This is a genomic window from Rhodococcus sp. RCBS9 (assembly GCF_029457415.1).
Classification (GTDB): Bacteria; Actinomycetota; Actinomycetes; order Mycobacteriales; family Mycobacteriaceae; genus Rhodococcus_F; species Rhodococcus_F qingshengii.
Genome location: NZ_CP120422.1, coordinates 457,123 through 514,793, shown reverse-complemented (window position 1 = coordinate 514,793; position 57,671 = coordinate 457,123). Strand labels below are relative to the sequence as shown.

At 59.7% G+C, this 57,671-nt stretch carries 33 protein-coding genes, 2 rRNA genes and 1 riboswitch (2 of these 36 only partly in view); of the genes, 18 read left to right on the top strand and 17 right to left on the bottom strand.

Features of this window, described 5'->3' with window-relative positions; all coding sequences use genetic code 11:
• The 3 genes from P0M12_RS02420 to P0M12_RS02410 form a co-directional block, all read left to right on the top strand.
• Positions 1 to 827 (top strand): 23S ribosomal RNA (locus P0M12_RS02420) (it extends 2,304 nt beyond the left edge of the window).
• A gap of 153 nt (positions 828 to 980) precedes the next feature.
• A 5S ribosomal RNA gene (rrf, locus tag P0M12_RS02415) occupies positions 981 to 1,097 on the top strand.
• 522 nt (positions 1,098 to 1,619) lie between these two features.
• Complete coding sequence (locus P0M12_RS02410; RefSeq protein ID WP_276117303.1) at positions 1,620 to 2,909, top strand: plasmid pRiA4b ORF-3 family protein; 1,290 nt, start codon at positions 1,620 to 1,622, stop codon at positions 2,907 to 2,909.
• 81 nt (positions 2,910 to 2,990) lie between these two features.
• Here P0M12_RS02410 and P0M12_RS02405 read toward each other — a convergent pair whose 3' ends face one another.
• Together P0M12_RS02405 and P0M12_RS02400 are read right to left on the bottom strand one after the other, a co-directional pair.
• A complete protein-coding gene (locus tag P0M12_RS02405; RefSeq protein WP_003940660.1) occupies positions 2,991 to 3,566 on the bottom strand; it encodes a TerD family protein in 576 nt (191 codons plus the stop codon).
• A 113-nt stretch (positions 3,567 to 3,679) separates the two neighbouring features.
• Positions 3,680 to 6,862 carry a DEAD/DEAH box helicase gene (locus P0M12_RS02400; protein WP_277377419.1) on the bottom strand — a complete coding sequence of 1,061 codons (3,183 nt, stop codon included), beginning with the start codon at positions 6,860 to 6,862 and terminating at the stop codon, positions 3,680 to 3,682.
• A 112-nt stretch (positions 6,863 to 6,974) separates the two neighbouring features.
• Between P0M12_RS02400 and P0M12_RS02395 the strand changes: the two genes are divergently transcribed.
• The gene (locus P0M12_RS02395) at positions 6,975 to 8,102 is read left to right on the top strand and encodes an alpha/beta hydrolase family protein (protein ID WP_031333643.1); all 1,128 of its coding nucleotides are present in this window, start codon (positions 6,975 to 6,977) and stop codon (positions 8,100 to 8,102) included.
• A 52-nt stretch (positions 8,103 to 8,154) separates the two neighbouring features.
• Here the strand turns inward: P0M12_RS02395 and P0M12_RS02390 are convergent, their stop codons facing one another.
• Both P0M12_RS02390 and P0M12_RS02385 read right to left on the bottom strand, forming a co-directional pair.
• Positions 8,155 to 8,514, bottom strand: coding sequence for an excalibur calcium-binding domain-containing protein (locus P0M12_RS02390; RefSeq protein ID WP_003940648.1), 360 nt, complete (start codon positions 8,512 to 8,514; stop codon positions 8,155 to 8,157).
• Positions 8,515 to 8,684: 170 nt separating this feature from the next.
• Entirely contained in the window at positions 8,685 to 10,058 is a 1,374-nt protein-coding gene (locus tag P0M12_RS02385; RefSeq protein ID WP_003940669.1) for a dicarboxylate/amino acid:cation symporter, read from the bottom strand.
• A gap of 339 nt (positions 10,059 to 10,397) precedes the next feature.
• On the opposite strand from P0M12_RS02385, the gene P0M12_RS02380 reads away from it, so the two are divergent.
• From P0M12_RS02380 to P0M12_RS02370, 3 genes are all read left to right on the top strand, one after another.
• Positions 10,398 to 11,303 (top strand): phosphodiesterase, encoded by a 906-nt coding sequence (locus tag P0M12_RS02380; protein ID WP_277377418.1) that lies wholly within the window; start codon positions 10,398 to 10,400, stop codon positions 11,301 to 11,303.
• A 78-nt stretch (positions 11,304 to 11,381) separates the two neighbouring features.
• Positions 11,382 to 11,495: riboswitch (SAM riboswitch) on the top strand.
• A complete protein-coding gene (locus P0M12_RS02375; RefSeq protein ID WP_277377417.1) occupies positions 11,478 to 12,824 on the top strand; it encodes an LLM class flavin-dependent oxidoreductase in 1,347 nt (448 codons plus the stop codon). It overlaps the preceding riboswitch by 18 nt.
• Before the next feature lie 20 nt (positions 12,825 to 12,844).
• Positions 12,845 to 14,212 carry an NtaA/DmoA family FMN-dependent monooxygenase gene (locus tag P0M12_RS02370; protein ID WP_007729254.1) on the top strand — a complete coding sequence of 456 codons (1,368 nt, stop codon included), beginning with the start codon at positions 12,845 to 12,847 and terminating at the stop codon, positions 14,210 to 14,212.
• Positions 14,213 to 14,263: 51 nt separating this feature from the next.
• Here P0M12_RS02370 and P0M12_RS02365 read toward each other — a convergent pair whose 3' ends face one another.
• Positions 14,264 to 15,757: a stealth family protein gene (locus tag P0M12_RS02365; protein WP_277377905.1), complete on the bottom strand. Its 1,494-nt coding sequence runs from the start codon at positions 15,755 to 15,757 to the stop codon at positions 14,264 to 14,266.
• A 280-nt stretch (positions 15,758 to 16,037) separates the two neighbouring features.
• Here P0M12_RS02365 and P0M12_RS02360 point away from each other — a divergent pair, with 280 nt between their 5' ends.
• On the top strand, positions 16,038 to 16,271 hold the full coding sequence (locus tag P0M12_RS02360) for a hypothetical protein (RefSeq protein ID WP_047269827.1): 234 nt from the start codon (positions 16,038 to 16,040) through the stop codon (positions 16,269 to 16,271).
• Positions 16,272 to 16,274: 3 nt separating this feature from the next.
• Here the strand turns inward: P0M12_RS02360 and P0M12_RS02355 are convergent, their stop codons facing one another.
• Entirely contained in the window at positions 16,275 to 16,700 is a 426-nt protein-coding gene (locus P0M12_RS02355; protein WP_007729259.1) for a nuclear transport factor 2 family protein, read from the bottom strand.
• A gap of 234 nt (positions 16,701 to 16,934) precedes the next feature.
• Here P0M12_RS02355 and P0M12_RS02350 point away from each other — a divergent pair, with 234 nt between their 5' ends.
• Positions 16,935 to 17,909 carry a TauD/TfdA family dioxygenase gene (locus P0M12_RS02350; protein ID WP_083059573.1) on the top strand — a complete coding sequence of 325 codons (975 nt, stop codon included), beginning with the start codon at positions 16,935 to 16,937 and terminating at the stop codon, positions 17,907 to 17,909.
• Here P0M12_RS02350 and P0M12_RS02345 read toward each other — a convergent pair whose 3' ends face one another.
• The gene (locus P0M12_RS02345) at positions 17,910 to 18,752 is read right to left on the bottom strand and encodes a hypothetical protein (RefSeq protein WP_209909264.1); all 843 of its coding nucleotides are present in this window, start codon (positions 18,750 to 18,752) and stop codon (positions 17,910 to 17,912) included. It lies immediately after the preceding gene.
• 31 nt (positions 18,753 to 18,783) lie between these two features.
• On the bottom strand, positions 18,784 to 20,577 hold the full coding sequence (locus tag P0M12_RS02340) for an alanine racemase (RefSeq protein ID WP_209909261.1): 1,794 nt from the start codon (positions 20,575 to 20,577) through the stop codon (positions 18,784 to 18,786).
• Between the two features lie 160 nt (positions 20,578 to 20,737).
• On the opposite strand from P0M12_RS02340, the gene P0M12_RS02335 reads away from it, so the two are divergent.
• Both P0M12_RS02335 and P0M12_RS02330 read left to right on the top strand, forming a co-directional pair.
• Positions 20,738 to 22,183, top strand: coding sequence for an amino acid permease (locus tag P0M12_RS02335; protein ID WP_007729264.1), 1,446 nt, complete (start codon positions 20,738 to 20,740; stop codon positions 22,181 to 22,183).
• A complete protein-coding gene (locus tag P0M12_RS02330) occupies positions 22,180 to 23,100 on the top strand; it encodes a universal stress protein (RefSeq protein WP_064074708.1) in 921 nt (306 codons plus the stop codon). The genes P0M12_RS02335 and P0M12_RS02330 overlap by 4 nt, the downstream gene beginning before the upstream one ends.
• A 42-nt stretch (positions 23,101 to 23,142) precedes the next feature.
• Here P0M12_RS02330 and P0M12_RS02325 read toward each other — a convergent pair whose 3' ends face one another.
• Positions 23,143 to 24,144, bottom strand: a complete 1,002-nt coding sequence (locus P0M12_RS02325; protein ID WP_029255764.1) for an MBL fold metallo-hydrolase — start codon at positions 24,142 to 24,144, stop codon at positions 23,143 to 23,145.
• 296 nt (positions 24,145 to 24,440) lie between these two features.
• On the opposite strand from P0M12_RS02325, the gene P0M12_RS02320 reads away from it, so the two are divergent.
• The 6 genes from P0M12_RS02320 (at position 24,441) to P0M12_RS02295 (ending at position 33,582) form a co-directional block, all read left to right on the top strand.
• Positions 24,441 to 25,541, top strand: a complete 1,101-nt coding sequence (locus P0M12_RS02320) for an LLM class flavin-dependent oxidoreductase (protein WP_064074709.1) — start codon at positions 24,441 to 24,443, stop codon at positions 25,539 to 25,541.
• A 110-nt stretch (positions 25,542 to 25,651) separates the two neighbouring features.
• Positions 25,652 to 27,775, top strand: coding sequence for a hypothetical protein (locus P0M12_RS02315; RefSeq protein WP_231915213.1), 2,124 nt, complete (start codon positions 25,652 to 25,654; stop codon positions 27,773 to 27,775).
• Positions 27,768 to 29,285, top strand: coding sequence for an ATP-binding protein (locus P0M12_RS02310; protein WP_277377416.1), 1,518 nt, complete (start codon positions 27,768 to 27,770; stop codon positions 29,283 to 29,285). Before P0M12_RS02315 ends, P0M12_RS02310 begins: the two co-directional genes overlap by 8 nt.
• Positions 29,282 to 32,206 carry a Z1 domain-containing protein gene (locus P0M12_RS02305; protein ID WP_277377415.1) on the top strand — a complete coding sequence of 975 codons (2,925 nt, stop codon included), beginning with the start codon at positions 29,282 to 29,284 and terminating at the stop codon, positions 32,204 to 32,206. Before P0M12_RS02310 ends, P0M12_RS02305 begins: the two co-directional genes overlap by 4 nt.
• 33 nt (positions 32,207 to 32,239) lie before the next feature.
• The gene (locus P0M12_RS02300) at positions 32,240 to 33,094 is read left to right on the top strand and encodes a ParA family protein (RefSeq protein WP_003940667.1); all 855 of its coding nucleotides are present in this window, start codon (positions 32,240 to 32,242) and stop codon (positions 33,092 to 33,094) included.
• A complete protein-coding gene (locus P0M12_RS02295) occupies positions 33,091 to 33,582 on the top strand; it encodes a hypothetical protein (RefSeq protein ID WP_042447940.1) in 492 nt (163 codons plus the stop codon). The genes P0M12_RS02300 and P0M12_RS02295 overlap by 4 nt, the downstream gene beginning before the upstream one ends.
• A 560-nt stretch (positions 33,583 to 34,142) precedes the next feature.
• Here P0M12_RS02295 and drt3b read toward each other — a convergent pair.
• The 8 genes from drt3b to P0M12_RS02255 form a co-directional block, all read right to left on the bottom strand.
• The gene (drt3b, locus tag P0M12_RS02290) at positions 34,143 to 36,251 is read right to left on the bottom strand and encodes an antiviral reverse transcriptase Drt3b (protein WP_277377414.1); all 2,109 of its coding nucleotides are present in this window, start codon (positions 36,249 to 36,251) and stop codon (positions 34,143 to 34,145) included.
• A complete protein-coding gene (gene drt3a / locus P0M12_RS02285) occupies positions 36,235 to 37,602 on the bottom strand; it encodes an antiviral reverse transcriptase Drt3a (protein ID WP_277377413.1) in 1,368 nt (455 codons plus the stop codon). The genes drt3b and drt3a overlap by 17 nt, the downstream gene beginning before the upstream one ends.
• Positions 37,603 to 37,705: 103 nt before the next feature.
• Entirely contained in the window at positions 37,706 to 39,811 is a 2,106-nt protein-coding gene (locus P0M12_RS02280; RefSeq protein ID WP_277377412.1) for a DEAD/DEAH box helicase, read from the bottom strand.
• Entirely contained in the window at positions 39,808 to 41,100 is a 1,293-nt protein-coding gene (gene brxD / locus P0M12_RS02275; protein ID WP_193595133.1) for a BREX system ATP-binding protein BrxD, read from the bottom strand. Before brxD ends, P0M12_RS02280 begins: the two co-directional genes overlap by 4 nt.
• Positions 41,097 to 43,898: a BREX-2 system phosphatase PglZ gene (pglZ, locus tag P0M12_RS02270; RefSeq protein ID WP_277377411.1), complete on the bottom strand. Its 2,802-nt coding sequence runs from the start codon at positions 43,896 to 43,898 to the stop codon at positions 41,097 to 41,099. The genes brxD and pglZ overlap by 4 nt, the downstream gene beginning before the upstream one ends.
• On the bottom strand, positions 43,895 to 47,806 hold the full coding sequence (locus P0M12_RS02265; protein WP_277377410.1) for a DUF6079 family protein: 3,912 nt from the start codon (positions 47,804 to 47,806) through the stop codon (positions 43,895 to 43,897). Before P0M12_RS02265 ends, pglZ begins: the two co-directional genes overlap by 4 nt.
• Positions 47,806 to 51,402 carry a BREX-2 system adenine-specific DNA-methyltransferase PglX gene (gene pglX / locus P0M12_RS02260; protein ID WP_277377409.1) on the bottom strand — a complete coding sequence of 1,199 codons (3,597 nt, stop codon included), beginning with the start codon at positions 51,400 to 51,402 and terminating at the stop codon, positions 47,806 to 47,808. Before pglX ends, P0M12_RS02265 begins: the two co-directional genes overlap by 1 nt.
• A complete protein-coding gene (locus P0M12_RS02255) occupies positions 51,402 to 55,568 on the bottom strand; it encodes a protein kinase (protein ID WP_277377408.1) in 4,167 nt (1,388 codons plus the stop codon). The genes pglX and P0M12_RS02255 overlap by 1 nt, the downstream gene beginning before the upstream one ends.
• A gap of 1,374 nt (positions 55,569 to 56,942) precedes the next feature.
• Between P0M12_RS02255 and P0M12_RS02250 the strand changes: the two genes are divergently transcribed.
• Positions 56,943 to 57,671 carry the 5' portion of an HNH endonuclease gene (locus tag P0M12_RS02250; protein WP_277377407.1) on the top strand. Its footprint extends 267 nt past the window's final position, so only the first 729 of its 996 coding nucleotides appear in the window; the start codon lies at positions 56,943 to 56,945; its stop codon lies off the right edge, out of view.

Here is a 57,671-nt window from a genome sequence, read left to right as displayed (position 1 = left end):
CTTCACTACAGCTTGGTATTGGTGTTCGGTTCGGTTTGTGTAGGATAGGTGGGAGACTGTGAAACGGTGACGCCAGTTATCGTGGAGTCGTTGTTGAAATACCACTCTGATCGAATTGGACCTCTAACCTCGGACCATGATCTGGTTCAGGGACAGTGCCTGGTGGGTAGTTTAACTGGGGCGGTTGCCTCCCAAAATGTAACGGAGGCGCCCAAAGGTTCCCTCAGCCTGGTTGGCAATCAGGTGTCGAGTGCAAGTGCACAAGGGAGCTTGACTGTGAGACTGACAGGTCGAGCAGGGACGAAAGTCGGGACTAGTGATCCGGCACCGGCAAGTGGAAGCGGTGTCGCTCAACGGATAAAAGGTACCCCGGGGATAACAGGCTGATCTTCCCCAAGAGTCCATATCGACGGGATGGTTTGGCACCTCGATGTCGGCTCGTCGCATCCTGGGGCTGGAGTAGGTCCCAAGGGTTGGGCTGTTCGCCCATTAAAGCGGCACGCGAGCTGGGTTTAGAACGTCGTGAGACAGTTCGGTCTCTATCCGCCGCGCGCGTTAGAAACTTGAGGAAGGCTGTCCCTAGTACGAGAGGACCGGGACGGACGAACCTCTGGTGTGCCAGTTGTTCCGCCAGGAGCACCGCTGGTTAGCTACGTTCGGAAGGGATAACCGCTGAAAGCATCTAAGCGGGAAGCCTGTTCCAAGATGAGGTTTCTCACCCCCTCGAGGGGTAAGGCCCCCGGCAGACCACCGGGTTGATAGGCCAGAACTGGAAGTGCAGTAATGCATGCAGGTGACTGGTACTAATAGGCCGAGGACTTACCACAAAGAAGCTACGCGTCCACTGTGCGGTATCTGAAACAACACACAGATACTGATGAGAAACCCTGTTTTCTCCATCCCCCAACACCAGAAACTGGTGTTGACGGGTGGTGAAACCAGGTGATCAGAAGAAGGTTACTGTGACAGTTTCATAGAGTTACGGCGGTCATAGCGAAGGGGAAACGCCCGGTCCCATTCCGAACCCGGAAGCTAAGCCCTTCAGCGCCGATGGTACTGCACTCGACAGGGTGTGGGAGAGTAGGACACCGCCGAACACACATTAGAGAAGCCCCCCAACCAGTGATGGTTGGGGGGCTTTCTCGTACCCAAAACACCCCACCCCGCCAACACCCGAAAGCACCGCCGCCGGCACCCCCGACTTCGAGCGAACGGCACTTTCGTCGCCTCAGATCGACCCAACGTACCGTTCGCACCATCAAGGGGCGGGAGCACCCCCGCCGGCACCCCCGCATCGAGTGAACGGCACTTTCGTCGCCTCAGATCGACCGAACGTGCCGTTCACCATCAGGGCAGGGATTGGGCGAGGAAGATGCCGTCGCCGATGCACGTAGCGACTTGTTAGCCAAGGTATAGATTGTGAACCGTCTCATAAGTCCGAAGTACTCTCCGATTTTGTGCCTTCGTCCCTAGCACTTTGGCCTAGGCTGAGTCTCATGGTGGGGTTGAGCAGCTCGAGGGTGTCGCATTTGCGACTCGTTCCGACGGAACCTGAAGAACTGCAAAGGTTTGTACAAGAAGCTGGCGGAGGGCGTGGGGGCATTCAGATTGCGCGATCGTTGCGTTCGAAGAGGCGCGCGGTACCGGCGCAATACGCGATACGTATCAGTGTCGACAATGTTTCCACTCAGATCTGGCGACGAATCCTCGTCGCGTCGGATCTGAATCTGGATGACCTGCATTCGGTGGTTCAACGGGCAATGGGGTGGAGTGACCGTCAATCGCACGCGTGGTCCAAGTCCGGCAGCCGATTTCCCGGCGAGGTCGAAGAGTACGTAGCTTCCGGGAGCAACGCCGAGCAGCGTCGGGCCGGCCGAGCGGCGATCGTAGAGTCCGCGGTACGCCTGGACGAGGTCATGGTCTCGCCTGGCGATGAAATCAGTTATCGCTACGGACGCTTCGGGAACTGGCGCCACACGCTGACACTTGAATCTTCCGAAGTACTGCCCGAAGGGTTCCAAGTTGTGTGTGCCGCGGGTCGCGGTGCTTGTCCGCCGGAGGAATGCGTCGGACCTGACGAGTACGAGCAACTCCTCGGTGTTCTCGCTTCGGAGAAGCTGCGCTCCCATGAATGGACCCTCGAATGGCCGCAAACTGATTTCGAGCCGACACGATTCGAGATCGCTGAGGTCAATAATCGACTGCATAGTCCTAGACCGGACGAGATCGCTGCGTCGTACGACATTGCGAAGCTCGTCGAATGCCTGGGACCTTCGCGAGTCCCGGAACTGCATGCGGTCCTCGCCCGCGCTGGCATTGACGATCAGTCGGCAATCGGGGAGTTGGTCCACGTCGAGGCGGGCCAACGCATTCAAGCGGTTCTGGCTCTGATCGGTGTCGAAGGGATCGGTGCCGATGATTTCTTCACGACGGTCGACGCGATGCTCGACGAACCTGAACTGGGACCTGTAAACCTTCCCCAAGGGCGATCACTCTTCGCAGTGCTCAAGAAGTTCGGCCTGGTGCGAAAGCACAAAGGGCAGATTGTTCTGACGAAGCGGGGACAGTCGGCAGAGCGGGACACGTCAATGACGTGGTCGGTGATCGTCGAGGGAGTTCCGGTTGCGCCCGGCGGCTCGCAGAGGGCGGTGGAACTCCTTGTCCTCCTTGCCGTAGCCGCCGGCATGTCGCCGGCGGATCGTCATCGTTTCGTCGCGGGAGCGCTGGAGTCGATTCGGTCGTCGAGCATCCTGATGGCTGGAGCTCAGACTTCCAGACGTGACACGTCCGGGAGCACCGTAGAGGTGCTCGGATTGATCGGCGCTACGGGGTACGAGCTGGGGAAGTTCGGCAGCAAAGCGGACTCGCCCTGGGCTGTTCACCTCGCGAGGGCGATCTTGCGGCGTTAACTCGCGCGTCGACACAGACAACCGAAACGGGGTTCGATCCGGCAATGCCGAATCGAACCCCGTTTCGTGTACCGGTAGAGATCAGATGTTCACGCCGTAGTCGCGGGCGATTCCGGCGAGTCCGGATGCGTATCCCTGTCCGACTGCACGGAACTTCCATTCGCCATTGTGGCGGTAGAGCTCACCGAAAAGCATGGCTGTCTCGGTGGATGCATCTTCGGAGAGGTCGTAGCGTGCCAGTTCGGAGCCGTTCGACAGATCTACGACGCGGATGTAGGCGTTGGTGACCTGTCCGAAGGACTGGAGTCGCGCATCGGCGTCGTGAATCGAGACGGGGAAGAAGATGTTGGTGACGTTGGGCGGTACAGCCGGGAGGTCGACGTTGATGACCTCGTCGTCGCCGTCACCTTCACCGGTGAGGTTGTCGCCGGTGTGCTCGATGGATCCGTCGGGCGAGCGAAGGTTGTTGTAGAAGACGAAGTGAAGGTCGGAAAGGACCTTGCGTTCCGGGCCGGTGACCAACGCGCTGGCGTCGAGGTCGAAGTCAGCACCACTGGTGCTGCGTGCATCCCAGCCGAGACCGACTGCGACCTTGGTCAGATTGGGTGCGGCCTTCGACAGAGATACGTTGCCGCCCTTGGCAAGTGTGACGCCCATTCAGGTTCCTCTCGTTCGAACGAAGTGGATTTCTTCGTTCGGGAGTTCTGTGTTGTCCGTTCGCGACTCACATTACCGTGAGCGGGTAGGTGCGGTTCGACCGAATAGGCACCTCACTCGAACAGCGCGCGAAGATCCTCGGCGTCGAGTCCGGTGCCCAGTGTGCCTTCGGCGTCCATGACATTCGAGAACAATGCCGACTTCTTGGCTTTGAGCGCCATGACCTTCTCTTCGATGGTGTCTTTGGCAATGAGGCGGTAGACCATGACGTTTCGTGTCTGCCCGATGCGGTGAGTACGGTCGACCGCTTGTGCCTCGGCGGCCGGGTTCCACCAGGGGTCGAGAATGAAGCAGTAGTCGGCCTCGGTGAGATTGAGGCCGAAGCCACCAGCCTTGAGGCTGATCAGGAAGACGGGGACTGCACCAGACTTGAACTCCTCCAACACTTCACCGCGATTGCGCGTCGAACCGTCGAGATAGCTGTACGGAATTCTTTCCTCGTCGAGTCGGTTGCGGACAGAACCGAGGAACCCGGTGAATTGGCTGAAGATCAACGCACGGTGTCCGCCCGCAACGACGTCGTCCAGTTGCTCGACGAGAGCGTCGACCTTGGCCGATGGGACGGGTCCGCTTTCCTCGTCGACCAGCGAGACGTCGAGACTGAGTTGGCGTAGCAGCGTCAGCGACTGCAGGATCGTGAAGCGGTTCTTGTCGACGTCGTCGAGCAGTCCGAGAATCTTCTGCCGTTCGCGTTGCAGGTGGGTGTCGTAGATCGCGCGATGGCTCGGATGCAACTCGATCTCGAGTACCTGCTCCTGCTTGGGCGGCAAGTCTGCGGCCACCTGTTCCTTGGTGCGCCGCACCATCAGCGGTTTGACGCGTCGTCGCAGTTGCGCCAATCGTTCTGTATCACCGTCTTTTTCGATGGGAGTGCGGTAGACGTCGGTGAAGGTGGTGGGGCTGGGAAACAGTCCTGGTGCAGTGATTGCGAGGAGCGACCACAACTCCAGAAGATTGTTTTCCATGGGTGTACCGGTGATCGCGAGTTTGAACGGTGCGTTCACCGCCCTCGCGCACTGGTGGACCTTGGACTTGTGGTTCTTGGCGAATTGGGCTTCGTCGAGTACCAGTCCGGACCAGCGGCCGGCGGAATACGCATCGGTGTCGAGGCGAAAGAGAGCGTACGACGTCACGACGATGTCCGCCCCGCCGACGAGTGCGGCCAGATCGGTTTTTCTGCGGCGCAGCGTGTCCGTGATGACAGCGGTGTGGAGGGTCGGTGCGAACTTCGCCACTTCGGACTTCCAGTTGGATACGACGCTGGTGGGTGCGACGATCAGAAAGGGAGGCGCGGCTGGATTCGATTGCCTTGCAGCGCAGATCATTGCGAGGGTCTGCAGTGTCTTGCCCAGGCCCATGTCGTCGGCGAGTATGCCGCCCAGGCTGTGCTGGCGCAGGAAATTGAGCCAACGGAATCCGTCGACCTGATAGGGACGTAGCGTTGCCGTCAACGTGTCCGGGACTTCGACGGGATCGATGCCCGAACTGCCGAGCAATCCTGCGATCTGCTTCTTCCAAGCTGCTTCTTGATGTTCGACCCTTCCGAGCGCCGTCAATTCTTCCCACAGTCCGGCCTGAAATTTGCTGATCCCGAGTTTGCCGGTGGGCCGATCGAGTAGCGACCGCGCTTCGGTGATGAGACGGTGCAGGCCGAGTAGTTCAGGTGCGTCGAGCCGAAAGAAGGCGCCGTCCGGTAGCAGTATGTGAGTCTCGCCCTTGCTCAGAGCAGAGAACAGTGTTGTGAACGGAACGCTTTGTCCCGCAACATCGACGGTGATATCGAGGTCGAACCAGTCGGATCCGCTGTCCCCGTCGGGGGCTGATGTGCTGAGGCCGATCACGACAGCGTCGTCTGCAGGCCGGTAGTCGGCGGGGGTTCCTGCAACCGTGAGGTCGATGGCGTCGTGCGCTTCGAGTTGGGGCAGGAGGTCGAGTGTGAACTGCATGGAATCGAGGCCGGTCAAAGTTCCCGCGAGAGTGGCCTTCGCCGCGGCCGCACCGAGGCTCTTGGCAATGGCATCTTCGGCAACGTGGTTGCGGATCTCGGACTCGTCGGTGGTTGTGTCCGCGGTAGAAATGATCAGTTCGTCGGCATCGACGGTGTACTTCCATGCCGATTCGATGTCGATGCGGTGGTTGTCCGCGTAAGTGGCCATCAGTTGTAGCCGAGGACCGGACACAGTCGGTGGGTTGTAAGCACCGTCGGAAGATATGACGGGAGCGAGGTTTCCGAGTTTGAACACGAACCGCGACGTGAATGCATCCCGATGCTCGGCGGGTATGTCGACCGATTTTCCGGAGTCGATCAACTGCCTCAATTGGTGAGTTATCGGCGTGTGCAGTGGTGCGAGAGTGATCGCGTTGGCGGCGTCGAGCGCGAAGACGCCATGTGCCGGCGTGCCGACCAGTCCCCAGTCGGAATGAGTCACGATGTGCCCATCGGTCTGAATTCGGGGAGTGAGACGGAGGTTGTTGTTTTCCGCTCCGTGGACGTCGAGGCAGATGTTGGCGTCGTAGAGTAGGGAGATGTTGCCGAGGCCGGCTTTCGAGTGAACGAGTGAAACGCCGACGCTGATGGCCTCACGAAGAAGCGACCAGAGTTGCGGGCTCGCGAACCCGGCAAGATCGATTTCCGCGGCATTTTGATTTCGGTAATGGTTGCCGGCGCTGTGGAGGAGATGTATGTCGCGTAGAACCCGGAGGTGATCTGCGGGGAACTGAAAAGTGCTTCCGAGTTTGTTCCAGGCGAGCCCGCCGGAGATCCACCTTCTCGCTCCTGGTTGTACGGGTTTGATGATGAGCCTTGTCGATGCGCCCTTGGTTCGGGTGGTGAATTGAATGCCAAGTCCACGTGTAGTGCGGCCGGCCAGGTCTGGTCGGAGCAACTCCTCGAGCGAGCTGTCCCATCCGAGGTGTTGTGGAGTCTTGTTCGCCTCCGCAACCGCTGCGAGCACCAACGCGACTACGTGCTTGCAGTTCATCCGCACGGGACACGTGCAGAGGCCACGCGTGAACGTTGCTGTACCGGCCGCGCTGCGACTTACCGAAATCGTGCAGGTGTACGGCTCTCGCGCAGTTCCCGATACAGCGCCGGTCAAGATGTCAGCGGTGTCGTTCCATCCGATGGATTCGACTGCATTCTCCCCCAGGTAGACAAGTCCGCGTTCGTAGGTGGTTGTGCCCACGACAGCGCGAATTCGGTCGAGGTCGAGGGCCCTGACTGAATCCGGTTGCACGGGGGCCAGCCTAGTAGCGGCGACCGACAGATCTTGTCGTGGTCGTTTGTCCAAGAAAGTCCGAACTGCACGGTATGTTCACGGAAACATCTTTGACTGGTTTGGGAGTTTCATGAGGACTGAGCGGCGTGCGTGGATTCGATCTGCGCGCACAGGTGCGGTGTGTTTGGCCGTCTGTGCACTTTCTTTGCAATTGGGCGGACTGTCGACGGCAGCGCCGAGTTCCGGAAGCTCGGGTAGTTCGGGAAGCTCGGGAAGTCTGGGCAGCGTCGAGGGAAGCGTGAGCTCGGGGTCGACGATCCCGGGACCACTTCAGGAGGATCCGGGCCCCAAACCGGACCTGCGCGACGACATCGTCGTCCCGGCCATCGTCGGCGAGAAGGTGACCGCACCACAGGCGATCAGGCTGACGGTGGCGTCGCCCGCACTTCGACGCGAGGTCGGCGTCGAGATCTTGCTACCCGCGGACAATTCGGTTCCGCGCCCGGCGCTGTACATGCTCGAGGGCGTCGACGCCGGAGAGAAGAGCAGCGGATGGATGACGATCGGCGGCGCCCCGGCGTTCTTCGCCGACAAGAACGTCAACGTCGTGATGCTCAATGGCGGAATCGCGAGCCTGTACTCGGACTGGGAGAATCCGGATCCGCGGCTGGGACTGCACAAGTGGGAAACCTTCATCACCGAGGAGTTGCCACCGCTGATCGACGCGCGACTCGAGACCAACGGAATCAACGCGATTGCCGGCAATTCCATGGGCGCGATGGGTGCAATGATGCTCGCCCAACGCTTTCCGGACATGTATCGCGGCGTTGCCGTGTTCAGCGGCTGTTATTCCACGATGGATCCGCTCGGCCGAACTGCCGTCCAGGCCACGATTTCTTCTCGAAGCGGAGATCCGGCCAACATCTGGGGTGTGCCAGGGGGCCCGGAGTGGGAGGCACACGATTCGTTGATCAACGCAGAGAAGTTGCGTGGCAAGGAAATCTACGTGTCGACGGCCAATGGTCGTCCCGGGTCCGACGAGACTCTGCAGACTCCTGAACTGCTCGAGCGTCTGGTGATCGGCGGCGGCATCGAGGTTGCCGCCCACGCCTGCACCAAGATGTTCGACGCTCGGTTGCAGGAGCTGAAGATTCCGGCGCAGGTGGATTACGAGCCGAACGGCACGCACGCGTGGGCGTATTGGCGTGAACGACTGCCGAAGGCGTGGCCGACTCTGTCCCGGGCATTGGGCGTCTGACGGTTCGACAACAGTGCTCGGGTTGTGGATGCACCACAACCCGAGCGTTGGATCACTCGCAGGCGATGCCGTCGTTGTCCCGGTCGAGATGCGGGGCGTATCCGTTCTGGCCCCGGTACAACGGAGCTGCGCCGGCATTACGAACGGCTGTGCAGTTCTGGTAGTACCGCGCTGGTGCGGGAGTGTTCTGCGGCGCCGGCTGGTTCTGGGGCGCTTGCGGAGCGGGCGGCGCCGGCGGTGCGAAGACCGGGGGAAGGAACGGCTGGACTGCGTCGGCAGAGCCAGTCGGAATCATGCGTGCGATCTCGATCGGTAGGAAATCGAAAACCGTGGATGCCTGAGCGGCGGGTGCGGCAACCAGAGTGATTGCGGCGCAACCTGCGACGCTGAATGCCAGACGGCGGAGCTTCATGTGACCTCGTGTTCAACTGGGCAGCCCTTCCACTTCTGAGGGCTGTGCCGGCTGAGCATACTGGTCATAACGACCAAATGGTTTATTTCGGTAAGGGTGAAATCTGGGTGAAAAGCAGCGTCCCGCACCGTATTGCTCAGGTGCGGGGACGCTGCTGTAGTCATCGAGGGTTACGCGTCGACAAGTTCCTCGGCGAAGGGATCACCGTTGCGGGGAGCGTCGAAGCGCTCCTTGTCGAGGATTCCCTCACGCTTTGCGACGATGACCGGGACCAGTGCCTGGCCGGTGACGTTGACTGCGGTACGGCCCATGTCGACGATCGGTTCGACTGCGAGGAGCAGTCCGACGCCGGCCAGGGGAAGACCAAGGGTGGAGAGTGTGAGTGTGAGCATGACTGTCGCACCGGTGGTTCCGGCCGTTGCCGCTGAGCCGATGACCGAGACGACGACGATCAACAGGTAGTCGGTGAAGGTCAACGGAACGTCGTAGAAGCCTGCGACGAAAATCGCCGCGATCGCGGGATAGATTGCGGCGCAACCGTCCATCTTCGTGGTGGCACCGAGCGGAACGGCGAACGAGGCGTACTCACGCGGAACGCCGAGGTTGCGTTCGGTGACGCGCTCGGTCAACGGCAGGGTGCCGATCGACGAGCGCGAGACGAATCCGAGCTGAGTTGCGGGCCAGACGCCGGAGAAGAAGCTTCGAACCGAGAGGCCGTGTGCGGCAATCAGGATGGGGTAGACCACGAAGAACACGATCGCCAGACCGATGTAGATGGCGGCGGTGAAGACGCCCAGCGACCCGATCGCATCCCATCCGTAGGTGGCGACAGCGTTGGCGATCAGCGCAGCGGTGCCGATCGGGGCAAGGCGGATGATCCACCACAGGACCTTCTGGACGATAGCGAGCAGCGAAGCGTTGAACTCGAGGAACGGCGCAGCCTTGGGACCGATCTTGAGTGCAGCAATACCGATTGCACCGGCGATGACGAGCAGCTGCAGGACGTTGAAGCTCAGCGATGTAGTCGCCACGCCTTCGGCGACGGAAGTCTTTGCACCCAACCCGAGGAAGTTGTTCGGAACCAGTCCGGTGATGAACGCCCACCACGAACCGGAACTCTTGGGTTCCTTCGCGGCTTCGGCGGCGACGTCGGTCCGTGAACCGGGATCGGTGATCAGGCCGACGATGATGCCGATGATCACAGCGATGAAAGCGGTGATCGCGAACCAGAGCAAGGTCTGCACGGCCAGGCGAGCTGCATTGGCGACCTGGCGCAGGTTGGCGATGGAGCTGACAATGGCGGTGAACACCAGCGGGATCACCGCAACGGTGAGCAGCTTGACGTAACTCGAACCGATGGTCTGTACGGTGCCGACCAACCAGTTGACGTTGCCGTCGGCCGCATCAGGCATTGCCCGGGCGACGAGACCGATGATGACACCGAGTACGAGACCGGCGACGATCTGCGGTCCGAATGCCGTCGCCCAGGACGGAAAACGGGACGTGGACTTTTCCGGCACGCCGGTGGAGGTGGAGCTGGGCATGACTATGCCTTTCGAAAATCAAGGGAGCGAAACGCAGCGCGGCACCAGAGGCCGGGCAGATTCGAAGAAATGTTTCCTGGTACGCGTCAGGTCAGAGCGAGCGCGTACACATTGCGCTCGCCTGCAGGCGAAGGTCGACGTAACGCCGACTGGTCAGGAACAACACTGTCCACACACTACTCGCAGCTTCAACTACTCGATCCCGAGGGTCGCCGCGGGAGTTCGCTTCGTGTTCGTCGGGCGTGCCCCGATCAGTCACTGTTGGTCGGTTGACTAGTCTCGACGATCAGTAGGTGCCGCACCGGCGCCTACGCGTCGGCAAGCGGAAGCGAGAGACCGATGAGCGTTCGGAATGCCGAGTACCCGCGTCCGAAGCATTTCCTGGTGCACCTCAGTGACACGCATCTGGTGGCTCAGGGGGAGTTGTACGACGCCGTGGATGCGTCGACGAGATTGCGGGAAGTGCTCAGCGGGATCGTGGCCTCGGGCGCACGCCCGGATGCACTGATATTCACCGGCGACCTGACCGACCAGGGACACCCCGACGCATACGCGGAATTGAAAGCCATCGTGGAACCTGTGGCGGCCGAGATCGATGCGCAGGTCGTCTGGGCGATGGGCAATCACGACGACCGCTCTACTTTCAGATCTCTGCTGTTGGGCGAGGACGCCACCGATCATCCCGTCGACAACGTCTACGACCTTGACGGACTGCGGGTGATCACCTTGGATTCGTCGGTTCCCGGTCATCACTACGGTGAGATCTCGGATCGTCAATTGGATTGGTTACGAGCAGAATTGGCGGTGTCGGCGCCCGACGGAACAATTCTGGCGCTGCATCATCCGCCGGTTCCGTGCATTCAGGATCTCGCGGTTCTGGTGGAGTTGCGCGATCAGTCCCGGTTGGCAGACGTCTTGCGTGGCAGCGACGTCCGGGCGATTCTTGCTGGGCATCTGCACTATTCGACGACGGCGACGTTCGCCGGCATTCCGGTTTCCGTGGCGTCGTCGACGTGTTACACCCAGGACTTGAATGTGGAAGTCGGTGGTCAGCGTGGTCGTGACGGGGCTCAGGGGTGCAATCTGGTGCACGTGTACGACGAGACAATTGTTCATTCGGTCGTTCCACTCGGCGCGCACGTGACGGTCGGTGAGCCCGTCGACGCGGCCGAGGGTGCCCGGAGGCTCAGTGTTGCCGGCATTCGAATCCTCGAGAGCGAAAAGGCGGCACGCTCGATCATCTGAGGTGGCAGGCGGTTTCCGACACCCACGCGCAGTTCTGGGTGATTGCCGGGCGGTCGCGTACTCACTACCGTCGAGGTAGGTGCAGAGCTCCAGCAACAAGGACCGGCTAGCTGGACGGCAACCCTTCATGCCGATGGGGTGCCCCGGAATCACACCTGGCGATACGCGCGGTGCGTGTCGCAAGCGGCAGTCGCCACGAGAACCGTCAGTCGGGTGCTGACGGTTTCTGCGGTCGGCACTGTGCGCTCCCGAGTAGTTCTCGAACAGGAGTATGCGCCGATGACCTCCACCCCCTCCTCTCATCTTGCTCCGTTGCATCTCGCCGTAGCGCTGGACGGTGCCGGTTGGCACCCTGCAGCCTGGCGAGAGCCGCACTCGCGCCCGAGTGAGCTGTTCAGCGCGTCGTATTGGACTGACGTGGTGACGACCGCCGAGCGTGGTCTGCTCGATTTCGTCACCATCGAGGACAGTCTCTCGGTGCCGGCCAACCCACTCGAGCCTGTCGACGACGCGGTTGACCGGGTGCGCGCTCGGCTCGACGCACATCTCGTGGCCGCCCGACTGGCACCGATCACGAGCAACATCGGGTTGATCCCGACCATCACCACCATTCACACCGAACCGTTCCACGTGTCCAAAGCCGTTGCCACGCTGGACTACACCTCGCGCGGTCGCGCCGGGTGGCAGGTGAAGGTGTCGGCGTCGGAATCCGAGGCAGCACAGTTCGGGCGCCGCGACATCCCAGCGCTCACCGATGCCGACCGTCAGTCGATCGTTTCAGGCGTCCTCCCGGACTTCGTGCGCGCGCTGTTCGACGAAGCTGCGGAGGCAGCCGACGTCGTCCGGAGACTTTGGGACAGTTGGGAGGACGACGCCGAGATCCGTGATGTGGAGCAGCGCCGATTCATCGACCGGGACAAGCTGCACTACATCGACTTCGAGGGAAAGTACCTCTCGGTCCGTGGTCCGTCGGTGACTCCGCGCCCGCCGCAGGGGCATCCCGTCGTCACCGCATTGGCTCATCAGCGGGTCGCGTACGAGCTGGCGGCGCGGACGGCCGATCTGGTGTTCGTGACGCCGTTCGACGACGAGCAGGTCACGGCAATCCTGGGTGAAGTGCGAGCAGCCGAAGAACACGTGCAGCGCACCGGCGAACCGCTTCGGGTCTTCACCGACATCGTCGTATTCTTCGATGCTCCGGAAGAAACCGGAAAGGAACGGCTCGCTCGCCTCGACGCGCAGGCCGGCGCCGAATACCGTTCGGACGCGCTGACCTTCACCGGCACCGCGGCTGAGTTGGCAGATCTTCTGCTCCGGTGGCAGCAGTTGGGAATCGACGGCTTCCGGTTGCGGCCGGGCGTCGTCGTGGACGACCTCGACGCGATCGCAGGTGAGCTGGTACCTGAATTGCAGCGACGCAGCGTATTCCGCACCGAGTATCCGCAGACGAATCTTCGCGGACTGCTTGGCCTACCCATCGACGTTCCCAACCGCTACGCCGCCGGTACTCCGGCCGCCTGACAGACGAGGAATACATTTTCATGAGTTCTCAGAAGCGTAAGCAGGTCATCCTGGGTGCCTACCTCGGCGGCGTCAACCATCACACTGCATGGTGGGATCCGCAGGCGGGCAGCCAGATCGAGTTCGATTCCTTCGAACACACCGCTCGAACCGCCGAGCGTGGGAAGTTCGACTTCTTCTTCCTCGCCGAAGGCCTTGCCCTTCGTGAGCGTGCAGGACAGATTTTCGATCAGGACATCATCGGTAGGCCGGACACCTTCACGGTCCTTGCATCGTTGGCGGCGGTAACCGAACACCTCGGATTGGCCGGCACCATCAACGCCACGTTCAACGAGCCGTACGAACTGGCCCGCCAATTCGCGACGCTCGATCAGTTGTCCGGAGGACGTGCCGCCTGGAACGTCGTCACCTCGTTCGACGCATTCACCGGCCAGAACTTTCGCCGCGGCGGATACCTCGACCGCGCGCAACGATACGAGCGTGCGGAGGAGACCGTAGCGCTGGTGCGTGAACTGTGGGATTCGTGGCGAAGCGACGACATCGTGGCCGACAAGGCATCAGGGCGCTTTCTCGCGCGACCGGATGCCGGTGAATTCGCTTTTCATGGATCGCATTTCGACGTGAACGGCCGATTCACAGTGCCGCGTAGCCCGCAAGGGCGCCCGGTTATTCTGCAGGCCGGGGTGTCGCCGCAGGGGCGCGATTTTGCTGCCGGCAATGCCGACGCGATCTTCTCACCGTACGGTCAGTTGCCCGAGGCGGCCGATTTCTATCGCGATATCAAAGCACGTGCCGTTGCGGCCGGACGTGACCCGGGTGACATCAAGATCCTGCCGTCGGCGAGTTTTGTTCTCGGCACCTCGGAGGCAGATGCGATCGAGAAGTACCGAGAGATTCGCGACCAGCAGGTCACCGGCCAGACCGCTTTGGTTCTGCTCGAACAGATCTGGAATCTCGATCTGTCGAAGTACGACCCCGAAGGACCACTACCCGATATCGCTCCGGATCCCGAGGCTCCGCCGATCATCCAGGGCCGCGCCTTCATTCACCAAGATCGTTTCGCGACCGTCGCAAAACTGCGCGCGGTAGCGGAGAGCAAGAAGTTGAATCTGCGCGAAGTGGTGATCGATCAGTTCGAGCGTGGACCGATCGTGGGTACACCGCAGCAGGTTGCCGAGAAAATAGATTCGTTTGTCAGCAACGACGGTTCGGATGGGTTCATCCTCGGGTCGCACCTTGTGCCGACCGGCCTCGACGAGTTCGTCGACGACGTGGTGCCGCTGCTGCAGGATCGAGGTGTTCTCCGCAGTGACTACGAAGGAACGACGTTGCGTGACAATCTCGGTCTGCCCATTCCGGTGCAACGGGAGCATGTGACAGCACGCTGATCGACCGAAGTAGCAAGGGCCCAGCCGAAATCGGCTGGGCCCTTGTTTCGTCTAGGCTTCCCAGGGCGCCGGGATGGGGTAGTAGCTCTCCAGGAACTCCGTGATCTTGCGTGTGCGAAGTTCCAGATCGATCTCCGGAGCGCTGCCGTCGTTGAGGCAGAAGAAGTCCATGGAGCGCTTGGCGAGCAGTGAGTCCATGTCGCGCAAACCGGCCTTGACCGTCGTGTCGACGTATTTGACGGCGGCGGACTTCTGCACCACCGACCGTCCACTCATGAGCGTGTAGTAGTGGTACAGCGAATTGGTCACCGAGATATTGGAACTCGCGCGGAAGGTGCTTGCTGCAGTGGCCGCGAAGTCTTCGGCGAACTCGCGTTCCATCTCGGCCATCACGCTCTTGCGTAGTGGCGTCGCTGCGTGCTCCAGATGTCTGGTGGTCATCAGACCGAAGCGGTCCTGCAGCAGACGGCGGTTGACGCGGGCCGCATTCTCGAACCCGCTGCGGTCGTTGTCGTTGTGTCCCAATCCGATTCTGGTGTCGGCCTCGATGAACATGCTGATCCCACCGGGGGAGAAGAACATGTCAGGGCCGACGGGGCGACCGAAGAACATGTCGTCATTGGAGTAGAGGAAATGCTCTGCCAGACCCGGAATATGGTGCAGCTGGCACTCGACAGCTTGAGAATTGTGGGTGGGCAACACACTTGGATCGGCGAAGAACTTTTCGCTGGGCATGAACGTGACTCGCGGATCGTCGGCAAGCCAGTCCGGACGATCGGAATCGGTTGCGACGAAGATCCGCCGGATCCACGGCGCGTACATGTGGATAGATCTAAGTGCGTATTTGAGCTCGTCGATCTGACGGAAGCGCGCTTCTGATTCGTCGCCCTCGCCGACGATGTAGTTCTGCATGCGCTTGGCGCGCTGAGCCTGAAACTCTTTGGAAGAACCGTCGACCCAGGAAAAGACAAGATCGATATCGAAGCTGATATCGGAGGCATGATCGGCGAACATCTTCTCGATGGTCGGCCAGATCCGGCCGAATCGCTCGACGGTTCCTCGGACAGCTTCTTCGGGGAGGACGGTTCGTCGTGTCAGTGAGTTCTCGACGGGTAGGACGATTTCTTCGTCGGAAATCGACCACAATTCGATCTGAACGCCGATGTTCGCGCCGTAGTTCATACCGCTTGCGACGTGAACCCTCGGACGGAACAAGCGGAAGATCCGTGACTTGTTGGTTTTCGACAGGGCACCGTCCGCGACAAGGAGCGCTGGACTCTTCTTCGCGTCGACGGTTTTGGAATAGAAGGGTGCGTTTGCGCATCCCTCGACAAGTGCCTGCCGCAGGTTCTTGCGTTCCGTCCAGCTGACCGCGATGACCGGGCGCTCGTCGTTTCCGCGGACGAGTAGATACTCGATTCCTGCGGCGTCGAGGATGTCGCGGATGAAGAGGAGATCTTCGACCATCGCTTCGAGCGGCGTGGTGGTCGTGATCGCGAGGGCAAAACGATTCTTGAATCGGACGGTCTCGGGTAGCTCGCCCATCCGTGCGCGTGACGCGGCCGACGCCGGCTCCACAGGATTGGGGCTGTCCTGCTCCGGAGGTACGAAGTAGATGTCGTGCGGAGCGGGAGATTCTGTAATGGGATGCCTTCCGATTCTGATCCAGCTGTGTATCTGTCGCCCCCGACGCTGCGAGAGCGTGGTGGCGACGAGCTCAGTCTATGCCGTCGGCGCCGAAAGTCGGACATGAGTGACGGGGATGGGTAGCGCGGGGCGAGTCGGGTACCCCGAGGACCGAAGCGAGAGTGAAGGAGGAGAACCGATGCGTGTGAAAGCGATGGTCGGAACAGGCGCGGTGGCGGTTGCGCTGGCCGCCGGCCCAGTTGCGACAGCGTCTGCGGAGCGAACCGAGGCAGCGGGGTCGGAGGGTTCACCGGAGATGCTGACCTGCGAGGTTGTCTTCGATGCACTCGAAGATATGAGCCCGGAATGGACGGAAGAGGGGATCGATCAGGTCGAAGACTGGTGTGAGGCGATCACCGGCGAAGAAGACTGAGCGTCAGCCGCGCGAAATCACCCGTCGCGAGAGTCGCCACCGCCCATCTTCGAGTTCGAACTCGTCCGCGTAGCTCCCGACGCCGCTGAGTTCGGGCGACGTGGCTGTGTCGACGTAGAACGTCCACACCGCGTCCGCGCGGGCTGTAGTTTCCGACGTCACGTCCACGGCGATCGCCGTGGTGACGTGACGTGTGAACGTGCCAGGCCCTTGAATGCCGGCCGCGCGACGCTCGCGAACTCCAGCAGCAATTTCTTCACGGCCACGTCGTACCTGTGCGGGGATACCGCGATCGGGATTGGCCGGCATGTTCCATTCGGCCTCGCGCGTGAACTGCTCCACGTAATCCTCGACCGAGCCGGTATCGGCAAGATGCGCGATGCGAGCGAGCGTTGAACGAATCTGTTCGGCAGGGCCCTCGGGTTGCATGCTGTCCTCCGTAGACGTGGGTGCGGCAGATCGCACGCTACAGCTCATGACGACAACGACGACGGCCTCGTCCCAGTGAGCGGCAATATTCTCTGGCGAGGGAGCGGCGAACTTTGAGATCACCTCGAGTTCAACCGTATTCGAGCCCGCAGCGTAAATGATTGAGTGTTCACAGTAGGCAGCGCCATGTCGACTGCCGCGCCCGTAGGCTTGACCGACTCACAGGAGATCGCCATGTCCGTCACCGAACTCGAACGTGTCACCCAGACCCCGGAGCAGATCTACGCTGCCGGCGGAATCACTGTCCACAAGGTCGGTGAGCTGATCGGCGCCCGCATCGACGGCGTACACCTCTCTGGGGATCTGTCCGAAGAGACCGCCTACGCGATCAACTATGCGCTGGCAGCGCACAAGGTTGTGTTCTTCCGTGGGCAGCATCATCTCGACGACACGTCGCAGTACGAATTCGCCGGAACCCTCGGCACCCAGACCACCCCGCATCCGACGGTGAAGTCCAGGGGCGACAAGCTGTTGGTGCTCGACCGTGCCGCCAACAGTTGGCACACGGACGTGACGTTTGTCGACCGCATTCCGAAAGCCTCGATTCTGCGAGCGACGACCATTCCCGAGTACGGCGGAGCGACCACGTGGGCGTCGACCACCGCTGCGTACGACCAACTGCCGCCTTCGCTCAAAGTCTTGGTCGAGAATTTGCGGGCCGTTCACACCAATGCCTACGACTATGCCGAGGTTGTCGATCAGGCGAACCCGGTGGACGCGCAGCGCCAGGCCTACTACGCCGAATTCACCCGTGAGATCTACGAGACCGAACACCCGGTGGTGCGTATCCATCCGGCGACGGGGGAGAAGACCCTCCTGCTCGGTCACTTCTTCAAGGAGTTCGTCGGGCTCAAGCCGTCAGAGTCGGTCGCTCTTTACCAGATCCTGCAGGCACGAATCATCAAGTTGGAAAACACTGTTCGATGGAACTGGTCGGCCGGCGACCTGGCGATCTGGGACAACCAGGCGACTCAGCATTACGGTATCGCCGACTACGGGACTCAGGCCCGCAGTGTGCACCGTGTGACATTGGCCGGCGACGTCCCCGTCGACGTCCACGGCGAGCAGAGTCGAATCCTCCAGGGTGACGCCGCGGAGTATTCGATCATCGCGGACATCGATCGGCTTCCCGGCTTTGTCGCGAACTGATCAGTCGTGCTGCGGGTGATCCGGCGGGAACATCTGTCCCCATGAGTGACTGCACGCTCGGCACGTCCATTCCGGGGTGTCCGGTCCCACGACGCAGCCAGTTGCGGCGAGCCACGGTAGGTGATCGAACGGATGGACCGGCATCCCCGGGGCACACTGAGCGGTTCTGTGTGCACCGCAGTGTGGGCACGGTGGATTTTTCGCCAGCATGTAGTCGATGAAGTTGGTGTGCCCAGACGTGGCCCTCCTTCCGGTGCACTTGCGGCACAGGACGGCTGGGTAGTCGTCACCAGGTTCAGCCTGCCTGAAGATCCGTGATGCGGAATGAAAGTGAAGGCGATCGCTGCTGTTGAACTTTCGCAACGGCATCGGTGAGCCGCAACCTGTGCAGTTGCCCCGCTCGTTCATCAACGTTCGGGCGTGGGCAGCTGTGGACGTCGGATCCAGCGTGTCGATGTCGCCGAAGTAGTGCGCATAGTGCGACTGGCCGGCCGTGAGAATCCGGTCGGCCAGTGCGTCGTCGACCGGCCCAGGATCCGTGGGAAACGTGATGGACCATCGTTGTTCGAGTTCTGGAACGGTGGGCAAACCGTGGAGTTCGTACGGGCGTTCATCGACTTCCATCCGCGACGTGCCGTCGAACGGCGCAGCCACGGTCTCGATGCAGAGCACCGTGCGAGGAGTGGTGTCGAGAACCGTGATCATCAGGTCACCGATGTCCATCTTTCCGCGCATGATCCAGGGATCGAGGCGTGCTCTGGGTTCGAGAAACGCGACCACGGCATCGATCCATGGCGTGCCGAGTGCGATGAATACGTGCTGACCGGGGCTCCGCATGATCATCGAACGATTCTCGCAAGGGCTGCCGACAACGTCAGGCTTTGACCACCTTGCGCCCGAGCAGCGATGCAACCAGTCCGTCGACGAAGGTCGCCTGACGGCCGAGAGGATCGGAATCCGCTCCCGCAACGCTGCCGATCGAAATCGATCTCGTCAGGCCGGTCTCGCTGATGAATTCGGCGGCGAGGTGCGCTTCTCGGAATGTGAGGCCGCCCAGATGTGTCGTGTCGTCGACGCCGAGAACACGCCCGTCGATGATGTCCATGTCGAAGTGGACGTGGACGCCGTTCACACCCTGTCCCGCCGCGGCGAGAACGCGAGGCATCAAGGCCGCCATGCCATGGCGATCGATCTCGTCGATCGTCACCAGCAATACCCCGTACTCGTCGAGTGCGCGCTTGTGATCGACCGTGGCGTTCTTGACGCCCACCAAGACGGTGTTCTCCAAACTGGGGCCGTGCAGATCCGCCGCCGACGACAGCAATTGCTCGATGTCACCGTGTGAAGCGAAAATGATTGCACCCAAATCGGTTCCAGGTTCGGTGGCGATCGGAATTCTGGTGTTCTGCCAGGCTTCGGCAGTGAGCCACAGCGGCAGCGTTGTGAGATCCGCAGCGGCATTCTCTCCTTGAACGCAGTCGAAACCGATTCCGGACATGTCCTCACGTAGACCGTGATCGAGGAGATGGCTTGCCAGGCCGGTAGTTTCGAGGTCGATCAATTCGACTGTCGCATTGGCATCAATCGGTTCAGTGCCCAGGACATAGCGCTTTTCGACGTAGGGCGATGTCATCGCCATCAAGAGCGCGCCGTAGTCGATCGTGAAGTCGACCGTCCCACCCAGTCGGTATTCGTCGCCTGTTTCTCCGGCGTCGACGAGGAGGTGATCGCTACTGGCGCTGATCACCTTCAGGCGCGGATCGATTGGGGTCAATCCTTCCGGCGAGATGTCTTCGCGGCCGATGGACAAGATCAGGCGTCGGCTCGGCTTGTCCTCGTTGTCGAAGACGGGGCGTCGGCCGAACGCGTCTTCCCCTGACACTCCATACGGCCGCGACGGCTTGATCTTGGCCTCGATGATGTCCGCGGTGAGAGTGAAGGCGTCGTTGTTCAGCAGTTCGTACAGTCCTGGGGGAGTCGGTGATTCGGCCAGAACGATGCTGGCACCCAAACGCAGATGGTTGATCCCCTCGGGCATCGTTCCGGTCTCGAGGAGTGGCAGAGAGAACGTATTGCCGCCGGAAACGATCGGCAGTTCGATCGAGAACCGCTTCGTGATTTCGTCGGCAATGTAGACCAGATTCGACAGGTTGTCGACGGTTGGCTGGATGCCGCCGACGCACGCGAGATTCGCGCCGATTCCGATCAGTCTGATGCCCTCGATGGGAAGGATTTCGGCGACTACATCCAACGCCTCCGCCGGCAGGATCCCTTCGCGGAGATCTCCGAGGTCGATCATCAGCACGATGTCGTGGATTACTCCTCGCGCCCGTGCTGCTCTGCCCAGAGCAACAATCGTCGTCAACTCCGAGTTGAGGCTGATGTCCGCGTAGCGGATCGTGTCGTCGATCTCGTTCAACGACGGTGCGCGGATCAGCATCAGGGGAACGGTGATGCCGTCGCGGCGGATGCGGGCCAGGTTGTCCAGGCGGGAGTCGGCGATCTGTGCGACGCCGCCGCGGACCATTGCTCGCGCCACCTTGGGGGAGCCACATGTAGATTTGCTGACGCCCGCCACCGCAATACCCTTGGCATTGGACGCTTCGACGAGGACGCGCGCATTCTGTTCGATACGACGCAGGTCGACGGTGATGGTCGGTCCGGTCATGATCTCCCCGTTTTCTCCGAAGGCGGTTCACGATCCGGGCATTCCAGACCGGACGGTTGGCGTGAGCTGGGCAACTTTGCTCCAACTGTTGTGTCGCAGGACACTTACGTGCAGTATGAGGATACAACAGTTTCCTACCAGGCACTCTAGAGGAGCGTCGATGGCTACTCTCGTCAAACACGTACTTCGGCGCAAGCCGGCTTTGCAGATAGACCAGGAGACCGGCGCAGATACCAACGGCGGCGAGCTGACCCGAAGTATCGGTTTGGCGCAGTTGTCCATGTTCGGCATCGGCGCCACGATCGGCACCGGTATCTTCTTCGTCCTCTCGCAGGCAGTCCCGGTTGCGGGTCCGGCAGTCATCATCTCCTTCGTTGTTGCCGGTGTCGTCGCGGGACTCACAGCGATTTGTTACGCGGAGTTGGCCGGAGCTGTCCCGGCGTCGGGCTCGTCGTATTCCTACGCTTACGCGACGCTCGGAGAGCTTCCGGCCATGGCCGTCGGCGCGTGTCTGCTTCTCGAGTACGGAGTCTCGGCCGCGGCGGTGTCCGTCGGATGGTCGCAATATTTGAACCAGCTACTGGGCAACCTCTTCGGGTTCCAGATCCCCGACGCGTTGTCACAAGCGCCGGAGCAGGGCGGCATCATCAATCTGCCCGCAGTGATCCTGGTGTGCCTGTGCGGTGTTCTGCTCATCCGCGGCGCCAGTGAATCGGCCAAGGCCAACGCCATCATGGTCTCGATCAAACTCGCAATTCTGCTGCTCTTCATCGTGGTCGGCATCGCCGGATGGAACAGCAATCACTTCGCCGACTTCGCACCGTTCGGATTCAGTGGCGTCATGTCCGCCGCCGGAATCATCTTCTTCTCGTACATCGGCCTCGACGCCGTGTCCACCGCCGGCGAAGAAGTGAAGAACCCTCGTCGCAATCTCCCTCTCGCGATCCTCATTGCGCTCGTGTCTGTCACCGCGATCTACATCGCCGTTGTCGCCGTGGCGATCGGTGCACAGGATTCCGCATCGTTCGAAGGTCAGGAAGCCGGGCTGTCCGCCATCCTCGAACAGGTGACCGGATCTACCTGGCCGGGAACACTTCTGGCCGCCGGTGCGGTGATCTCGATCTGCAGCGTCACGCTCGTGGTCATCTACGGTCAGACCCGGATCCTGTTCGCGATGTCACGCGACGGCATGATTCCGTCGATCTTCCACAAGGTGAACCCGCGGACTCTGACGCCGGTGCCCAACACCATCATCGTCTGCGTCGTCATCAGCATTCTGGCCGGTTTCATTCCGATCAACTTCCTCGCCGAAATGACCAGCATCGGAACTCTGGTGGCCTTCCTCGTGGTCTCGGTCGGGGTCATCATCCTGCGGCGCAGTGACCCGGACCTGCCGCGCAGCTTCAAAGTTCCCGGCTATCCGGTGACGCCGATCCTCTCGATCCTGGGCTGCCTGTGGATCATCAAGGACCTCCGAACCGTCACGATCTACGTATTCCTCGTCTGGGTGACCGTCGCGATCATCTGGTACTTCGCCTACGGTATGAAGCACTCGCGCCTCGGGGCGAAGAACCGCGCCGAACTGGGATCGGAGTCCGAGTCATGACGTTGCTCGCGGGATACGCACCCGACGGTGACAGCTCCGGAACCGTCCATCTGGCAACGCTGTTGGCGCGTTCGTCCGGTGAACCGCTGGTGATCTGCGCGGTGATTCCCTCGCCGCCACCGCCCGGGATGGCGCGTGTCGACGCCGAATACCACCAGCAATTGCGAGCCGAAGCCGAAGCGGCACTGGCGAAAGCGCGGGCAGACATGCCCTCCGACGTCGACGTAACCTATGTCGTGCATGAGGCTCAGTCGGCGTCGAGTGGCCTGCTCGATCTCGTTCACGAGCACGAAGCCAAGATGATCGTCCTGGATTCGTCTACGGCCGGGGTGTTCGGTCACGTGGCTCTCGGCAGTGTCACCTCACGCTTGCTGCACAGCTCCGACGTTCCGGTCGCCCTGGCGCCGAGGGGATTTCGAACCAAGCCCGGTGAGGTGGTTCGCCGCGTCACCGCCGCATACTCGGGCACACCCGATCAAGACGATCTGGTGCTCGCCGCCGCGACCGTGGCTGCGCGTGTCGATGCCGGACTCAGACTGGCGGCGTTTGCAGTTCGCGCAAACGCGCAGTACACGACCACGCTCGGGACCGAGGGGGATTCACCGATCATCTCTGAGTGGGCCGAGGTGGTCGAGCGCGAGACCAACGCTGCCTTCGAGCGCGTGCGTGCACTGCCCGAAATACCCGACGTCATGGAATCGGTTATCAGCCATGGTCGTAACTGGGCCGAGGCGCTCGCGGGCGTCGAGTGGGACCGAGGTGACGTTCTGACTGTCGGCTCGAGCAAGGCAGGTCCACTGGCGCGGGTGTTCCTCGGCAGTCGGGCGGCGAAGATCGTGCGGTACTCACCGGTTCCGGTGGTGGTGGTGCCGCGATCGGCGTCGACCCGAATAGTCGATCAGGCCGAAGCGGAATAGAGATCAGGGCCGACGAGCGGAGTGCTTGTCGGCCCTGATCTTTCAGATGGAGCGAGCGAAGAGCGCGGGCTCGGAGCCGGGAACCTGAGAGACCTGCTCTCGGGCAACCAGATGGCGAAGGTGAGCTGCACCTTCGGACAACGCCATCGTCTTTCCCATCGGGGAGATCTCGGCCCACGGCTTGTACCACTTCATCTTTGCCGCGACGTCCCACACGGTGAGCTTGTCGTCGGCGAACTCTTGCAGCAGATGATCGAGTCGCTCCTGGTGATGCTCGATCAACTCGCCGGCGCGGCCACCGACGTCGTCGATCGGAATGCCGTGAGCGCCGAGACCGCGGGTGATGTTCATGTTCTGCACCCGTGCGAGCGAGTCGAGGAAGTCGGCGAGGGCGTCTCGCTCGTCGAGTGGGTACACGAAGTTGCCGACGTGTGGTGTCGTCTTCTGCAGGACGTGGTCGCCGGTGAACATGACGTCGGCGTCGTCGAGGTAGAAGCAGACGTGACCAGGCGTGTGGCCGGGGGTGTAGACAACGCGGAGGCCGCGGCCGGTGAGCGCGATGATCTCGTCGTCGGCGAGAAGGCGGTCGGGAGCGGACTCGGGGCCCACCGGAGACTCACCCGCGGCAGCCAGTCGGAAGGCATCACGGTCAGCTGCGGGCGCTCCGGCACGTTCCATGTTGTCGAGCTGGTACGCCATCCACTCCTCGTTACGCGCAGTGGCCATCTGATCGAACAGGTAGTGGTCGTCCTCGTGCATGGCGATCCAGGCGCCGGATGCCTCGCGGACCCGTCCGCACAGTCCGGTGTGGTCCGGATGGAAGTGCGTGACCACGACGCCCTCGATGTCGGTCACCGAATGCCCGATCTCGGCGAGCCCCGCGTTGAGGCCCTGCCAGCCGTTGTCGTCGCCCCATCCGGCGTCGACCAAGATCAGTCCGCCGGGGGATTCCATGGCGTAGACGAGCGTGTGCCCGAGCGGGTTGTCCGTGATCGGGACAGGAATCTGGAATATGCCATCACCGATGGCCGCCGCACCGTTCATAACAAGTACCTCATAACGATAAGGGAACGCACTCTTAGTACTTCATGTTTACCGTGCGCTTGATTGGTCAGTGACACAGGTCCTGCCTGGCGGGAGTTCGGCATGTTTTCGGTCGACTTCGGATCGGTGAGAGTTTTATCGACCGAATGGTCTCATTGAGTCGAAAGATGTTGCTGAGTAGCGTGTTTCGCGACGTCATTGCGTTGGGAACATCCTCGGATGGCGGATCCGTCGAGCAGTCGCGCACTAGCCTCCGAGGGACAGGCGTGCTGTGTGGTTATCGAGAAAGACGGGTCATGCGTTTTCAGGTTCTGGACATCATTTTCAACCCACCCCATCCAGTGACCGGCGAGGAAGTTGCCCCGTCCGATCGGCTCAACCGCGTCGTCGAACTCGCGGTTCTCGCCGAAGAACTGGGTATCGATTCGTTCTCGGTGGGTGAGCGCCACGCCGGGCCGGTTCTTTCGTCGGCGCCAACCGTCGTTTTGGGGGCGATTGCGCAGGCCACGGACAGAATCCTGCTGTCGACAGGTGTCACGGTCCTTTCGCTACTCGATCCGATCCGAGTCGCCGAAGATTTCGGAACCATCGATCAACTCAGCCGGGGACGCCTCGAGATCGTGATCGGCAAGGGCAACGAGGTCCTTCAGTACCCGCTCCTCGGGTTGGACATCGCCAAGCAGTACGAATACCTCACCGAGAACTACGAACTCCTCAAACTGCTGATCAGCGAGGAAAACGTCAAGTGGGTGGGGACTCACAGACCATCGCTCGAGGACGCGACGACGCTACCGCGTCCGTATGACGGCCCGTTCCGTATCTGGCATGGATCGGCTACCTCGTTCGAGGCCGTCGAACTCGCGGCGAAGTGGGGCGACCCCATCGTCACCGCCAACGCCTTCCAGCCTCGTGAGAACTACAAAGTGCTGATCGACCACTACCGCGAGCAGTACCTGGCGTACGGACATGACCCGGCCAAGGCGTATGTCGGTTCGGGTTCGGGCGGATTGTTCCTCGCCGACACGACCGAGCAGGCCATCGAAGAGTTCCGTCCGATCTACGAGGGCGCCGTTGCACAAGCTGACAAACGCAAGCACGACCCCAAAGCGGTCGGAAAGTCGACGAGCTTCCGGACGATCGAGGAAGCCGTCGACCGCGGGCCGGCGTTGGTCGGGTCTTCGGAGCGAGTCGCCGAGAAGATCCTCGATTACCACCAGAGCTACGGCCACGATTTCCAATCGGTGTCGGTCAATCACGTGCTCGACTTCGAGCAGCAGAAGGACACTCTGCGCCGCTTTGCCGAGGAGGTCATCCCGCTGGTGAAGGCCGAACTGTCGACGACGCTGTGGACGTCGGTCGACAAAGATCGGGCGAAGGGTTTCACCGCCGTCGACTGAGCGGAGAAAGTCTGACTGTCGGGTAAGCAGGTCCGGCGCTGCGACCGCTCACAAGCTGCAGTAACTTGTTACCGACATCGCGGTCGGTTTTGACTGCAATGAAGGTATCCGTGAGTGGGAGTAGTGCGTTGACGTTGGGTGTGAACTCGCTTCCCGCGAACGAGCTGAGTCAGACGCTGTGGGTCGATCTGTTTCCTTGGCTGGACGACTACGTATCCGATCGTGCTGCGCTGCTCGAGCCGCTGGCCCCGTCGCCTGATTGGTGGTTCAGCGAAGCGCCGTCGTTCACTGTTCTCGAGGTCGATCTCGAGAAGGTTCTCTCCGAGCTGGCGTCCCTCTACATCGCTCACCACGCGGCAGCGGTATTACAAGAGAGCTTTCCGCTCCTTGGTGAAGATCTCCCGCTGGAGGTGTTGAGTCTCGATACTCGCGCAGTGACGGCGTTGTCACGGCTCACCACCGACAAAGCAATCGGCGGTCTACTGACGCATACGACCGCTGAGATCTTCGGCGTGCGCGGAACGAGCGAACAGACGGTGCACGACATAGTGCTCAACCTGTTGGTCTGTGCGGTCATGACGACTCCGCTCGCCCGCGTCGAGACCGCTGAGGAATCAGTTGCCCCACCCGCGATCACAGCGCTGCTCGACGATCTCGCTCAGCTGGCAATGTGGCGACGGGTCCGAGGCCAGGACAGCAGACCACTCGTCACCGTCGAGATCGACGATGAATCTCCGGCCTCGATTCAGGAAGTTGCCGCCCGGATCTCGGCTCTGACGCCGAACGACTTGCCCGACACGGACAGTACTGACGCGATGGACGAGATCGACAATCTCTTCTCGCAGCTGGATGAGCGGGAGTCGTTGGTGTTGCGTGAGCGGATCGTGGCGCGAGTTCCGCAGCGCAGGGGAGCGATCGGAGCCAAGCTCGGTGTGGGCTCGGGGCGGGTCGGGCAGATCGAGGCCGACGTGAAAGCCAAACTCAACGCGGCGTGCGGATTCGGGACGGCGGTGGGGAACCTGCTTGCCAGCCTGCGGGTCGAGATTCAGCCGGTAGCTTCGCTTGATCGCCTCCTCGACGTGCATCCGAGCATCGCGGCGGAGGTGCCTGGTTACGGAGTTCCGCTGTGGTTGGTTCTGGACCGTCTCGACGACTACTTCGAGGTGACTGACGGTTGGGCTGCCGCTCCGGGCGTCGCGGAGGCCAAGAAACGGACTCAGACCTTGCTCGAGGACTTTGAGTCCCCGAACGGTGTGGTTGCACTCGACGACGTCGCCGAAGTGGTGTCGATGTCACGCGGCGAACTGGAGAAGTGGCTTGCGTGGTGCGGCGTTGTCGTTGTGGCGGAGTCTGCGCTGACGCGTGCGCGTCGGATCTCCGATCTGGCAGTCGGCGCGCTCGAAGCCGTCGGATCGCCGAAGTCCGTCGTCGAGCTAGTGGACTTGCTGAAGTCCGATCGCAGTGAGCGGTCGATCGAGCGCGCGCTCGAGGCCGACGATCGCGTGGCGCTCGACGGCGCAGTGTGGCGGCTGCACGCCTGGGGAAGCGCGGATTCCGTTGGGGAGGAACCGGTTTCTTCGGGAGAGGCTGAAGAAGCCAGTGAGTTCAACATTGGTGGTGACGGGATAGTCCGGCGCAAGCGGACACGCAACACTGCGAAGACGCCAGAGTTGACTCGCCGCCTGTACCGGTCAGGTAGTACGTGGCGGTATCGACTGACTGTGACCGCAGATCATCTGCGGGGCTCCGGATTTGCTGTACCCGCCGGTGTTGCAGTCGCTGCCGGCTGTGTGCGGGGTGAGACCATCGAGTTGGAGAGCCACCTCGGCGTTCAAGCAGTTCGGTGGACCGGAGCGCAGCCGACGTTCGGCACTATCCGCCGATTCCTGCGTGAACTCTCCGCTGTGGAGGGCGAAGACGTGTTGCTCGAGCTGTGGCAAGACGGAACCTTCCGCGTGGTCCGACCGGCGATCGTTCACTCTGACATCGACCCACTACGTCAGGCACTTGCAGAGGTTGGCAATCGCGAGCCATTGCGAACTGCCGAGAGACATGTGGTGCGGATTCTCGCCGAAGCCGTGTGTCTGGACGGCGAAGACCGTCCACGAAAGATGCTGCGCGCGTACGAAGATCGTGGTGAAGACGTGGTTTTGGACTTCCTGGAGGCGGCATGGAGGCGCGGCGAAGCATCCGAAATCGACGAGGTAGAGGGTAAGGATGCATCCCATGACTGACGTCGCGGACACCCACATAGTGGGCACCAAGATCCTTGCTGCGGACGAGTCCCTCGCCGGCGCCATCGGCTTGCACCACACCATCGCGACAGCGCTCGCCGATCTGATCGACAACAGCCTCGACGCCGAGGCCTCCCACGTGCTGATCAGGTTCGTTCAGGACGGCACACGGATCGTGTCGATGATGGTGATCGACAACGGCTCCGGCATGGACAGTGACACCATTGATTCCGCGATGACCTACGGCCGCCGACGCGACTATGCCGCCGGGGACCTGGGTCATTTCGGTGTAGGGATGAAGGCGGCGTCGTTGAGTCAGGCTCGGTTGCTCCGAGTGTGGTCTCGAAAGTCCGGGCACCCGACGCAGGGCCGCGAGATCGACTCGGCCTCAGTGCAGGGGCGTCAGTCAGTTTCGGTGATCGAGGGCCGGCAAGCCGAAGAATTCTTCGACGCAGTCACGCCCCGCTTTCCCTTCGACACCGGAACTGTTGTCGAATGGCGCGGCATCACAACATTTCTCATGTCCGCGCACGCGGACGAGCAGACCAGCTGGCTCGAACAGACCATCAACGACGTGCGCAGTCACCTCGGCGTCGTATTTCACCGTCTCATCGAATCCGGCCGGATCGCTCTGACTGTGGATGTCTTCGACGTCGAAGCGGGACGCGCCGGCGCGCTGCGCACAGTCAGTGCCATCGACCCGTTCCGGTATCCGCGCACCGGCGACCCCAACTACCCTCGGACACTTACCGTGTCGATCGCCGGTGCCACAGTAACCGCCGAAGCTCACCTGTGGCCCGCCCGGAGCAATGCACCGGAATTTCGCATCCACGGCGCCCCCGGCCGCGACCAGCAGGGGCTCTACTTCTATCGGCACGATCGACTCCTGCAGATCGGCGGCTGGAACGCGATAGTGCGGGGCCGACCGGACTACGGATTGGCACGAATTGCTGTCGATCTGAACGATTCTCTGCTGCAGCACATCACCATCAATCCCGAGAAATCGGGGGTGACGCTCGACGCCACTGCGTCGGCTGCCGTCGACGGGGCCGTCTTCACGGATGGCAACGGTGGATTCCGTTCGTATCTGACCGATGCCGAGCGCGTCGTGCGGGCAGCCCGAAGTTCTGCACCTCGGCCGATCAGCGTCATCGAGCCGGCATCCGGCTTTCCGGAAGACGTGCTCGATTCCTTCAGCGACGCCTTCGAATTCAGCGTCGGTGATGATCCTGTTGCGGTGGGTTGGCGAGCCTTGGCGCGTGATCAGTTCTTCGAAGTCGACCTCAAGACTCGGACTTTGTGGATCAATGCGCGTTTTCGGCGTGATCTGCTCGGACGTCGCAGTCTCGACCCGGCTGATGCTCCGGTGCTCAAGACGCTTGTCTTCCTGTTGGTGAGTGAGATGTTCGAAGGAACGAGAATCGGCGCTCGTCAGAGGGAAAAGATGCAGGCGTGGCAGGAAGTGTTGATTTCCGCAGTGGCAGCGCACCGGGAGCAGGTAGTGCAGTGAGTGATGAAGTATTCCGTGCGGTTGCGCGTGAACTCGGTGACGGGTTTCCGCCCGAGAACGTGCTCTACCCGGTCAACGCGCGCCTGCGAGCGAGCTATCCGGATGGCCTGACCATCGCGGACATCATCGATGTGTTCCTCGATGAGAGTGCTGTCGGTGTACGAACGGCGCTCACCTCGCGTCTACGGCAGTGGGATGCGGAAAGTGTCGAGACGTGGGTAGGCTCGACTGTTCCGCAAAGTCCGGAACGGCGGGCTCGGATCTACGACTTGTTGGGATTGCCGGTCGACGCCCACGCCGAGATGGATGCGCACTTCCCTCGCGAAGGTGGGCCCGTTGTCATTGCGGCTCAGCAGCCGTGGGACCCCTGGTACACCTCCGAACGCCGCCGCGAGCACGACTTCTATTGGCGCGCTTACAAGCGAGTTCTAGCCGACAAGAACTGGGACGAGGCGACAATCGGAAAGCTGGACATTGCAACCACTGAGGTTGTGCACCGGCTTGCGGATCCGACGCGGCCCGAGCCGTATCAGTCCAAAGGTTTGGTGGTCGGCTACGTCCAGAGCGGGAAGACGGCGAATTTCAGCGGCGTGGTGGCCAAGGCGATCGACGCTGGGTACCGCTTGGTCATCGTGTTGACCGGCACGATCGAGATTCTCCGGAGCCAGACTCAGCGACGCCTCGACATGGAATTGGTCGGTCGTCAAAACATCAGTGCCGGTGTGGACGACGACTACGCCAACGACGAGGACTGGCGGGACGGGAACTTTCTCGAACACGAAATCGATCCGAACAAGACCAATGAAATCCCGGCTATCCGTCGACTCACCACCTCGACCTTTGACTACAAGAGCCTGCTCGCGGGCCTGAGCGCACTGCACTTCGAAACCGTGGATCACTCCCTTCCGCTGAATGATCCGAAGAATCTGTACCCCAGCAATATTCGCATCGCGGTCGTGAAGAAGAACGTCTCCAGCCTCAAGAAGCTGGTGGCCGATCTGAAGAAAGTGCCGACCGAACTCGATCAGATTCCTGCCCTGATCATCGACGACGAAGCCGATCAGGCATCGGTGAACACGATCGATCCGAAGAAGATGAAAACCGAGCAGGTCGAGCGGACGGCGATCAACGGTCAGATTGCTGAGATCCTCGGTCTACTCGAGCGTGCCCAGTACATCGGTTACACCGCAACACCTTTTGCCAATGTGTTTGTCGATCCGGAAGACAGCGTCAACGTCTTTCCTTCGGACTTCATCGTCAGTCTCGAGCGGCCCGGCCCGTACATGGGTGGTGCGGACTTCCACGATCTAGACGATCTCGAAGACGACGACAAGACTCCGGCCAATTCGAACCAGAAAGCGTACGTACGGGATCTCCGGGCCGAGTGCGACGAGGATCGCTCAGCCGAGCAGTTGCGAGCGCTCGACTCGTTTGTCCTGACCGGGGCGATCAAGCTATTCCGGGAATCGAAGGGCGCCAAGCCGTATCGGCACCACACGATGCTGGTGCACGAATCGGTGAAGCAGGCCGAGCATGACGCCGTAGCCGACGACTTCAAGGCCTTGTGGAAATCGGCCGGATACAGCCAGGCCAAGAGTCTTTCCCGGCTGGACAAGCTCTGGGCCGAAGACTTTGCGGTGGTGAGTGCGGCTCGGGGCAGTGAACTGGAGAATCCTGGTTCGTTTGCCGAGTTGGAGGAACACATCGGCGCTGCCTACGACAAGATTTCCGAGGGAACCAGCCCCGTTATCGTGGTCAACGGTGCGGCCGAGAAGGACTACAAACAGGATTCCCTCGATTTCCAGGAACGCGGCGTGTGGAAGATTCTGGTCGGCGGCACGAAGCTGAGTCGCGGCTTCACGGTCGAGGGCCTGACCATCACTTATTACACGCGTCGAACGGGCCAAGCTGACACATTGATGCAGATGGGACGATGGTTCGGATTCCGCCCCGGGTACCGAGACTTGGTGCGCCTGTTCATCGGCCGCACGGTTGGCGGACCCGCCGGCGCGGACTACGACATGTACAAGGCGTTCGAGGCGATCGTTCGGGACGAGCAGGAGTTCCGGAACGAGCTCACTCGGTTCAGCGGCGTGAACGAGAAGGGCGAACCGTGGGTCACTCCACGCGATGTGCCGCCGATGGTGTTTCAGCAGCTGCCGTGGCTGAGGCCAACGGCTCGAAACAAGATGTTCAACGCCGATCTGGTTTATCGAGGCATGGGCGGTGAAAGTTTCAGCTTCACGATGCAGCCCCCGCGAGGTGACGGTTCGATCAACGCTCGGCACTTCGACGCGGTTGCACCATTATTGAAGTCGTTGGGCGAAACAGGGTCCTTCAATTTCGTTGACAAGGATGATGTTTCGCGATCGTTCACTGCGCGATACGGCATTGTCCCTGCCCATGTGGTGTTAGAGGCCGTCGACCAGTTCGAGTGGGCGAACGGGTGGGATTTCGGTCCCCACCGCGAAGCGCTCTCGACCGCAATCGAATCCGGATTGCTCGAAGACTTCGCAGTTCTGCTGCCGTACCCCAAGACCCGGGAGCCGATCGAGATCAAGGGTTGGCACGAGAAACTTCCGATCGTCAATCGCAAGCGTCAGGAACGCGAGTACCGAACAGGTTTCACCGGTACGGCCGTCCGTGAGCGCGATGCGATCGAGCACATTGCGGGCAGCCCGAAGAAGAACGGTGGACCGCTTGCGGGTGCACTTCATCGGAAGACTCGCGGTGCATTGATTCTGGTATTGGCGAACGATCCGGCTCCTCGTCAGTTGAAACGGGCACAGGCTGGTCCCGTGGACTCGCGCGATTTTGCGACGTTGTTCTCGTACGCGCTTCCGCACGCGGCGGAGCCGTTGGGGCGAATCGGTTTTCGGGTGAAGCAGTCAGGGACAGGGGCGATCGTCGATGCGAACTAGGTGTGTTGTGGTGGGAGACAGGAATGGGTTCTGATGGCTAAGACGATTGCGACGATCAACCTCAAGGGCGGCGTCGGTAAGACGACGATCACCGCGGGGTTGGCCGAGTTCATGTCGCTCGAATTCGGTCAGCGCGTGCTGTTGATCGACCTCGATGCGCAGATCAATCTGACGACGATGATGATCAGTGAGGATCACTGGCTCGAACTCAACAAGCAAGGGCTGACCAGCGCAACCATTTTCCGCGACGCCGTCGATGGCACGTCGAACTTCGATCTTGAAGCCTCGATTCAGCGCGGAGTTTCTCCGGTCAAGCGAGTGACGGGTGTGGATTTGCTTCCCTCATCTCTCGATTTGATCGAGCTACAGGAGGAGATCAGTGCCCTTCGGGTTGCTGATCGGAACTCCACCAAGCCGGTTGAATTGTTGAGGGATGCCGTCGCCCCGGTGATGCCGTACTACGACTACGTTCTGATCGATTGCCCGCCGAATCTCGGGCCGATCACACTCAACGGATTGGCCATGGCTGACGGCTACGTGATCCCCACGATCCCGGATGTGCTCTCCACGTACGGCATTCCGCAGATCCAGACGCACATCGCGAAGTTCGGCAAAGAACTCGGCCGTGAACTCTTCGAACTCGGGTTGGTGATCACCAAGTACAAGTCCAACTCGGCGGTGCACCGCACGACTGTGCGAAATCTTCGACGCGATCCCAACGTCCCTCACGTATTGCCGGAGTATCTCGCGGAGTCGAATCAGATTGCCGCGTCGGCGGAGTTTCACCCGTATAGCACTTTGAAGGTGAAGTACGGCAATGCAGGTCAGTTCGATCAGATGCGTGCAATTACGCAGAACATTCTCACGGAAGCGCAGGCGAAGCTATGAGTGCGGGTATCGATGAGGCGCGTCGTCGCGTGCAGGTGCAGGAAACCGGTGCAGCGCTCCTCAAGTTGGGAGCAACCAATGCCTCGGCATCGGTGTTGCTGGCCAAACTGGTTCAGGTAGTTGCAGAGGAAGCTGCCCGTACCCCGCGCTTCGCGAAGGCAATCGAAAGCGCTTTCGCAGTTCCGTCGGATGGATCCGCCGTTGTGGTACCTGCTTCTGCGCCGGCGCCGCGTCGTCGTGCTGCTGTACCGAAGGTGAAGCGGGAGCCGGGGGCTTTCGACCCGTTCGATGTCTTCAAGGTCGATGGGGAAGCAGCGCTGCTGGAGCGTCTTTCAGCCCTCGATGCAGACGGGATCAAGGACATCATCGCGGAGCAGGAGATCGACACGCACAAGGAGACCGGCCGTAAACGGAAGGTCGATGTGCTCGCAGTCTGGACAGTTGAGAGGGTGAAAGCGCTGACCTCGAAGGGGAGTGCGTTCCGGTAGAGCCGAGCAGAAAGTGGACACAAATCCTTCACTTGAAGTGTGGAGGCCAACGTTGATCGGTGTCGAGCTCAACAGCGACGAATATGATCCCTGTCGGATCTTTTGGAATTGGACTGCCGAGGTCGATCCATCCTTCAACTGTTGGGGTGATTAGCCGTTTGGTGACAGAGTGAAAGCAGTACTGTTGACGGATTCGCCCGCTATGATGGCGCTGCCAAAACCATGTTTTCGCAGTTCAAGTGCTGATAGATCTCCTTCATGTTGCGCATCCTGATGTGGAGAAACCCATTAAGTGATCAGCGACGAGGAATTCAGTGAACATTTAATGACTGCGGAACAAGATCGATTTCTGAATTTGCCCTACGCGTCGAACAACGACAGAGCGTTGAAGTGCTTATTCGCGAGAAAACTTTCAGCTGGCGTCAAACGAAACACTCTCAAGGAAATGCATCGATCTATCGCCACTGGAGTAGGGAGGTTGCGTACCACGAAGATTTTGGTGACGGGGTACTCGATACCGCCAAGCGCTGGTGTGTGGCAGAGCCGTTCGAGGCGCAAATCTAGTATACTTCTTGAACTCGTTTCTCGAGGAGTTCAGAATAGAGATCTAGGTCACTCCAGTTCTGGAACCATCGCTGCTGAAAATTCATAGCATACATTTTTTCCCGATTGGTCTCGATTCCATGGAGTGCAAGAATCTTCTTCTTGCATTTTTGTGAAACGTATGGGCACGATATTAGAGTTAAGGAATAGAGCACTTGCTCTGACATGAGCCTTTGTGGAATGCTTAAGGATTCAATTCGTGTTACTACCCAAATTTCAACAGCATCTTTAATGCCTTTGTACTTCAAATTATCTTGGATGTAGCGAATAATATTCGATACAATAAGAACATTATACCAATCAGGGATAATGAAGGCGCCTTTGATTATTTCTATTCCCGTGTATCGACAGAAATCTGACACTTCCAAATTGTAGTGCCTGTCCAGTTGTTCAAGAATATTGAGTAAGTATAGCGCTTCAATGGAGCTGTTCTGCTTGAGTGGATTTCGATTTAGTTGTACGATCGACTCCTGGTAAATGAGGTCATCAAGCGAGTCGCGATTATCCCGTGAGATATCGATCGAATCTGCACATTTTCGAGAGAGTGTTGCAATCCTTGCGAGCTTAATTGCAGGAGCCACCCTAGGAGACCCTCCGTAAATGTAGAAGGCCAGTTCGGTACACTCCATCAATGCGGCTGAAAGGTGAATTTCTGAATCTCTATACTGCGTACTGATTTCGGTTTTGGAGTCATTTATCTGAGCGTGTTCTGAATTGTAGCGAAGGAATCTCTTGATAATATTTTCGAGGGAAATTTCGAGATTGGCCAGGGTGAAATTTACTAGCTCCAACGGGCCGAGGTTGGTTTGTCGTAGAATTGTCTTGTACTCGCTGATTACATGATGTAGGCATGGTTCGAATGATAGTTCTTGAATTTGGCCGTCATTTGTAGTGATATGTTCCTTGACGACCATTTCCCGAGACAAGAGTTGAACAATCTTTTCTTTTGCGATGGACATATCTGAAATGAACGGGGTTGTATTTACCTGTGTTTTGTCAATATTTAAGTGAAATCTGAAAGGTCGGAGATGTTCGGTGATTGTATCGACGATGGTGTCGATCATGCTCGTATCTCGTATGAATATAAAATAGTCGTCTACGTAGCGCATTATCTCATAGTCTTGTCGGTGTAGTAAGTCCTTTGACTGAAGGGTTTTCTCAACTTCAACATCTACCGTCTGGAGAATTATCTCGGCAAATATTCTTGACACTTCGGGCCCAATGAGTATTCCGTGAGTTTCGCCATCGTTCATATTTTGAATCAATTTGTCAAATTCTCCAGCAAAAGATCCCTTCAGGGGATTCATTTCCTTTTTTGAGTATTCTTTGTCGTGGATGGCCCAATTTATCGCATGCGTATAGATGCTATCGAAGCACTTTGTTATGTCTAATTTTAACAGGTGGCCGAATCTTTTTTCATTGTCTCGGTATTCTACCGATTCGTAAAATTTGTGTATATTGTTATATCTTTGATAGACGAAGTACGACCGTATCCGATCATATTCGAAGTTCTCTGACTCGACCTCGGAGGATCCAATCCCGGTGCCGATAGATAGGTGTTCGCCAGTAGATTTTTCGAAGAGGTCGTCACGAAGCACTGTGTGCCGTGTCATTCGTTTCGGATATCGAACAGAATACGGACTGCGGCTGGTGTAGTAAAGTATCAAACTCCTGTAGCGTCGATAAAATTCGATCATCATGATTTGCGATCGAGGATGCGCGATTGACAGTTGTCTCGACTGGGTTTCTTTGTGTCGAATCTCGAAGTGAAATGGAGCAGTTGAGCCGTGTAGTTGCTTTCTCTTGATCGAGAACCAAATTCCTTTTTCTGTCACTAGCTGTTCCATTGGAACATGTTTGCCGAATATAATTTGCAAGATAGGCTTTATTGAATCATCAACCCAGAAGAATTTAATGTTCACGCTGTCGAATTCCATGCGTGCAGAATTGAGGAACTTATAAAGTCCAAGATTGCTAAATGATGCCGGAATCTCATATGGAAGTATCTCTGAAATTACTGCTCTGGAATCTCGATGTTTTACTCTAACTCTACGATTTCTCATCATATTTCCAAACCTTCACGATTTTGCTCAATTTTTTTCCGGAAAATGAATGAAACGTTTTTGATTCGAATCCGTTCGCGAAGGAGAGTGATCGCATTCGTTCGAGCCATTCGGGTGGTATCGAGTTTTTTTCAAGCATTTTTTGATATGTTGCATCAAGTGAATTTATTTTGTTGGAGGTTTCCGATAGTAGACTGTTGGAGAAGTAGACTCCGGTCAGGGCATGGCGTTTGTTATTTGATAGTCGAGTATTTGAGGTCAGGAACTTAATCCGATCATGAAGAGTTGAAATTGCAGAACCGCTGCCAGGGTTGCTATTGAAGGAAGAGAAAGAAAGGTCCAACCTACGCCTGTATCTGGCGACCCTGGAATTTGATATATCCACCTTTGCATTATTTTCGGACAAACTATATTCATATCCGAGGAAACTGAATTTCTTGATATCGCCGCCTAGTTTTGAGGTCTCAATGTACCGAGTTTTCGAGGCATTCATTGATAGGTTGAGATTTCTGATATCAGATCGAATTTTTGCCTGCCTTTCCTCCTTCGGTCTGTGGTGATGTCCGGAGTTGAAGACCATGACTATGTCGTCGACATATCTAACGTAGAGCCGAAGTCCTTCATGTCTCTTTAATGTGTTGTCAAGTTGAGAGAGGTAGACTTCCGCTAACATTGAGCTAATCCCGAGGCCGCGTGGTATTCCTTTTTGGGTACCACTTAAATTTCTGTATTCCTCTAGTAATGAATCGATAAATCGACAGGATGTTCTGCTGAGTGATGGAGAATTATGTAACAGGCCAATCAATTCTTCATGAGGTATGCTCTCATAGAATTTCCTGAGATCAGTTCGAACAATTAGCTTCTTTGTCTTGTCGTCCAGGCTGAGGAGAACTTGCTCCGCAAGATTCTGACGGTTGGGGAGAACTAGTGAAAACGAGTTCTTCAGGTTTTCCTCGATCTGGCGTGCAATGAAGTAGTTTTCGGGTTCGTTGATTCGAATTCGGTACGTTTGTTTTCCGAGGATAATGCTTCCGCGCTCAAGGGAAAGGCTGAAATCGCTATTGTTTATCTTGCTATCTATTTTAACGCACACTTCCTTTAATGCTTCATTGAGAGTATTTTCCTTCAGGTTTGACTTTTCGTTTCTTAGATTCTTGAGTCGTTTGTGTTCCGCCTCGCGTTCTTTCGACCCAAGTGGAAATTGGTCGATTTGGTATTTTGTGGACCTTGATAGGTTTTTTAGATCCTGTGCGGCTTCGGCAAACTTGGGAAAGAAATTGGTAAGATCTTCGCCTCGACGTGTTCGTAGATCCCAGAGGCGGCGAAAGTTCTCAACTGAGAAGCGCTGGTCCATTCGGTGAGTGGCTGTCGATCGCGCTGGTGACGTTGATTTCAAAATGCTCCGTCCACTATTGTCTCGTGAAGAAAAATGGCAATTGTTAGATGATCGAAATCGACTAGATGTTGGGGTGAATATGATTTTTTTCGGCGAGTATTCGTGCAGATCCAGATGAATCGACCAACCGCGCGGAGAGCGTTTGGCGGGCCAAACGCTCTGGGAGAGCGACGGAGAATTTCAGCCCTCGCAGCGCACCTTTGTCGACGGCAGGTAGAGGTCGCGGTGCATCGTGAGCGCGTGCAGCTGCAAGTCCGTCACGGATGTCTTGCACACTCAAGTCGCGGTGCAGGCGTACGCAGTCCGCTCGCGACATCTGGCGCGGGACGATCAGGTCCGGAATCCAAGCGCCCAAGGTTCGGTTCGCTTTCGCGCCTGCCCAGGTCCACCATCGCCAGTCCTCTCGCTCGTCGCGTGCAATGACGAATGCTCCGTCGGTGACGGTGCCAGATCGGACGTCACGGATGCCATCGATCGTTGTCATCGCACGACGGGTGAGAGTCACACCTTGCGGAAGTGACCCGAGGAGGACTTCCCTCATTCCACGCGCGATTTCAAAGGAGGGACCATCGGGGATCGAGCTCCATTTGGCCTTTCCTGCGATCTCCGTGGCCTCGACGTAGCAGAATCGTCGTTTCCAATCGATATGGGTGACCGCCCAGGAACGCCCACCCAGCAACAAGATTCGGCGCCCTTCTACTTCTTCGGTCAGCAGCGCTGTCTCGACGGACCCGATTTCGTCGCGACCAGCGAGCACCTTGAACTCCGGTGCGGCGGTGAATACTGCGAGGAGTTCCATGAAGTGCCGTCGGCCGAAGTGCTTCTCGGCTTCGAGCCCGATGAATGCGGTTCCGGAGTCCTGTTCTAGGAACCCTTCGGAGAGGAGGTGAGACATGATCTCGGGGGCGGTGTCGTCGAAGAGAGGGAGTGAACCCCAGCTTAATTGCCAATCGGTGAGTGGTACTCGCCTGGTCTGCAATGCCGATGCCAGAATCTGTTGCGCCACAATGTGCCGCGGCTCGGGGGTGGGGAGAACTGGCTCGACCCATCCCGATGACCAGCACTGCAACATACCGAGAGCGTCGAGGACTGCTTCTTCCGTGATGCACAGGAAAAGACAGTTACGGGTGGAACCAGGCCTGCGCCCAGTCCGACCTAGTCGTTGCAGAAAAGACGAGACCGTGCGAGGCGCGTTGATCTGGATGACGCGGTCAAGATCTCCGACATCGATGCCGAGCTCGAGAGTGGATGTTGCGACGATGACACAGTCGCGCGCTTCGGCAAAGGCTTCCTCAGACTCTCGGCGCTCTGCAGCAGAGAGCGACGAGTGGGAAACGAAGGTCGTGATTCCGCGCTCTCGCAGAGACTTGCCGAGTTCCTCAGCCAGCCGTCGCGAGTCGACGAACACTAGCCGCTTCTCGCCTTTGTGCAGTGTGGCAATTACTTTGGAGGCATTCTCGACGCTGCCCACTGAGTCGACGGTAATGTCGGGCACGACTGCGCCGCCGTCAAGCGAAGGCGCGATCACGAGACCGGCTCGAACCGAGCCGCCTTGCAACCAGCTCAACAGCTGATCTGGGTTCCCGACGGTGGCAGACATACCAACACGCTGAAGCTTGCGGCCCAACAATGTCTCGAGGCGGGCTAGGACGGCGAGCAGATGCCAGCCGCGATCGTCACCCGCGAAGGCATGTACTTCGTCGACGACAACCGCTTGAACGCCGCCGAGTACTTCAGCTGCATCGACGCCTTCGGAAACCAACATTGATTCGAGGGACTCGGGCGTCGTCAATAAGACATCCGGGCGGTCACGCTTGATACGGTCGCGGGCGGAGGATGTCACGTCACCGTGCCAGGTTGCCGCGTCGCGTCCCATCCACTCGGCGTAACCCGCGATGCGTGGTTGAAGGTTGTTCAGCAGCGCCTTGAGTGGGCAGATGTACAGAACAGAGATCCCGGTCCAGCGCTCCGTCTGCATACGCGTCAGCAACGGGAACATTGCAGCTTCCGTTTTGCCGCCCGCGGTAGGTGCCAACAGAATTGCGTCTGATCCGGTGCTGATGGGCGCGACCGATTCGTCCTGCAGAGGTCGCAATCCGGGCCACCCGAGTGAATTGACAATGTGGTGCTGGATAACCGGATCGAGTCGGTCGAAACCGGCAGTCACAGTTCGACCTCATCAGCGCTGGTGGCCTGAACGATTTCGGCCTTCTCGCTGTCGGCGATGGTTAGCGAATAGTGTTGGCGTGGATCAAAGTCGGCGAATTGATCGACTCGGTCCAGTACGTCCGCGACAAGCTTCTTGAGGAAGATGCGTGGGGATACCCCGACTTTCCCACCGAGCTCGCCGGCAACAGCATCGGCAAGGTCGCGCAGGTAAGCGTCGTCGACCAACGTGCGGATTCTGTCCGACTCAGACGATCCATCGGCGTAGACGTCGCGAACGCGGATGCCGACTTCGACGAGGCGATCAAGATCGAATCCGGTGAGCCTGATTTGGGGAGCGCGAGGATTGTCGAATCGTGCGTCCGTCCCGAAGTCCGTCTGCAGACGCTGCGCGAGCGGGGGCAATGCCTGCACCCCCAATCGTCCGTCGTAGAACGCTGGAGTTCCGGTGATGATCAGGTAGAGGCCGGGGTAGCGGCCGGAGTCGAGCTCATCGATCCACTGCCGCAATGCATTAAGGGCCTTCGCGCGGCTGTCCGAGCGCATTCGCTGCAATGTTTCAACTTCATCGATCACCAGAACGAGGCCCGGGTGTCGTGCGCCTTTGAGGACTGCAAGGAGCCCTTGCAGAAATCCCATCGCGAGAAAATGGTCGACGTCCTGACGCACGCCGGCTACACGTTTCGCAGCGGCACCGACATGTGGTTGGCCGCCGAGCCACGCGATAAGAGCATCGGCGGTTGCGGCATCGTCACGGTCGACGGCATCGCGGTAGGCGCGCAGGACCATCGGATACACCGGGGTGGCGGTGGCGACACTGGCGAGGCGTTGCTCGAGTAGAGCCGCGATTTGCTCGGCAGTCGCTTCGTCGGTACCGGCAGCGGTGGCTGCGTCTTCTTCGATCCCGTACAGCCAGGCATCGATGACATTGCGAAACGCGCTCTTGGCGAAGGCCGAGGTCCGCAACTCTTCGATAGTCCGTCGATACACGGTCTCGAGCTTGTGCAGCGGGGTTTCGAGTTCGCTGATCTGAACTTCGGCGACGGCGAGACCACGTTGCATCGCGCGTTGCTCGACCCACCGAGAGAAGAACGTCTTACCCGAGCCGTACTCGCCGCGTACGGCTTTGAAGATCGCTCCCCCCGAGGCAACGGCGTCGAGGTCCTCGTCGATGGTGGTGGCGAAGCGGTCGATCCCGACAGCGAGGACGTCGAGATTGCCGTCGGGCACGGTGCCCTGGCGTAGCGACTGGAGGATCTCGCGTCGACGAACTGGTGACAAGGCGGTCACTGGGGGACTCCGAACTGCTCGAACATCAGGGCAGCCTCCACTTCCAGTTCGGTGCCGTTGACACTGAGAACTACGACGCCGTCGGTGTTCAAGATCTGGGCCACGACCGACAATGCTCTACTGGCACGTGTCGAAGGTACGCCGAGTATTTCGGCAGCGCGTACGAGTGATAGCACTCCGTTGCCGGAAATTGTCTCACGGAGAAGAGTCTCGATGGCAGCTTTTTCGAGGTTGCGTCCGAATGTCTTGTACTGCTGTTCAAACAGTGCTGTCCCGAGTAGTGCTGACACCTTGTCGCGCCCGTCGGGAACAACTGGTGACGCAGCCACTGCTGCGGCGGGAGCACCAACATCGAACAGCGCATCGGACTGCGGTGACACCTTGGGCGCAACCGTTTTCTTTCGCTTCGGCACAACGGCCGGTGCAGCGGTGACCGGAGTCTGCAAGGCAATTGTTGTGCGACTCGGTTCCCACCAGGCGGGCACCGGGGAAGGCGACACCTCGAGGCCAAGGTGTGGCGGTACGGCACCGTTGACGAGAATCGAGATGGGAATGACCGCCTCGGCTAGCGTGGCGCCGCCGTGGTAGCCGGCCTTCATCCCGGTGTACCGCAGTTGCTCGTCCACCGCGAGGACCGCGCTGTGGCTGTCGGTGAGTACACGCGGACCTTCGACCAGGACCTCGTCAGGGGGTATCGAGGCTGCATCGGCGCCTGCTGCGAGACGGTATCGAGCCGAAACCTGCTGACCGCGTTGCACACTTGGCTGCTCACGACGCTCGACGACATGACCGTGGTCGCTGACAAGGACAATGGTGCGACCGACTGCTGCCGCAGCAGACAAGAGCGCATCGAGATGCTTGAAACCCGCCGTGGTCCAAGTGGTGCCGATCGGATCGGACCGATCGAGGGCGTCATCGATGTCATTGAGGACACAGGCAATGACGGGGCGGTCTTTTGTGTTTTCGACAGCGGTACGCACGTCCTGCGCGAGCGCGTTGCCGCGCGAAACTGCTTCCAGGTCCGCTTTATGGAAGAGCACCTGACCCGCGCCGCGCAATGCGTGCGATTGCAGCCACGAGGCGAATCCTCGGCGTTCCTCAGACTGTCCGCCACGCTGGAGTGCGCCGGATAGCAGTGTGCAGCGGGAGAATTCGGTAACCGTCGGCAGGGCAGCGAGTGCTGCACTGTTCGGTTCCTCGGAGACCAGGGTGCATTCTTGCCATTGGGGGCGATAGCGACGGAGTGCGTCCGCAACAACCTCGTTGGCTGCGGTGGCACCCATTCCGTCGGCGATGACGAGCAGTACCGGAGATCGAGTGGCCGTGCTGAGCGCGCTGGCACCCGGCGCTGCAACAGTGAGCGGCAGGACCACACGGTCGAGGATGTCCTCGATGTACATCGGGGCGCCGGGGCCGTTTAGGTGATGAGTGCCGCTGGACGACAGCAGAGTCGCGAACTGTCGGTCTTGCTCTCCGCGACGGGCGCGCACAGTCGTGATGATCCGATGTGCCGCCGCCGCGAGGGTCGGGTCGTCGGCACCGACAAAGGCGTCGTTGACGGCACCGTCGACCCAAGACAATTCGCTGCGGTAGTACGTCGGCCACCCGGCGAGTGTCGACGGTCGTTGGGCATCGCGGCGCGTCCACCGCAGTAGCCGTAGGGCAGCGGCGCCTACCCGGACGTCGCGTGGTGCGTCGGGGGAGTCCACTCGTGATTCACGATGTGCGACTACGTCAGCCCACGCGTTTTCCACTGCCGTGAGATCTGGGTTCTGTTCGGCGGCAGAAAGAGCTGCTGCGAATCGTGCGATACGAGGCGGGCGCGCGGACGACAGGACATCCGATCGACCAACTAACGAGGTCGCCTGCAAACGGACCACCAGTTGCTCGGCCCGGCGCAGGACGTCGTCCGGAACGTCGGCGCCGGTAACAGCGAGGGCTGCCGTATTGCCCCAGGCGGAGAGCTGCTGCTCTGTCAAAGTGTGGTGACCGAGCTCGACTTCGAGGAGCGTACGCACTTTGACGGTCACGTCGATCGACGTGGGGAAAGCGGCGGATGCGGCGGCGGAATCGTCGATCAGCGCGGCGACGAGTCCGAGGGGAACCAGTTGCGCTGGTCCACTGGTGCGCCACACTATCGTCATTGAGCGGCCGAGGGGACCGAGGGTGCGTTCGAGCCAGAGATAGAACTGTTCAACCAAGACCGGCGCGGTTCGGTCACGCCACGCTGAAAACCTCTTGGTCCGTTCGGTATTCATTGACCACAGCGACACATGATGAGGAGTGACCTCGCTGGCCGTCAGCCCGAAATTGCGTTGGGCGAGGGCTCCGAACAGGTGGTCGTTGGTCAGGACACCGCCCGGGGCGGGCGGCACCGAATCACCAAGTTCGCGCAACGCGGAGCGGGCGGCGTCGTTGTCGAGGGAGAGCAGATTGAACTCTTGTCGGTTCGCCCGGAACTTCTCTCTAAGCGCGGGCCACGGATCCAGATTGGACAGCCGGCCCGAGACCAGGTGATCGACAACTCCAGCGGGCAGTTCGGCCGACTCCCGATCTGTGAGGATCACTACCCAATCGAAGTGGTGTCGCTCGGTCAGCGCGTCACGAATCGCGAGCACACTCGGACCAACTGTGATCTTCACGCTCTGGCCGTCGAGCTCGAAAGTGTCGGCACCAGACCACACGGGTGCCGCGGCGAGCGCAATAACCCCGCGGCGATGCCGACTGGCACGGAACTGACCGATCGCGGTGCGGATGCCGGCCACATCAGCTTCCGGGAGGCGTGTTGGCACTGTCACGATTCGAGCCTTGTAATAGTCACGGTGATTTTTGCGTCCGGGTGATTGTTGAGCATCTCTCTCAGCTGATTCTCAACCACTGACACAGCGTGACTGTCAGTGACTGCGATGGTCTCGGTGGTTCCACCAACTGGCTTCCGCTCTCGCTCCTCACGTTCGCGCTCAAGTTCGCGCTGGCGTTCTAGTTCCTGACGTTGACGTTCGAGCTCACGTTGGCGTTCTAGCTCCTGACGTTCGCGTTCTAGTTCCTCACGCTGGCGTTCGAGTTCGCGTTGAACTTCTAGCTCCCGACGTTTGCTCTCCTGCTCTTCGCGTTCTGTATCCGCATCGTTTCGCTTTTTTCGTCCTCTTATTGCAGCTTCTTCGAGCCAGGTATCGCGGTCACCGGCGGCACTCGCGAGAGCGGGAGGAAGGCTCTGCACTGCCTCGTGCGATTCGAATGCCTGCTGCAGTTTGGACAAAATGACCCGTGCGCTCGCGGAACCCTCGTCAGTATCCGAAGTGGCTGCATCGCGGAGTACGTTCCACTGACCGAGCGGGTAGCGAATGAGAGCCTGCTCAATCGCGGCGGCAGATGTAAGTGACTTTGACGCCTCGACGTCTGTGCCGCGTAATGGCGCATCAGCGATCGCGGCCACGAGACCGAGGTTGTCGACGTGCGTCAACATCCTCTCGAACAGTTCCGCCAGATCGGCAGCCAACGCGGACCGGCCCTTCTCCGGATCGAGCCCAAAGTAGGTGTAGGCAGCACCGAGTGCGTTGACGAACTGACTGCGGCCAACGAACGTAGTGCGCGCATACGAGCGCACATTGTCCGCGAACGCGGCAAGGTTCGTAGCAGTCAAATATTCGTTGACTACCAGACCGGTCCAGGTCTTCCACCGCGTGATCGCCTTGTGCCATTCGGATTGATCCGGCAACGGTTCCAGACGCAGCGCGGTGCCCCGGCGGATATCGCCGATCGAGGGCTCGTCGATCGGGCTCGAGTGCAGGAACCAGGAGCGCTTGGTTTGCGCAGCCCACGCCCCGGCAACCAGATCGATCATGTCGGACGTCAGGCCGCGCTTGGGTCCACTCGCAGCGATGGCGGTCCGCAACACCTCGATATCGACGTCGGACTGCTCGTCGATCGCCAAGCGAGAGAGTTCCTGGGTGATGCGGGTACGCCACGCCGTGAACTGCTCAGGCCCGAAGATCAGGTGCGTCTCATTGGTTTTCGCGATACCGAGCGGCTCGACGACCCGGCGGGCGACGTCCCGTTCGCTACGTTCGAGCGGGAACCGACCGTCCACCTGAGACTGTGCCTCACGCAACCGTGTCAACACAGTGTTGAGTTCACGGCGGCTGATCACCTTGTCGACGGGCGTGAATTCCGGGTGATCCGGATAGAGCGCGTCGAAGGCGTCCGTGATCAGACGGTCGACGGCTTCGCCAAGTGTGTTTCCGATCGGCGGCTGCACTGCGAAACCGGCGTGCAGAGAACGTAAGGGGGGCTGTCCTTCGGGGAACTGGGCACCACTGGCGACTCCGTAAGATACCTGGATCGCGTTGCTCAATTGCCCGAGCACCTGCGACTGCTGTTGCTGCAAGATCGAGCGGGCAGCGGCGCGGTCCGCTTCGGACAGCTCATTCGCGTACGACGCCCAACGATCACCCGCGAGCACGTAGTTGAGGATGACCAGGAGGCCGAGTTGCCGGGTGACCTTCTCGGAGAAGAAGCTGGGCAACCAGGCCACCGTGAATCGGTCCTGGCCAGTGCGCAGCAGCGCTTCGATACGGTCGTGGTCTTCGGACGTAGTGTGCCCGGAATCGTCGAACGGAAGATCGACGACCAGCCGCAATGCACCGGCGGTGGTAGGCCGGAACGATTCGTCGGGAAGATACCCGCGATCGCGGACGTTACCGAACACCACTTCGACGGGACGCTCGGTTCCCCGCCAAACCTTGTTGCGCAGCAAGGCATTATCAACGGTGTGATCGACGTCGACAACACCGAAGTGCTCGGAGAGCAGGGTGCGCATCAGTTCCCGGCGCCGGCCGTCCGTGTCCTCAGCTTGCGCACGAGTGATGATGCGCTCGTAGTCGACAGACTCGAGAGTGACGGAAATGATGGGGTTCGCATCAGCAGTGACGGACAGCTCGGGGATCTCTGCAGCCCACTGCTTGACCTTGTTGGTGATCTGGCCGATCTGATCACCGGGAATGATGCTGACAACGCTGCCGTGGTTGAGCGACGCGAGACGGCTGGCATCGATCTGTTTGAGCGCCGGGACGTTTGGCGCGACCGCTGACATCAGCAATGTCTTTGCGATCCGGATATCTGCGCGCAACCCTGGTGGTACGGCATCGTCCGCGGTTGTTTCTTCGATACCAGCGGTGCGGAACAACAACGGACGCAGCTTCTCGATCCAGAGTGTGCGTGCGGTCTTGAATGTGCTTGCCGCCGCATCGTTGATCGGCGTCGAGTTTGCACTGTCGATGATGTAGTCGAACGCTTCGCCGACGGGAATGACGTTGTCGACAGTCAGACGATCAGCGTTGTCCTGCAGCATCTGTTGCATAACCTTCAGCGCCGTGCGTTCACGCTGCATTTGCCCCGACAACGCCCGCAGTGTCGCGATCAGTGCGGGGGAGAACGGGTAGGTCAGCTTGAACGCATCGGAATCGGAACCGCGGTACTGCCCGTCGGTGTTGACGCCGTCGAGCAGGACATCCCAGACCTTTGGGTTGCGGTCTAGATGCGCAAAGGCATTGTCCAGAGCAGCCTGGGCAGCCGAGTCGAGGGGACTTAACAGTCGCTTCTTTGCGATGAACGGGAGGTTCTCGTCACCAAGGTCGACATTGCCGAACCTGCCAGCCTGATGCGCAAAAGCCTGTTCGAGGGCCTGCTGAGTTGCGCCGGATTCGGAGCCGGTAGCGACCCACTTTGCAAGGTCATGCTGCCGGGCGATGAATGACGAGATCGGCACCGCGAGCCGGCCGCGGCTGGTCTCCACGAGCTTCGTGATCTTCTGAACTTCCGAGTTGAACTTGTCGCGTTCGGTGATGAGGAAGGTCAACCACAACACCAGCTCGTCGAGCATCAGGACAACGCCGTCGTAACCCAAGGACTTCGCGTGGTCGGCGATGACCGCGAGTCCATCCTCGAGAGGTAACCAGTCCGTATTACGTGAATAGCTTGTGAAGTACGACGCTATCAGTGCCTGCTGCAAGCGGGCGCGTTCCGCCGGATCCGCACCGGGGGCGGTTGCTGTTGAATAACTTTCGGCAGACCAAGTGCCGGTCGACTGTCCCAGTGCCGCCCAGTTCACAGTGCCCGACGGCTGTCCGCCGTCAACACCGTTGAGCGCGGCGAAGAACTTGGCCTCGCCCACCTCGGCACGACGATTATCGGCATCGGCGAACAGTCCACCGGCCGAGTGCAGCACGGGCGGCAAGGCGTTCGGGTGCAGGGCTGTGATCTGACGCAGGTATTGATCGAACAAGGCTGATTCGATGGTCTGTGAATCCAGGAAGTGGAACGTCAGACGCAGGAGTTTGGCATTCGAAATTGCTTGGTGCTGAGCAATAATCGGTTGCAGTTCAGGAATCGACAGAGCCTTCGGTGCGTGGCCCAGAACGCCGTGCAGCACAGCCATGAAGTGCGACTTACCGGAGCCGAACGATCCGTTGAGGTACGCAGACTTGTTCTCCCCGGTCCGCAGCGACTCTTCGACCACGGACAACGCCTGATTGAATGCTTCGGCAATGGCAGGGGTGACGACATACGAGTCGACGGTCGCGGCCAACCGATCTTCGGCGACAGAGTCGGATAGACGGAGAACGTAGTCATTGGTGCCGTGCGATTCCGAGATCGCGAAGGTCTCCCGCAGAGTGCGTGCGGAAGATGCGGAGTTGCCGGGGAACATCACTGCGCGGCCTTTCTGGGAGCAGCCTTGCGGGCTCGAGTGGTTTTGGCGGGACGCCAGGCTGGTAGATCGCCGACGGGTATGCCGACAGCCGAGGCTTTTTCGTGGAGCTGTCCGGTGAGATACTCGGCCAGGTCGATCCCGAAAGTGGGGTCAACTCCGGTATGCCACTGCTTGACCCACGGCAGAACCTCGGCGATACCCGCGACCACCGGTACCAGTTCGGTGAGCGCGGTGCCCTCGGACTCGCGATAGGCATAGATCGTGGCGAGGGCGATGCCTTGCTGGGCGTGGTTCCAACCGGCCCAGCCGAGCAGCGGCGTGGGATCGGTGGCGCGGCCAGCGCCCGGGTACGAGACGAACCGTTCCTTGGGTACGTCGAGTTTGCCGCGGTGCGACCAGTACGAGGATTTCAAGAAGTCGGCGGTTGAGTATTTCGGCGGGACGGGAATGTCGGTAGCCGTGATCAACCCGGCGTCCTCGTCGCGTTGCAGGCCCCAGACTCGTTCCCATTCGGCACGTTTGCGAAGCCCGGAGTCCTTGTAGCGCAAAGCTGCCAGATATGGCACCGCCTCATCGGAGAGCAGTTTGACGAGTGTCTCAGTAACGGGTGTGTCCTTCTTGCCAGCCCACAGATCTAGTGCCTCAATGAATTCGGCGTTCTTCTCGACTTGCCCGGCAAGTTCAGCCACCGACAGACTCTGTGGTGCGCCTTGTGTGGTGAACCAGAGTGACGGTTCTTCGAGTTTGTCGAGAATCCAATCCTTCAGCGCTTGCTGAAGTTTGACGTCCCACGATTCGCCGGCCCAGCGGCGCTTGTACTCGGGACGTTCAAGCAGACGGATGAAGGGATTGGACTCGATTGCCGCCAAACGCTTCTCAACGAGTGCGCGGTACTCGGCCGGCAGGTGGGCAGGGATGTCGGTGACAGGCATTGAACCGTGCCGGCTGAACCAGGCAGATTCGGCTTCGCCAGCCGCGACTTTCCGGGCAAGTGAAATCTCGAAGGCGCGTTCACCCAACTCGATGCCCGGCACATCGCGAGGCGGAAGGAACAGTTCGTCGTCGATGAGGCCGTAATGGAGGTAGACCTCCCAATCGAGTTCGTCTTGTTCGGCAACCATCAGCGCTCGAATGCGGGCATGCTCCGCGCGGGCCGCGTCAATGGTGCTCTTGGTAGCGCCGTTTCGAGTAATCGCTGCGGCGGGCTCCTGTGCTGCGAGGTGCTGCGAGAGATCGTCGATGCGGTGGCCACGTTCGAGTGGCGCCTTCCCGGGTAAAGGGAAGTCCTTGAGGGTAGTACCGGTGAATTCGAAGAAGTTCTCCCATTCTGACAATGTCGTCCGGGCACCGGCAGAGTCGACTGTGCTGCCCTTGTTGTGGCTGTTCTGCTTCAGCCAGAAGCATGCGGTCGAACTGTTGAGGGTGCCCAACAGCCGAAGGTGATCGTCCTCGGTCGCACCCTCCGGCAGCTTGATCACCGGCGCGGAACGATTGAATACCTTGCCGCCGCGATCGAGCACAAAATGGTTGTGTGTCGCGACGAACGCAAATCCGATTCCGAGTGCGACACTGAATCTTTCAGGGTGCCAACGACTCCACTCGTACCAGGTGAGACCGATTTCTTCATGTGTTCCGCCGGGCTCACGGCGAGCTGCGAGCTGTGTCTTGCTGATCCAGAGCAGTTGATGAAGAGCACGATCGGTAAGTGCTGCCGAATAGTCGGGTCCGTACGGAAACAATGCTTCCGTCTTAGTTGTTAGATCCCAATCTCTGATCGCGGTGCCAGGCACGAGCGGAACTATCGATGGTGCCGAAACGCCACGGCGGCGCCAACTACCGATTCCGCCAAAGAACGCATCGTCGGAGCCCGTATGGCAGGTCCTCCCGATGATACGAACGTGTTTACCTAACTGTGAGTTTCGTGCAAGATCGATCGTTGTTTGAAGCTCGACGGCACCGCCACCTGCGAGGCTCCATGGATGCATCCGCAATGTCTCTCGCGGGAGGTTCACCACCGAGACCCATTGATTCTCAAATCCAGGATCGTCGATGTTCTCGGTAATTGAAGTCCAAACCTTGCCTTGGGCAGGGTCTTCCGGCGCACCGGGTTCCCCTTGAATTCCCAAGACTGCGCGAGTTGTGTCACTGCTAACAACTTGATTGCGACCGACAATGATGACCGTGGGGGTTCCGTGGCCCGGAATATAGGCTCCCGAGGTATCAGCTACTAGCCTCAGATCCCTCGTGCTAAGGAAGTCCTCAATGAGAGGAACTCCAAATTCTCTTTTCATAAACGAGTTTGAGGTTATCTGCCCGATCCAGCCCGCGCGGTCGCCTGGCTTCGCGAGGTCGAAGAACTTCTCCATGAACGGCACAGTTAACGCATAGAGCGCCTTACAGAAGTGATAGATTTCCCGATACCGCGCGTTGAGGGCTTTGTCTCGAACAGTGATATAAGGGGGATTCCCGACGACTGCGTCGTATTGTCCTGGCGCAAGAATCTTCCGCAGTAGGCCGGCGTCTTCGGTGCCGTAGGTGAATCCAGATGACGCGGCATCTTTGTCGAAAGACAAGTCGCCGTAGTCAAATGCGTCGGCTCCGCCCTGTTCGGGGCCGTGCAGGAGTGAATCGCCGTTGGCGAGGTTCAATGTGAACTTCGGTGCGTTCACCAATGATGTTTCGCCGCAAGCCTGCAGTGCTGCGACGATCAGGCGAAATTTTGCGATTGCCACTGCAAATGGGTTGAGGTCCACGCCGTAGACAGAGGCCAGTGCGTTGTCGACACGGGTTCGTAGTTCCAGCCCGGGGGCGTGATAATGCCAGCGCTCAACCAGACGAGCGAACGCGCCGAGTAGGAAGTGGCCGGAACCGCAGGTGGGATCGATGATCTTGAAACCCTCGAGCGGGCGGTCCTTTAGTGCGGGCTCCATGGTCTGGTCGAGGATGAATTCTTCTACAAATTTGGGGGTTTGGAGCAGTGCGTACTTCTTCTTCGCGAAGTCCGAAAGATCCTGGTACAGATCGCCGAGGAAACGAGTAGACAGTTGGTCGTCGCGGAACGTCCACACCAAGTCGCCACTATCGTCGGTGCGGCGCCAGAATGTGAGCAGCTGATGCACCGCATCAGAGGAGGGTGTGGTGATGTTGAGCGCTGCGTGTCCATCGACGAGAGACTGTGTGGCGGGGTACTGGCGCAGTGCCTCGAAGGCTTGCTCCAACCATTCGCGGTAGGAGTAGTCGGGATGCTCACGGTAGAAGGAGGTTTCGGCGTCTACGGCTCGTTGGCGCAGCATTGAATCCGGGTGCGTGATCCACACCGCGGCCTCACCGAGGAGTAGATTGTCTTCGCAGAAGCGAACGAACACGCTGGTGAGTAGCCAGCCGACAGCAGCCTGGGTGAGTTGATCTTCGGACCAATCGGTCCACGACACAGCCGTGCGCTTTTCCTGAACAGCAGCCTGGTGAGTAGCGCGCCAACGCTCCAGCTCTGTGCTGTCAGCGGTGAGACGCGTCCGCATATCGTCAACCAGCAGGGCCAGTTGCGGCTTCAGCGCGGTCGTCAGTTGGGTTCCGGCGATCGTGGCCAATGCCATCAGACAGGCTCCTTCTCATTGCGTTTCGGTTCTTGCTGTTCGGCGTTTGTGGGCGATGCGGCTAACGCCAGTAGAGCGCTGAGCCCATTCGCGTCTACCTGTACAAACTGCTCAGGACTCATTCGTGTCAACGCGGTTGTGTCCACGCGGGCACCCGGTCTGCCGCCGGATTCTTCAGGCTGGGGAATCAAGGCCCACACTGCGTGTGCGGGCGGCGACGTGATGTCAATCCAGTTCATCAGGGCCGCTGCCAGCAGGTCGTAGCCCGCAAGCATCGACAGGTCGGTGAGAACCACCGGTCCGTCGGCCTGACTGACTGCCTCGACCAGCGTCGGAATTGCCTGCGAAACAAACCCTTTCAGATTTTCTCGTTCAGCGGCTGGGCCGGCATCTGCAGCGAGGATCGCATCCCACGGTGCGCCCGCCTGATCAGCTACAGATCGGAGGTGACCAAGTACGACGTCAGTGACGTCGATGTGGTGCGCACTGAAGCGGGACGAGAGAGCGGTCGCGAGGTCATCGGAGACACCCATCGGCACTCCCAATGCACGGAAGGTGCGGTCGCGAATGCTCGTCTCGAGCAGTATCTCGATGTCGCTGCCGTGACCGTCGGGTGCGATCGATGGGCGCGCCAACCGAGTGTGAAACGTGGGGACGCTCGACAGATGTCCGGTTGCATTCTCGAATTGGTAACGGCTGCTCGACTCGTTCCAGCGGATGTTCGGCACCACGGACTGAACGACGGCATCGAGGTCCGGGCGGCGGGGAAGCGATTTGGTGAGCTCCGGGAAGCGCGCAGTGACGCGCGACTCCAGTTCGTTGCGACTGAAAGAATCGCTCTCGGCCAAACCGTGAAGCACGAGTTTCAGTGCGTCAGTGATCGGCAGTGCGACGGAGTGCAGTTCGTCGCGCGCGGACAAAGTGACCTCGGTCGACGCGGCCGTGCCGATCCGCAGCAGCGTATGCCCGGGTATCTCCACGTCGCTAGGAGCGATGTCCAAGATCGTCGACGCAACTGCGCGCAGCGGAAGCTCCGCGTCAGCAGGTCTGATCAGGAGGGAGCCCTGCATGCCCGCGTCTGTTATCAGTTTTTCGACCGCGGAAGCCAACCCGGCAGTGAGTTTGCGAGGTACAGCGGCAGTAGAGATCATCGCGACAGTGCCGGAACCGTGACGTCGCACAAGCTGCAACTTCGTGTCGACCCGTTCGTGGACGGTAGTGGCGTCTTCGTCTCCCTCTGTCACTGCAGGTGGGGAAGCGAGTAGAAGACGCAATACACCGAGCGAGGTGCGCTGCGAATTGTCGACGCCATCGGAATGCAATGCACCGGTAAGCTCGCGGGCCAACAACTCGGGAGTGGAAGCGCCACCGGAGGATTCGAGCAGCGCCTGTCCACGACGATAGAGAGACTGCACTGTCGCCGCGAGTTGTGGATTCTTGGACCACATTTCGGTGAATTCACCGAAGATCTGTGCGACGCGCCCCGGCGTGACGTGTGCGAGTAAGGCCAAGGATTGATAGGTCGTAAACGGATCAGCAGGGCTGTCCTCGTGGCTGCCGAGAACAAGTTCCACCACCTGTCGGCGGCTGGTTGACCGTTTACTGCCTGCGGCGCGGGCGAACTCGGCGGCGAGAACTCCCAACGACGAATACGTTGCAGGCTGCGGGGCTGCAGGCACTGATTCAGGTTGAGCAGGTTTGGTGCGTGTAGGGGCAGGAGTGCGAGGCTCTGTGGGCTTAGTCTTGAACAGCGATTCCCAGGCTGTACGCATTGCCGCGGCCGTATCGAAACGGTCTTTGATGCTACGTGCGAGCGCCGTGCGGAAGAACTCGGAAAGTGCTTCGGCGCGGGTGTTCGAGAGACCGCTCGACGTGAAGTCTTCGACCGTGATCGCGACATCGTCGGTGAGTACGGTGGGATCGCTCACCCCGTCGCCGTAGGTGGGCGTCGCTGTAGTTGCCATCTCGTACAGCACAACTGCGGCCGAGTAGCGTTCGGCTGCCGAATCGTAGGCCTGGCGAATCCCAGTTCCTAGGAACGGGTCTCGATAGGGAGGCGTACCGGCATCCAGCTGATCGACCGGTGCGCGGGACAACGAAAAATCGAACAAAGCCAAGCGCACTTTGGCGGCCCGGGCTTTGCTCTCCGGTCGGGACAAGCCCAGGTTCGACGGCTTGATATCACGATGAGTGATACCGGCAGCATCGAGTGCCACCACGGCATTGAGCAGTTCGAGACCCCAGGTGCGCAGCTGCGACTCGGCAAGTGGCGTATATCGGATGACGTCAGCCAGCGTTTTGTCACCACAATTGCTGAGCAGCAGAGCAGTTCGCTGAGCTTCGAGCTCTAGTGGACCCTCGATCAGCTCGACCACACCCGGCACCGCCGGATTCTGCTGGGCCAGTTGGGTGAGAACCTCGGCCTCTTCACGCAGCCGCGACGTTGCGCTGTTGTCGAGACCGACCTTGAGGACCCGCAACCGGCCGTCGTAGTCATGATCAGCGACGAGGATCCCGCGGGCGGTGGACCCTGCCCCCAAAATTTGAACTACCTCGAAACGATCGGAAAGTAGCGCACCGGTCGGAGGATTCAGCGGGTCGATCTCGGGGAGCGACGGCGACGGGTTTTGGAATGAACGGTACGCAGCCAGCTTCGTAGCGAACTGCTGCGCGCCAAAATTTGGCTGACCATTCTTTTTGTCGGTCTCCACCCGGGTTGACACTGAAGGATGCGTTGCGTGCAGCACCAGGTCGCGCAGTGTTTCGTCCACGAAGCGTCCGCCGGAAGCTGCTAGGTCAAGCCCTTGTTCTTGCCGCAGTCGCTCCAAGAGTGCTGCGCGATCGCGGGCAGGCGCCTGGCCGCCGGACAGTAAGAAGTAAGCCAAAGCGCCCAGAGAAAACACGTCCAGAGCCGTGCGGTCAGCGTCAGGCGCCCACCTGTCCTCCGGCGCCTGATAGACCTCGTCGGTCGGGGTGCCACCCGGCGCCAGCGCCGTGCCGAGCATGGTGGCGGAACGAGTTTCGCCGCTGTGCACACGGCCAGCCCACGACCAGTCGACCAGTCTCACCACGACCGACCCCGCGTCGAGTTTGTCGGTGTCGATCAAGACGGTGCTGGGTCCAAGACCACGATGAGCTACGTGGTTGCGGTGGGCATAGGACAGTGCTTCAGCCACCTGAGTGAGGACCGAGAGTTGCTGTTCGGCGGTGAGAGTCCTTGTCGCGAGCGCCAAGTCGAGTGCCTCGAGTCCCGGGATGTCCGGGTAGACGAGCACGGTGTTTCCGTCGTCGTCCTGCACCAGATCGCGGGGTACGACGATGGACTCGTGACGTAATGAGCTCAGCAGTGAATATTCGCGTTGCATTCGACGATGCGCAGCCGCGCGAGCATGAACCGGGGTGCCCGGACGGAACGAGACGATGCGAGCACGGCCCTCTTCGTCAGTGCCCTTGTGCTTCGCTGACCATTCCTGCCAGTCATCGCCGTTGGCGAGCGGTGCACCGGAAATCGTCCAGGAGCCGGCATCACGCTCCGTGCGACGCGCGATGCCGAGGTTCTTGAGAGCCAGAGCGATGATGACGCTGATGTCTTCGTCGACGCGGCGACCGTCGGTAGGGGGCTCGAGAAGCCTCGTGGAAATACCCGGCAGCTTGGTTTGATCTTCACGGCCATCGATACCAAATAGACCGGACTTCGCAAGGTCCGGCATTTCAACGTCAAACGGTGCGCCGTGAAGGAATACGGATTCTTGAGTGAAGGGAAGGGCCTGGCGCACTTTCGCGGGGTTGAGGCCATTTTCTAGAGCGACCTTGCGAGCTTCTTCCTCGATGCGCGACGCGAGGCGTTGCGCTTTGCGTCGAGTAAGGAGGAGTGGAGACTTCTGGGTGCGGATCTTTCCACTCGGTAATGTGCGAACCCAATTAGTTTCTGTACCGCGCAGGGTTCCTACAAAATGCTTGAGCTCAACCAGATGTAACCGGCGCCGACCGAGCACCAACGCGTCGATTTCATGCCAGAGTCCATGGTTGTCCATGAACTCGAAATTGGTCCACACCCGATAAGGCGATGCATTGGGGATGAGGTCGTGAAGGAACTGAAGACCCTCGGTTTCGTGCGCAAATGCAGACTTCGAGACCTCAACCCATCGGTCATTTCCTTGCGTCACGTCACCGTCCCACTGCTCTCGTACGTTGCGGCCGACGGCGGTCGCGTACTTTGCTGACGAGCCTATCAATCGTTGCTGGCGAAACCGGCAGCAGCCACACACGGCGCGTAGGCAATTTCTGCGCGCAATGAGATCCCGACCGAGCGCCTCGATGAGGGTGATCACGATTCCGATGTCAGGAACTGTTTGGTCACAAGTCGATCAATGCAATATCGTCGTTCGCTACTGGTACCAATCTCCAGATGAGACGGGCGCTGAGTGGCGTCTGTAACCATCCAAACCGATATCTGACCGACCGCCTTCCATGATCGTTGGGCTGGCCACCAAGGCGTCGACCGGCGGAAGACTCAGTCCGATGGCCCGGGGATACTCTGAGGTACTTGAACGATGCTGTTCTGTAGTGCAGTGAGGAACGGCAGATCTGGATAGGTGCGGTGCGTCCAGCGATGCCATCGCGAAGGGTGACGTGGCCCGTCGCCGACATACCATGTGGGGACAGAGTGCTCGGAGATTTGCTCGGTTAGCCACTCCACCTGCTGACGAAAGTGGTGACGAGCGTCCCCGGCGGGGGCCGTTATCCCGTACGCAAGCAACACACCCTCAGCGGAACGGATACTCGCTGCGAGATCCGGCCGGGCTTGCAGCCACCCCGGGTCCGTTGCCCCAAGCTTCGCTATTGCGCCGGTTGCATGTGAAGGCAGAGCAAACAGGTTTGCAGTGCCCACCGTGGTGAAGCCGAGCAACTCAGCCGCGAGTTCAACCCGCCGCAATGTTCGCAGGCCGTCAGTGAGGGGTGGATTTGCCAGGATTGCAACTAGTCGCCGGCTTGCTGGTGCCATCAGAACGGCCACCTGCTCGGAACAGTGCCGCGAGTTCCAGACGGACAGCCATCCCACTTCGCCATTTTTCTTGCGCTACAAATGATTACGTTGTAGTCGGTGCAATCGAGCTTACGGATCCACAGTGACGCGTCTACTTTGGCGTCGTGCGGACTTTGGTTGAATTGCACGTCTACGTCTCCGGGAATAGTGAGGTTATGTGGATCGCCGATAGCGAAGATCCAGACTGGTCTTTGCTCGCGGTCACGGTCAGCAAGGCGACTGAATTGTTGTGGGGGGGGAAAGGACTGAATTGGGTTTTCGTCAGTAAGACTATCCCTGCGCAGATTGCGTCGACGAGATGCGTGGATACTGGGTCGGGGGCGGAGTGTTTCGAGGGTGCGACGGCGCATTTCTGTAATCGCAGCGCCTGGCTGAATCTGGTCAGACTGATCGGCGGCAGGTCGGTGGCACGGGTTGCTGCAGGGTGAAAGCGTTCGTTGGGCGCCGGCTACTGTGTGAATGTTGCAGTCAACCTCGATGAGGGAAGTGGATCTTGGCGCCGTTGGCGATTTCTGAGTTTCTCGACCCGACACCAGCGGCTTTGTCAGAGCAGTGGACGTCGGTATTGGCGCGCCAAATTCCTCCGCCAAAAACGAACCAAGTGAACTTTGTGCCCTCCGAAGTGGTGCTGTCGCTATGCGCTTCCTTGTTGGTCGACCACAGCAGGTTCGGTAGCGGGTCCGCTCATCGTGCCGGCATGCCTGTGCAACACCTGGCGCGATTATTCAAGCGTCCACCGACCAGCTTCATAGCGAAGATGGCAAACCTCGACGGGAGTCGCAGCAACGGGGGTCGGCACGAAGTCGAAGTTGCGGCGCGGATGCTCTCAGACAGCGAGCTTCTTCAAGATATTTATCTACGAATTTTACGGTCGGCCAGGCTACATGGAATCGACGAAGTTGCTTTGCCGGACTTCCTGGGTCTCGAGCACGGCGAAGTACTGTGGCTCGCTGGTCAGGAAGAGCTGGTGGAGAGCGAGATCGAGAAGTCATTGGAACAGACCCTCGAAAAGTGGGCCAAAGTGCGCGACGATATTCCGATAGAAACCACGCAGCGATTGCTGACTTCCACCGTGCGAGTGGGGCAGCACCGTTTCGCGGAAGGCGTGCTTCGTAATCACCAGCACCGATGCGTGTTTTGTGGACTCAGCGCGAATATCGGCGGACGTCGCCGTCCACGACTTCTCACAGCGAGTCACATAAAACCCTGGCGCGACAGCACC

Coding starts and splice junctions, on each gene's coding strand:
- P0M12_RS02295 (WP_042447940.1), top strand. CDS start 33,091: ATGAGTGCGGGTATCGATGAGGCGCGTCGTCGCGTGCAGGTGCAGGAA.
- P0M12_RS02350 (WP_083059573.1), top strand. CDS start 16,935: ATGTCCGTCACCGAACTCGAACGTGTCACCCAGACCCCGGAGCAGATC.
- P0M12_RS02265 (WP_277377410.1), bottom strand. CDS start 47,806: ATGTTCCCCGGCAACTCCGCATCTTCCGCACGCACTCTGCGGGAGACC.
- pglX (WP_277377409.1), bottom strand. CDS start 51,402: ATGGCATTGGCCACGATCGCCGGAACCCAACTGACGACCGCGCTGAAG.
- P0M12_RS02325 (WP_029255764.1), bottom strand. CDS start 24,144: ATGAACGGTGCGGCGGCCATCGGTGATGGCATATTCCAGATTCCTGTC.
- P0M12_RS02405 (WP_003940660.1), bottom strand. CDS start 3,566: ATGGGCGTCACACTTGCCAAGGGCGGCAACGTATCTCTGTCGAAGGCC.
- P0M12_RS02370 (WP_007729254.1), top strand. CDS start 12,845: ATGAGTTCTCAGAAGCGTAAGCAGGTCATCCTGGGTGCCTACCTCGGC.
- P0M12_RS02340 (WP_209909261.1), bottom strand. CDS start 20,577: ATGACCGGACCGACCATCACCGTCGACCTGCGTCGTATCGAACAGAAT.
- P0M12_RS02310 (WP_277377416.1), top strand. CDS start 27,768: ATGACTGACGTCGCGGACACCCACATAGTGGGCACCAAGATCCTTGCT.
- P0M12_RS02300 (WP_003940667.1), top strand. CDS start 32,240: ATGGCTAAGACGATTGCGACGATCAACCTCAAGGGCGGCGTCGGTAAG.
- P0M12_RS02380 (WP_277377418.1), top strand. CDS start 10,398: ATGAGCGTTCGGAATGCCGAGTACCCGCGTCCGAAGCATTTCCTGGTG.
- P0M12_RS02360 (WP_047269827.1), top strand. CDS start 16,038: ATGCGTGTGAAAGCGATGGTCGGAACAGGCGCGGTGGCGGTTGCGCTG.
- drt3b (WP_277377414.1), bottom strand. CDS start 36,251: ATGATGAGAAATCGTAGAGTTAGAGTAAAACATCGAGATTCCAGAGCA.
- P0M12_RS02320 (WP_064074709.1), top strand. CDS start 24,441: ATGCGTTTTCAGGTTCTGGACATCATTTTCAACCCACCCCATCCAGTG.
- P0M12_RS02355 (WP_007729259.1), bottom strand. CDS start 16,700: ATGCAACCCGAGGGCCCTGCCGAACAGATTCGTTCAACGCTCGCTCGC.
- P0M12_RS02345 (WP_209909264.1), bottom strand. CDS start 18,752: ATGATCATGCGGAGCCCCGGTCAGCACGTATTCATCGCACTCGGCACG.
- P0M12_RS02395 (WP_031333643.1), top strand. CDS start 6,975: ATGAGGACTGAGCGGCGTGCGTGGATTCGATCTGCGCGCACAGGTGCG.
- P0M12_RS02330 (WP_064074708.1), top strand. CDS start 22,180: ATGACGTTGCTCGCGGGATACGCACCCGACGGTGACAGCTCCGGAACC.
- P0M12_RS02385 (WP_003940669.1), bottom strand. CDS start 10,058: ATGCCCAGCTCCACCTCCACCGGCGTGCCGGAAAAGTCCACGTCCCGT.
- P0M12_RS02335 (WP_007729264.1), top strand. CDS start 20,738: ATGGCTACTCTCGTCAAACACGTACTTCGGCGCAAGCCGGCTTTGCAG.
- P0M12_RS02390 (WP_003940648.1), bottom strand. CDS start 8,514: ATGAAGCTCCGCCGTCTGGCATTCAGCGTCGCAGGTTGCGCCGCAATC.
- P0M12_RS02365 (WP_277377905.1), bottom strand. CDS start 15,757: ATGGGCGAGCTACCCGAGACCGTCCGATTCAAGAATCGTTTTGCCCTC.
- drt3a (WP_277377413.1), bottom strand. CDS start 37,602: ATGGACCAGCGCTTCTCAGTTGAGAACTTTCGCCGCCTCTGGGATCTA.